Origin of the sequence: Kocuria cellulosilytica (assembly GCF_040981245.1) — a bacterium.
Classification (GTDB): domain Bacteria; phylum Actinomycetota; class Actinomycetes; order Actinomycetales; family Micrococcaceae; genus Kocuria; species Kocuria cellulosilytica.
Window position 1 is genome coordinate 226,874 of record NZ_JAVFWZ010000004.1, and the last position, 55,472, is coordinate 282,345.

Annotated in this window: 54 protein-coding genes and 5 tRNA genes (2 of these 59 running past the window's edge); 36 read left to right on the plus strand and 23 right to left on the minus strand. The window is 74.1% G+C overall.

Going from position 1 to position 55,472, the window contains the following annotated elements; translation table 11 throughout:
- The 3 genes from atpD to murA form a co-directional block, all read left to right on the plus strand.
- Window positions 1-46, plus strand: the 3' end of a protein-coding gene (gene atpD, locus RCG67_RS08585) for a F0F1 ATP synthase subunit beta (protein ID WP_368825727.1). It extends 1,421 nt beyond the left edge of the window; only the last 46 of its 1,467 coding nucleotides appear in the window; its start codon lies beyond the left edge, outside the window; its stop codon occupies window positions 44-46.
- A 2-nt stretch (window positions 47-48) separates the two neighbouring features.
- Window positions 49-324 carry a F0F1 ATP synthase subunit epsilon gene (locus tag RCG67_RS08590; RefSeq protein WP_368825728.1) on the plus strand — a complete coding sequence of 92 codons (276 nt, stop codon included), beginning with the start codon at window positions 49-51 and terminating at the stop codon, window positions 322-324.
- A gap of 124 nt (window positions 325-448) precedes the next feature.
- Window positions 449-1,726, plus strand: a complete 1,278-nt coding sequence (gene murA / locus RCG67_RS08595; RefSeq protein WP_058874700.1) for a UDP-N-acetylglucosamine 1-carboxyvinyltransferase — start codon at window positions 449-451, stop codon at window positions 1,724-1,726.
- A 76-nt stretch (window positions 1,727-1,802) separates the two neighbouring features.
- Here the strand turns inward: murA and RCG67_RS08600 are convergent, their stop codons facing one another.
- Both RCG67_RS08600 and nucS read right to left on the minus strand, forming a co-directional pair.
- Complete coding sequence (locus RCG67_RS08600; RefSeq protein ID WP_017833253.1) at window positions 1,803-2,006, minus strand: cold-shock protein; 204 nt, start codon at window positions 2,004-2,006, stop codon at window positions 1,803-1,805.
- A 280-nt stretch (window positions 2,007-2,286) separates the two neighbouring features.
- Window positions 2,287-2,982: an endonuclease NucS gene (nucS, locus tag RCG67_RS08605; RefSeq protein WP_368825729.1), complete on the minus strand. Its 696-nt coding sequence runs from the start codon at window positions 2,980-2,982 to the stop codon at window positions 2,287-2,289.
- 73 nt (window positions 2,983-3,055) lie between these two features.
- Between nucS and RCG67_RS08610 the strand changes: the two genes are divergently transcribed.
- From RCG67_RS08610 to RCG67_RS08635, 6 genes are all read left to right on the plus strand, one after another.
- Window positions 3,056-3,397, plus strand: coding sequence for an Rv1322 family protein (locus RCG67_RS08610; RefSeq protein WP_058874698.1), 342 nt, complete (start codon window positions 3,056-3,058; stop codon window positions 3,395-3,397).
- A gap of 337 nt (window positions 3,398-3,734) precedes the next feature.
- Complete coding sequence (locus RCG67_RS08615; RefSeq protein ID WP_368825730.1) at window positions 3,735-4,694, plus strand: tetratricopeptide repeat protein; 960 nt, start codon at window positions 3,735-3,737, stop codon at window positions 4,692-4,694.
- Between the two features lie 182 nt (window positions 4,695-4,876).
- Window positions 4,877-5,728 (plus strand): ABC transporter ATP-binding protein, encoded by an 852-nt coding sequence (locus RCG67_RS08620; protein WP_368825731.1) that lies wholly within the window; start codon window positions 4,877-4,879, stop codon window positions 5,726-5,728.
- Window positions 5,710-7,365 (plus strand): hypothetical protein, encoded by a 1,656-nt coding sequence (locus tag RCG67_RS08625; protein WP_368825732.1) that lies wholly within the window; start codon window positions 5,710-5,712, stop codon window positions 7,363-7,365. The genes RCG67_RS08620 and RCG67_RS08625 overlap by 19 nt, the downstream gene beginning before the upstream one ends.
- Before the next feature lie 65 nt (window positions 7,366-7,430).
- On the plus strand, window positions 7,431-7,766 hold the full coding sequence (locus RCG67_RS08630; RefSeq protein ID WP_157571420.1) for a DUF3039 domain-containing protein: 336 nt from the start codon (window positions 7,431-7,433) through the stop codon (window positions 7,764-7,766).
- Between the two features lie 122 nt (window positions 7,767-7,888).
- Window positions 7,889-9,688, plus strand: a complete 1,800-nt coding sequence (locus RCG67_RS08635) for a DEAD/DEAH box helicase (RefSeq protein WP_368825733.1) — start codon at window positions 7,889-7,891, stop codon at window positions 9,686-9,688.
- 44 nt (window positions 9,689-9,732) lie between these two features.
- Here the strand turns inward: RCG67_RS08635 and RCG67_RS08640 are convergent, their stop codons facing one another.
- Both RCG67_RS08640 and RCG67_RS08645 read right to left on the minus strand, forming a co-directional pair.
- Window positions 9,733-10,344, minus strand: coding sequence for an isochorismatase family protein (locus tag RCG67_RS08640; protein WP_368825734.1), 612 nt, complete (start codon window positions 10,342-10,344; stop codon window positions 9,733-9,735).
- A gap of 81 nt (window positions 10,345-10,425) precedes the next feature.
- Complete coding sequence (locus RCG67_RS08645; protein WP_438612653.1) at window positions 10,426-11,775, minus strand: nicotinate phosphoribosyltransferase; 1,350 nt, start codon at window positions 11,773-11,775, stop codon at window positions 10,426-10,428.
- A gap of 55 nt (window positions 11,776-11,830) precedes the next feature.
- Here RCG67_RS08645 and clpS point away from each other — a divergent pair, with 55 nt between their 5' ends.
- The 8 genes from clpS to RCG67_RS08685 all read left to right on the plus strand — a co-directional run bounded on the left by clpS (window position 11,831) and on the right by RCG67_RS08685 (window position 17,734).
- Entirely contained in the window at window positions 11,831-12,169 is a 339-nt protein-coding gene (gene clpS, locus RCG67_RS08650) for an ATP-dependent Clp protease adapter ClpS (RefSeq protein ID WP_368825736.1), read from the plus strand.
- Window positions 12,169-12,729, plus strand: coding sequence for a DUF2017 domain-containing protein (locus RCG67_RS08655; protein WP_368825737.1), 561 nt, complete (start codon window positions 12,169-12,171; stop codon window positions 12,727-12,729). The genes clpS and RCG67_RS08655 overlap by 1 nt, the downstream gene beginning before the upstream one ends.
- Window positions 12,730-12,844: 115 nt before the next feature.
- Window positions 12,845-13,780: a glutamate racemase gene (murI, locus tag RCG67_RS08660; RefSeq protein WP_368825738.1), complete on the plus strand. Its 936-nt coding sequence runs from the start codon at window positions 12,845-12,847 to the stop codon at window positions 13,778-13,780.
- A gap of 60 nt (window positions 13,781-13,840) precedes the next feature.
- Window positions 13,841-14,668, plus strand: coding sequence for an MBL fold metallo-hydrolase (locus tag RCG67_RS08665; RefSeq protein WP_368825739.1), 828 nt, complete (start codon window positions 13,841-13,843; stop codon window positions 14,666-14,668).
- A gap of 56 nt (window positions 14,669-14,724) precedes the next feature.
- Window positions 14,725-15,510 (plus strand): ribonuclease PH, encoded by a 786-nt coding sequence (gene rph / locus RCG67_RS08670; protein ID WP_368825740.1) that lies wholly within the window; start codon window positions 14,725-14,727, stop codon window positions 15,508-15,510.
- Window positions 15,503-16,147: an RdgB/HAM1 family non-canonical purine NTP pyrophosphatase gene (rdgB, locus tag RCG67_RS08675; RefSeq protein ID WP_368825741.1), complete on the plus strand. Its 645-nt coding sequence runs from the start codon at window positions 15,503-15,505 to the stop codon at window positions 16,145-16,147. Before rph ends, rdgB begins: the two co-directional genes overlap by 8 nt.
- A gap of 26 nt (window positions 16,148-16,173) precedes the next feature.
- On the plus strand, window positions 16,174-17,052 hold the full coding sequence (locus tag RCG67_RS08680; protein ID WP_368825742.1) for a phosphotransferase family protein: 879 nt from the start codon (window positions 16,174-16,176) through the stop codon (window positions 17,050-17,052).
- A 22-nt stretch (window positions 17,053-17,074) separates the two neighbouring features.
- The gene (locus RCG67_RS08685; protein WP_368825743.1) at window positions 17,075-17,734 is read left to right on the plus strand and encodes a 3'-5' exonuclease; all 660 of its coding nucleotides are present in this window, start codon (window positions 17,075-17,077) and stop codon (window positions 17,732-17,734) included.
- Here RCG67_RS08685 and RCG67_RS08690 read toward each other — a convergent pair.
- A complete protein-coding gene (locus tag RCG67_RS08690) occupies window positions 17,703-18,818 on the minus strand; it encodes an ADP-ribosylglycohydrolase family protein (protein WP_368825744.1) in 1,116 nt (371 codons plus the stop codon). The genes RCG67_RS08685 and RCG67_RS08690 overlap by 32 nt on opposite strands.
- A gap of 143 nt (window positions 18,819-18,961) precedes the next feature.
- Between RCG67_RS08690 and RCG67_RS08695 the strand changes: the two genes are divergently transcribed.
- Both RCG67_RS08695 and RCG67_RS08700 read left to right on the plus strand, forming a co-directional pair.
- The gene (locus RCG67_RS08695; RefSeq protein WP_368825745.1) at window positions 18,962-19,942 is read left to right on the plus strand and encodes an aquaporin; all 981 of its coding nucleotides are present in this window, start codon (window positions 18,962-18,964) and stop codon (window positions 19,940-19,942) included.
- 152 nt (window positions 19,943-20,094) lie between these two features.
- Window positions 20,095-21,402 carry a hypothetical protein gene (locus tag RCG67_RS08700; RefSeq protein WP_368825746.1) on the plus strand — a complete coding sequence of 436 codons (1,308 nt, stop codon included), beginning with the start codon at window positions 20,095-20,097 and terminating at the stop codon, window positions 21,400-21,402.
- Between the two features lie 47 nt (window positions 21,403-21,449).
- On the opposite strand, the gene RCG67_RS08705 is transcribed toward RCG67_RS08700, so the two are convergent.
- The 4 genes from RCG67_RS08705 to RCG67_RS08720 are packed head-to-tail and all read right to left on the minus strand — an operon-like array spanning window position 21,450 to window position 25,283.
- On the minus strand, window positions 21,450-22,190 hold the full coding sequence (locus RCG67_RS08705; protein WP_368825747.1) for an MBL fold metallo-hydrolase: 741 nt from the start codon (window positions 22,188-22,190) through the stop codon (window positions 21,450-21,452).
- A complete protein-coding gene (locus tag RCG67_RS08710; protein WP_368825748.1) occupies window positions 22,187-23,284 on the minus strand; it encodes an S-(hydroxymethyl)mycothiol dehydrogenase in 1,098 nt (365 codons plus the stop codon). The genes RCG67_RS08705 and RCG67_RS08710 overlap by 4 nt, the downstream gene beginning before the upstream one ends.
- A gap of 59 nt (window positions 23,285-23,343) precedes the next feature.
- Window positions 23,344-24,099: an alpha/beta fold hydrolase gene (locus tag RCG67_RS08715; RefSeq protein WP_368825749.1), complete on the minus strand. Its 756-nt coding sequence runs from the start codon at window positions 24,097-24,099 to the stop codon at window positions 23,344-23,346.
- Between the two features lie 32 nt (window positions 24,100-24,131).
- The gene (locus tag RCG67_RS08720; protein ID WP_368825750.1) at window positions 24,132-25,283 is read right to left on the minus strand and encodes a YihY/virulence factor BrkB family protein; all 1,152 of its coding nucleotides are present in this window, start codon (window positions 25,281-25,283) and stop codon (window positions 24,132-24,134) included.
- A gap of 168 nt (window positions 25,284-25,451) precedes the next feature.
- On the opposite strand from RCG67_RS08720, the gene RCG67_RS08725 reads away from it, so the two are divergent.
- Complete coding sequence (locus RCG67_RS08725; protein ID WP_368825751.1) at window positions 25,452-26,306, plus strand: transglutaminase-like domain-containing protein; 855 nt, start codon at window positions 25,452-25,454, stop codon at window positions 26,304-26,306.
- Here the strand turns inward: RCG67_RS08725 and RCG67_RS08730 are convergent.
- The 6 genes from RCG67_RS08730 to bcp all read right to left on the minus strand — a co-directional run bounded on the left by RCG67_RS08730 (window position 26,293) and on the right by bcp (window position 34,256).
- Window positions 26,293-26,727, minus strand: coding sequence for a MarR family winged helix-turn-helix transcriptional regulator (locus RCG67_RS08730; RefSeq protein ID WP_368825752.1), 435 nt, complete (start codon window positions 26,725-26,727; stop codon window positions 26,293-26,295). The genes RCG67_RS08725 and RCG67_RS08730 overlap by 14 nt on opposite strands.
- A gap of 250 nt (window positions 26,728-26,977) precedes the next feature.
- The gene (locus RCG67_RS08735; RefSeq protein WP_368825753.1) at window positions 26,978-30,169 is read right to left on the minus strand and encodes an efflux RND transporter permease subunit; all 3,192 of its coding nucleotides are present in this window, start codon (window positions 30,167-30,169) and stop codon (window positions 26,978-26,980) included.
- Window positions 30,170-30,380: 211 nt separating this feature from the next.
- Window positions 30,381-31,865: a malate:quinone oxidoreductase gene (locus RCG67_RS08740; RefSeq protein WP_368825754.1), complete on the minus strand. Its 1,485-nt coding sequence runs from the start codon at window positions 31,863-31,865 to the stop codon at window positions 30,381-30,383.
- A gap of 109 nt (window positions 31,866-31,974) precedes the next feature.
- On the minus strand, window positions 31,975-33,585 hold the full coding sequence (locus RCG67_RS08745) for an ABC transporter substrate-binding protein (RefSeq protein WP_368825755.1): 1,611 nt from the start codon (window positions 33,583-33,585) through the stop codon (window positions 31,975-31,977).
- Between the two features lie 77 nt (window positions 33,586-33,662).
- Window positions 33,663-33,746: transfer RNA gene (locus RCG67_RS08750), tRNA-Leu, on the minus strand.
- A 36-nt stretch (window positions 33,747-33,782) separates the two neighbouring features.
- Window positions 33,783-34,256, minus strand: a complete 474-nt coding sequence (gene bcp / locus RCG67_RS08755) for a thioredoxin-dependent thiol peroxidase (protein ID WP_368825756.1) — start codon at window positions 34,254-34,256, stop codon at window positions 33,783-33,785.
- 217 nt (window positions 34,257-34,473) lie between these two features.
- Here bcp and RCG67_RS08760 point away from each other — a divergent pair, with 217 nt between their 5' ends.
- Window positions 34,474-35,010 (plus strand): MarR family winged helix-turn-helix transcriptional regulator, encoded by a 537-nt coding sequence (locus tag RCG67_RS08760; RefSeq protein WP_368825757.1) that lies wholly within the window; start codon window positions 34,474-34,476, stop codon window positions 35,008-35,010.
- Window positions 35,011-35,286: 276 nt separating this feature from the next.
- On the opposite strand, the gene RCG67_RS08765 is transcribed toward RCG67_RS08760, so the two are convergent.
- Window positions 35,287-35,362: transfer RNA gene (locus RCG67_RS08765), tRNA-Lys, on the minus strand.
- Between the two features lie 170 nt (window positions 35,363-35,532).
- Here RCG67_RS08765 and RCG67_RS08770 point away from each other — a divergent pair.
- The 4 genes from RCG67_RS08770 to ilvC all read left to right on the plus strand — a co-directional run bounded on the left by RCG67_RS08770 (window position 35,533) and on the right by ilvC (window position 40,357).
- Window positions 35,533-36,546 carry an NAD(P)-dependent oxidoreductase gene (locus tag RCG67_RS08770; RefSeq protein WP_368825758.1) on the plus strand — a complete coding sequence of 338 codons (1,014 nt, stop codon included), beginning with the start codon at window positions 35,533-35,535 and terminating at the stop codon, window positions 36,544-36,546.
- A 276-nt stretch (window positions 36,547-36,822) separates the two neighbouring features.
- Window positions 36,823-38,715 carry an acetolactate synthase large subunit gene (locus RCG67_RS08775; RefSeq protein ID WP_058874673.1) on the plus strand — a complete coding sequence of 631 codons (1,893 nt, stop codon included), beginning with the start codon at window positions 36,823-36,825 and terminating at the stop codon, window positions 38,713-38,715.
- Between the two features lie 2 nt (window positions 38,716-38,717).
- The gene (gene ilvN / locus RCG67_RS08780; RefSeq protein ID WP_058874672.1) at window positions 38,718-39,227 is read left to right on the plus strand and encodes an acetolactate synthase small subunit; all 510 of its coding nucleotides are present in this window, start codon (window positions 38,718-38,720) and stop codon (window positions 39,225-39,227) included.
- A 104-nt stretch (window positions 39,228-39,331) separates the two neighbouring features.
- Entirely contained in the window at window positions 39,332-40,357 is a 1,026-nt protein-coding gene (gene ilvC, locus RCG67_RS08785; RefSeq protein WP_368825759.1) for a ketol-acid reductoisomerase, read from the plus strand.
- Between the two features lie 163 nt (window positions 40,358-40,520).
- Here ilvC and RCG67_RS08790 read toward each other — a convergent pair whose 3' ends face one another.
- On the minus strand, window positions 40,521-41,189 hold the full coding sequence (locus tag RCG67_RS08790; RefSeq protein ID WP_368825760.1) for an AIM24 family protein: 669 nt from the start codon (window positions 41,187-41,189) through the stop codon (window positions 40,521-40,523).
- Window positions 41,190-41,285: 96 nt separating this feature from the next.
- Here RCG67_RS08790 and metG point away from each other — a divergent pair, with 96 nt between their 5' ends.
- The 9 genes from metG (at window position 41,286) to RCG67_RS08835 (ending at window position 48,820) form a co-directional block, all read left to right on the plus strand.
- The gene (gene metG / locus RCG67_RS08795; protein ID WP_368825761.1) at window positions 41,286-42,848 is read left to right on the plus strand and encodes a methionine--tRNA ligase; all 1,563 of its coding nucleotides are present in this window, start codon (window positions 41,286-41,288) and stop codon (window positions 42,846-42,848) included.
- Between the two features lie 78 nt (window positions 42,849-42,926).
- Entirely contained in the window at window positions 42,927-44,003 is a 1,077-nt protein-coding gene (locus tag RCG67_RS08800) for a 3-isopropylmalate dehydrogenase (RefSeq protein WP_368825762.1), read from the plus strand.
- A gap of 98 nt (window positions 44,004-44,101) precedes the next feature.
- Window positions 44,102-45,211 (plus strand): branched-chain amino acid aminotransferase, encoded by a 1,110-nt coding sequence (locus RCG67_RS08805; RefSeq protein ID WP_368825763.1) that lies wholly within the window; start codon window positions 44,102-44,104, stop codon window positions 45,209-45,211.
- 71 nt (window positions 45,212-45,282) lie between these two features.
- Window positions 45,283-46,056 (plus strand): fumarylacetoacetate hydrolase family protein, encoded by a 774-nt coding sequence (locus RCG67_RS08810; protein WP_368825764.1) that lies wholly within the window; start codon window positions 45,283-45,285, stop codon window positions 46,054-46,056.
- Between the two features lie 62 nt (window positions 46,057-46,118).
- Window positions 46,119-47,633 (plus strand): glutamate--tRNA ligase, encoded by a 1,515-nt coding sequence (gene gltX / locus RCG67_RS08815; protein WP_368825765.1) that lies wholly within the window; start codon window positions 46,119-46,121, stop codon window positions 47,631-47,633.
- Window positions 47,634-47,755: 122 nt separating this feature from the next.
- Window positions 47,756-48,334 (plus strand): cupin domain-containing protein, encoded by a 579-nt coding sequence (locus tag RCG67_RS08820; RefSeq protein ID WP_368825766.1) that lies wholly within the window; start codon window positions 47,756-47,758, stop codon window positions 48,332-48,334.
- 88 nt (window positions 48,335-48,422) lie between these two features.
- Window positions 48,423-48,494 (plus strand) — tRNA-Gln (locus RCG67_RS08825).
- 22 nt (window positions 48,495-48,516) lie between these two features.
- A tRNA-Glu gene (locus tag RCG67_RS08830) sits at window positions 48,517-48,592 on the plus strand.
- A gap of 152 nt (window positions 48,593-48,744) precedes the next feature.
- A tRNA-Glu gene (locus RCG67_RS08835) sits at window positions 48,745-48,820 on the plus strand.
- Between the two features lie 157 nt (window positions 48,821-48,977).
- Here RCG67_RS08835 and RCG67_RS08840 read toward each other — a convergent pair.
- From RCG67_RS08840 to RCG67_RS08850, 3 genes are all read right to left on the minus strand, one after another.
- A complete protein-coding gene (locus RCG67_RS08840; protein WP_368825767.1) occupies window positions 48,978-49,316 on the minus strand; it encodes a DUF8129 domain-containing protein in 339 nt (112 codons plus the stop codon).
- A 119-nt stretch (window positions 49,317-49,435) separates the two neighbouring features.
- Window positions 49,436-49,783: an alkaline phosphatase PhoX gene (locus tag RCG67_RS08845; RefSeq protein WP_368825768.1), complete on the minus strand. Its 348-nt coding sequence runs from the start codon at window positions 49,781-49,783 to the stop codon at window positions 49,436-49,438.
- Entirely contained in the window at window positions 49,744-50,616 is an 873-nt protein-coding gene (locus RCG67_RS08850; protein WP_368825769.1) for an alkaline phosphatase PhoX, read from the minus strand. The genes RCG67_RS08845 and RCG67_RS08850 overlap by 40 nt, the downstream gene beginning before the upstream one ends.
- A gap of 210 nt (window positions 50,617-50,826) precedes the next feature.
- On the opposite strand from RCG67_RS08850, the gene RCG67_RS08855 reads away from it, so the two are divergent.
- The gene (locus RCG67_RS08855) at window positions 50,827-51,795 is read left to right on the plus strand and encodes an NAD(P)/FAD-dependent oxidoreductase (protein WP_368825770.1); all 969 of its coding nucleotides are present in this window, start codon (window positions 50,827-50,829) and stop codon (window positions 51,793-51,795) included.
- A gap of 147 nt (window positions 51,796-51,942) precedes the next feature.
- Here the strand turns inward: RCG67_RS08855 and RCG67_RS08860 are convergent, their stop codons facing one another.
- The 3 genes from RCG67_RS08860 to RCG67_RS08870 form a co-directional block, all read right to left on the minus strand.
- Window positions 51,943-52,374, minus strand: a complete 432-nt coding sequence (locus RCG67_RS08860) for an OsmC family peroxiredoxin (RefSeq protein ID WP_368825771.1) — start codon at window positions 52,372-52,374, stop codon at window positions 51,943-51,945.
- Window positions 52,375-52,521: 147 nt separating this feature from the next.
- The gene (locus RCG67_RS08865) at window positions 52,522-53,778 is read right to left on the minus strand and encodes a heparan-alpha-glucosaminide N-acetyltransferase domain-containing protein (RefSeq protein WP_368825772.1); all 1,257 of its coding nucleotides are present in this window, start codon (window positions 53,776-53,778) and stop codon (window positions 52,522-52,524) included.
- Window positions 53,779-53,900: 122 nt separating this feature from the next.
- Window positions 53,901-54,290: a hypothetical protein gene (locus RCG67_RS08870; protein ID WP_368825773.1), complete on the minus strand. Its 390-nt coding sequence runs from the start codon at window positions 54,288-54,290 to the stop codon at window positions 53,901-53,903.
- Between the two features lie 323 nt (window positions 54,291-54,613).
- On the opposite strand from RCG67_RS08870, the gene RCG67_RS08875 reads away from it, so the two are divergent.
- Window positions 54,614-55,472, plus strand: partial view of a carboxylate-amine ligase gene (locus tag RCG67_RS08875; RefSeq protein ID WP_368825774.1) — the 5' portion only. Its footprint extends 287 nt past the window's final position; the window shows 859 of its 1,146 coding nt (coding positions 1-859); the start codon lies at window positions 54,614-54,616; its stop codon lies off the right edge, out of view.

Genomic DNA, 55,472 nt, shown 5'->3' on the forward strand with positions numbered 1-55,472 from the left:
CATGCAGAAGTGGGACGAGATCAAGTCCCGGACCGGCGGCAAGTAGTCATGGCCGAGATGATCGTCGAAATCGTCTCCCTCGAGGAGTCCGTGTGGACCGGCACGGCCCGGATGGTCCGGGTCCGCACGTCCGAGGGCGACATCGGTATCCTGCCCGGCCACGAGGCCGTGGCCGGCATCCTGAAGCCCGGTGACTTCGCGGTCGACCCCGCGGACGGCGCCCGGGTCGAGGGCACGATCGACGCCGGCTTCGTCTTCGTGGACAACGACCGGGTGACGATCGTGGCGGACAACGTGGAGCTGTCCGGCGCCGCGGCCGCCTGATCCCGCCCGTCCGCGCGGGGCCCGGCCCCGCGCGCCGACCACGGCTGCGGCCTCCGCACCACCGGTGCGGAGGCCGCAAGCCGTTCCCGGGGCCACGCCCCGGCGAGACCGCCCAGGAGAGTGGATGGAAGAGAAGATCGTCGTGCACGGACCCACCGCGGTCAACGGCACCCTGCGCGTCTCGGGCGCCAAGAACAGCGTGCTGAAGCTGATGGCGGCCGCGCTGCTGGCCGAGGGCGAGTCGACCATCACGAACGTCCCCGAGATCCACGACGTGACCATCATGGCGGAGCTGCTGCGGCGGCTGGGCTGCGCCGTGACCTACGACCGCGCCGAGCGGACGGTGCGGATCGACGTGCCGGCGGTGCTGCACCACCAGGCGGACTACGACCTGGTGCGGGCGATGCGCGCGTCGATCTCCGTGCTCGGCCCGCTGGTCGCCCGGTGCCACGTGGCCGAGGTCGCCCTGCCCGGCGGGGACGCCATCGGCTCCCGCGGACTGGACATGCACCGGGCGGGCCTCGAGGCCATGGGAGCGGTGCTGCAGATCGAGCGCGGCTACCTCGTGGCGTCCGTGCCCCGGAGCCTGCGCGGGACGCACTTCCGCCTCGACTACCCCTCGGTGGGCGCCACGGAGAACCTCATGATGGCCGGGACCCTGGCCGAGGGCACCACCGTCGTCGACAACGCGGCCCGCGAGCCGGAGATCGTGGACATCGGCCGGATGCTGCAGGCGATGGGCGCCCGGATCGAGGGGCTCGGCACGAGCACCGTCACGGTCACCGGGGTGGACTCCCTGCGCCCGGTCGAGCACCGGACGGTGCCCGACCGGATCGTGGCGGGCACGTGGGCGTTCGCCGCCGCCGTGACCGGGGGGACGGTGGAGATCGAGGGCGCCGAGCCGGACCACCTGACCGTGGTGCTGGACAAGCTGCGCTCCGCGGGCTGCCGCGTGGACACGGACGGCGGCCGCTTCGTGGTCGCCGGGCCGCCGCGCCCGCGCGCGATCAACGTGTCCACGCTGCCGTACCCGGGGTTCCCCACGGACCTGCAGCCGTTCGTGGTGGCCCTCAACGCGGTGGCCGAGGGCTCCGGCATGGTCACCGAAAACGTCTTCGAGGCCCGCTGGGGCTTCACGGCCGAGCTGGAGCGGCTGGGCGCCAGCGTGCGCCTGGACGGCCACCACGCCCTGGTGGCCGGGGTGTCCGTGCTCTCCGGCGCGCCGGTGGAGGCGATGGACATCCGGGCGGGCGCGGCCCTGGTGATCGCCGGGATGGCCGCGGTCGGCACCACGGACGTCAGCGGCGTCCAGCACGTGGACCGCGGCTACGAGCACTTCGTGGAGCAGCTCGGGGCGGCGGGGGCCGCCGTCGAACGCCACCTGGTCGGCACCGCGTACTGAGCGGAGCGGGCACGACGGAGCCCCGCTCCCGGGACGGGGGCGGGGCTCCGTGCTCAGCCGGTGCGCGGGAAGCGGATCAGATGAGCGTGACGCCGGTGGCCTGCGGGCCCTTCTGGCCCTGGCCGATCTCGAACTCGACGCGCTGGTTCTCCTCGAGGGTGCGGAAGCCGCCCGACTGGATCTCCGAGTAGTGGACGAAGACGTCCGAGTCGGAGTCGTCGGGGGTGATGAAGCCGAAGCCCTTTTCAGCGTTGAACCACTTGACGGTGCCCTGGGCCATGAAGATCTCTCCTTGCGAGATGGTGCGAAACGTGTGCACAGGTCGTGCACGGAAGGGCGGTAGGACGAGATGAGCCGAGGGCCGAGGCCTCCGCACCCGAGGGGCGGGGACCAGGGTCAGGGTCGAACGTCACGCTCGCTTACCCGTTCTGCGAGCATGCAAAACATGGAACGAAGAACACGTTCAGCTTCACACACTCCCCGGGGGCGGTCAATGTTGTTCGCCTGCTGACCATCGCGTGTTGCGGGCCCTCCGCCGAGCGCGGGCGCGCGGGCCGGGCTCAGAAGAGGCGCGAGTCGCTGTCGTCGAGCCCGCGCATCTCGTCGTAGTCGAGGGTCAGGCACGCGATGCCCCGGTCCTCGGCGAGCACCCGGGCCTGGGGCCTGATGAGCTGGGCGGCGTACACCCCGCGCACGGGCGCCAGCAGGGGATCGCGGTTGAGCAGCTCGAGGTACCGGGTGAGCTGCTCCACGCCGTCGATGTCCCCGCGGCGCTTGAGCTCGACCGCCACGGTGGCGCCGGCGGCGTCGCGGGCCAGGATGTCGACCGGGCCGATCGCGGTGGGGTACTCGCGCCGGACGAGCGTGTGCCCCGAGCCCAGCCGGTGGATCTGCTCGGCCAGCAGCCGCTGGAGGTCGGCCTCGACCCCGTCCTTCACGAGCCCGGGGTCGGTGCCCAGCTCGTGGGAGACGTCCTCGTGGATCGCGAACACCTGGATGACCAGGCGGTCGTCGCTCTTGGCGGCCTGGACGGTCCACGTCTGCAGCACGCCCTCGGCCGCGAGCTCCGCCTCGGGCTGGCCGACGTGCAGGCGCGCGGGCGGGCTCATCCAGTTCAGGGGCTTGTAGCTGCCGCCGTCCGAGTGCACGAGCACGGAGCCGTCGGCCTTCACGAGCAGAAGACGCCGGGCGGCGGGCAGGTGGGCGCGCAGACGCCCTTCGTAGTCGACGGAGCAATCGGCAATGACGAGACGCACGCGGACCAGCCTAGCGGTCCGTGCGGGGCGGTCCGGACCGGGGCCGCGGCGGACCGTGTGAGAGGATGACGCCGTGCCACGCTCCAACCACTCCTCGCGCCGCCGCCGCGGCGGGCCCGGGCCCGGCCCGCGCGCCAGCAAGTGGCAGCGCGGCGCCGCGCAGGAGCCGTGGTCGGTCGAGCGGGTCCTGGAGCCGGCGCCCACGGTGGAGCGCTCGGCGGACGGGGACTGGATGGTCCGCCACGTCCGGCCCGCCAACGCGGTCAAGACCTACACCTGCCCCGGCTGCGGCCGGCCCGTCCCGCCGGGGACCGCGCACCTGGTCGTCTGGCAGCAGGACTCCCTGCTGGGCGCGCGCAGCGCCTTCGAGGACCGCCGCCACTGGCACGAGCGCTGCTGGCGCACCCGCCGCTGAGCCCGCACCGACCGCTGATCCCACACCGGCCGCTGAGCCGGCCCCACCCGCCGCGAGGCCGGCACCCCCGGCGGCCGTCACGCCGGCCCCCGCCGCGGGCGAGGCCGGTGTCACGCCGGGAGCGGACACGGCGCCGCCCCGGTGGCCGAGCCGCCCCGGGCGGGCCGATAATCGTGGAGGACCCGCGGCGCCCGCCGGGCGCCGTCCCGCGGTCGGTCCCGACCGCCTACCCAGACCGCCCACCCGGCCGGCCGGCGCGGACCGCCGGCCACCGGACCACCGCCCCGGCGGCCGAGCGGACCGCCGGGCCAGTCGTCGAGTTCCCAGGAGTCGCCCCGTGAACGAGTTCCAGCACCAGCAGCCCCGCAGCACCGCAGAGAGCGCCCCGCCGGCGCAGGAGGCCGAGCTCCCCTCGTCGGTGCGCGGAGCGGTGGACCTGGGCGCCGCACCCGCCGCCGCGCCCGGGACCCCGCCCGCGGACGGGGACCGGCCGGGCGGATACCGCCGGGAGGTGACGGCGGCCGACGTCCAGGAGGTCGCCCAGCTCTCCGCCCAGGTCCCCGTGGTCTTCGCCCTGTGGGCCCGCTTCAGCCAGCAGTCGGTGGCGTTCACCGACACCCTGGAGCAGGTCGTCGACCGCTACCGGGGCCGGATCCTGCTGGCCTCCGTGGACGCCGAGGCCGCCCCCGAGATCGCCCAGATGTTCCAGGCGCAGTCCGTGCCCACCGTGGTGGCGCTGCTCGGCGGCCGGCCCGTCCCGCTGTTCAACTCCACGGTCCCGCCCGAGCAGGTCGCCCAGTTCCTCGACGAGCTGCTCGCGCTCGCCGAGCAGAACGGGATCACGGGCACCGTGGAGCCCGCGCGCACCGACGAGCCGGAGCCCCTGCCCCCGCTGCACCAGGAGGCCGTGGACGCCCTCGAGGCGGGGGACGTCGACGCCGCCGAGGCGGCGTACCGGAAGGCGATCGCCGAGAACCCCGGGGACCGGGAGGCGAAGCTCGCCCTCGCCCAGGTGCACCTGCTCCAGCGCGTGCTGCCCCTCGACGCCGCGACGGTGCGGGCCGAGGCCGCCGCCGCCCCGGACGACGTGGCGGCCCAGCTGGCGGTCGCCGACCTCGACGTCTCGGGCGGCCACGTGGAGGACGCCTTCCGGCGGCTGCTGGCGCTGGTGCGGCGCACCGCGGGGGAGGAGCGCGACACCGTCCGGCTGCGCCTGCTCGAGCTCTTCGACGTGGTCGGCGCCGAGGACCCGCGCGTGGTGACCGCCCGGGGCGCGCTGATGCGGGCCCTCTTCTGAGCCCTCGCCCCTCCGCGCCCGGTCCGCGGCGGCCGTCCGCCCCGGCGGCTCGCTGAGGCCGCCCGGCGGGTCCGGGCGCGGTGGCCCCGCCCCGCGTCCACCGTGCGGCGGAGCACCCGCCCCGGCCGGGCTCCGCCGCGCGCCGGAGGCGTGCCGGGTCCGCGCCTGCCTACGCTGATCGCATGAGCCACCAGCACCTCCCGCAGACCGCCCCGGACCGGGCCGGCGCCCCGGCGGCGTCCGTGCCACCGTCCGGAGGGCCGCCGGCCCTGAGCGTGCGCGGCCTCGTGCGGGTCTTCGGCCGCCCGGGCACCCCCGAGGCCAAGGTCGCGGTGGACCGCGTGGACCTCGACGTCCCCCGCGGCTCCTTCTTCGGGCTCGTGGGGCGCAACGGCGCCGGCAAGACGACGATGCTGTCCATGGCCACCGGCCTCCTCCGCCCGACGGCGGGCACGGCCCGGGTGGCCGGTGTCGACGTCTGGGCCGAGCCCCGGCGGGCCAAGCAGCTCATGGGGGTGCTGCCGGACGGACTGCACCTGTTCGACCGGCTCACGGGACGCCAGCTCGTCACGTACTCCGGTCTGCTGCGCGGCATGGACCGTGCGGTCGTGGCCGAGCGCACCGAGGACCTGCTGCGGGTCATGGACCTGGTCCCCGACGCCGGGACGCAGGTCCAGGACTACTCCGCCGGCATGACCAAGAAGATCGCGCTGGCCGGTGCCCTCATCCACGCCCCGAGCCTGCTGGTCCTCGACGAGCCGTTCGAGTCGGTCGACCCCGTCTCGGCCGCCAACATCCGCGAGATCCTGCACGGCTTCGTGACCGCCGGCGGGACCGTGGTCGTCTCCAGCCACGTCATGGACCTCGTGCAGCGGATGTGCGACCACGTCGCCGTCATGGACGGCGGCCGGGTGCTGGCCGCCGGGACGGTCGACGAGGTCCGGGCCGGGGCCACGCTCGAGGACCGGTTCGTCGAGCTGGTCGGCGGGCGCCGGGAGACGGGGGAGGGGCTCTCGTGGCTGCGCCCGGAGTGAGCCCCGACCTCGCCCCGTCCCCGGGGGGCCTCGCCCCCGCCCGGGCGGGCACGGCCGTCCTGGCCGGTCGTCTCGTGGGCCTGAAGGCGAGGATCCTCGTCAACACCCTGACCCGCAGCACCTGGGTGCTCGTGGGGACCGTGCTCGGCGCGGCCTACTTCCTGTTCCTGCTGGGTCTCGCCGTGGTCGCGCTGTTCCTCCTCGGCCGCCAGGAGCTGTCCCTGGTGCGCACCGTGCTCGTGCTGGCCGGGACGGCGGCCACGCTGGCCTGGTGGCTGCTGCCCGTCCTGGCCGCGCGCGCCGACGCCACGCTGGACCCCGCCCGCCTCGCCCTGTTCCCCCTCTCCGTGGGCCAGGTCCAGTGGGGCCAGGCGCTCGGCGCGCTCGTCGGCGTGCCGGGCGCGCTCACCACCGTGGCGCTCCTCGCGGCGGCGAGCGCCTGGCGCTCGTCCCCGGCCGCGCTGCTCGCGGCCCTCGTGTGCGTGCCCGCGGCGCTGGCCCTCCTGGTCGCGGGCTCCCGCTGCGTCACGGCCCTCGCCGTCGGCCTCGGCCGCCGCCGGCGGCTCACGGAGCTGGTCTCGCTGGCGGCCCTCGTGCTGCTGGTGCTGCTCGGCCCGATCCTCACGGGCCTGCTGAGCGGGCTCGAGCGGCTGTGGGACCGGCTGCCGCAGTACGCCGGCGTGCTGGCGTGGACCCCCGTCGGCGCCGTGTGGGCGGTGCCCGCGGACGTCGCCGCGGGCCGGTGGGGTCCGGCCGCCGCCCGGCTGGCCGTCACCGTGCTGACCACCGTCCTGCTCGTGCTCGTCTGGCGGACGGCCCAGGAGCGGGCGCTGACCAGCACGGCCGGCGGGCGGGCCGCGGCCCCGCGCGAGGGGGCCGCGGGCGCGGGGCTGTTCGACCGGGTGCCCCGGCGCCCGTGGGCGGCCGTCGCCGCGCGGTGCCTGGTCTACTGGGTCCGGGACCCCCGCTACGCCGCCGGGCTGCTCGTCATCCCCGCGCTCGCCGTGCTCCTGTGGTTCTCCCGGGACCCCGGCGGCGGCAGCGTCCTCCTCTACGGTCTGGGGCCGATGATCGCGGCGCTGCTCGCCTACCAGATCTCGGGCGACGTGTCCTACGACAACACCGCCCTGCACCTGCACGTCCTCTCGGGGGTGCGGGGCGTGCACGACCGCGCGGGCCGGGTGCTCGCGCTGCTCGTGATCGCCGTGCCGCTCACGGCCCTCGGGCTGCTGCTGCCGTTCACGGTCGAGGGCCGCTGGCAGCTGCTGCCCGGGATCGCGGGCACCGCGCTGCTGGCGCTGCTGGGCGGGGCGGGCCTGTCCTCGGTGATGTCCGCCCGGTACACCTATCCGGTGGCCCCGCCGGGAGCGTCGCCGCTGAAGACGCCGCAGGGCTTCACCGTCCTCAACGTCCTGGTGCAGTTCGTGGCGCTGGGCCTCGTCGTCGTGCTCATGCTGCCCGCCGCCGTCCTCCTGCTCGTGCAGCTGTTCACCGGCGACCCCGTCTGGGGCTGGGGCGCGCTGGCCGCCGGGGCGGTGCTCGGTCCGCTGCTGTGCTGGGGCGGGATCGTCCTCGGCGGGCGCTGGTACGACCGGCGGGCCCCCGAGCTGCTCCTGGAGGTCGCCCAGTTCCGCTGAGCCGGGCCGGTGCGGGAGCCCGCCGGGGCACGCGGGGCCGGCGGGAACGGGGTAAAGTGGCGCCCATGCATGTCTCAGCGGCGACCACCGGCACCCCGACGAACGGCCTGGACGACAGCCCCTACGGCACCGACCCGGCGCAGCCGGCCGGGGGCACCTCCACGATCGAGCGCGAGGAGACCCGGGAGCTCCAGGAGCCGGGCGACCACGAGCGCTTCGCGCACTACGTGCGCAAGGAGAAGATCATGGAGTCCGCCCTCTCGGGCGAGCCGGTGATCGCCCTGTGCGGCAAGGTGTGGGTCCCGGGCCGCGACCCGCAGCGGTTCCCCGTGTGCCCCACCTGCAAGGAGATCTACGACGGCCTGCGCCCCCCGAACGACCAGGGCGACGACCAGGGCTGAGCACCGCCCGTCGAGCAAGCGCCCGCCGCCGGCGGGCGCTTTTGCGTGGCCCGCCGCCGCGCCCCCTGCCAGCCACCGCGACCACGAGGCCGCGGGACCACGAGCGAAAGGACGTCGCCAGAGTGTCCCAGGACGACCAGCTGTCCTTGTTCGGCGCTGCCGCCGCCGACCTCCCCCCGGCCTACCCCGACCGCGCCGCGTGGGGCACCGCCCCCAAGCTGCGCGCCTGGCAGGCGGAGGCGCTGCAGCGCTACTTCGAGACCCAGCCCCGGGACTACATGGCCGTCGCGACCCCCGGCGCCGGCAAGACGACCTTCGCGCTGCGGGTGGCGAAGGAGCTCTTCGACCGCGGCACCGTCAACCGGATCACGGTGGTGACGCCCACGGACCACCTCAAGCGGCAGTGGGCGGACGCCGCGGCCCGCGTGGGCCTGGCCATCGACCCGAACTTCAAGAACGCGGACGGCTCCCACGGCCGGGACTACCTGGGCGCGGCGGTGACCTACTCGCAGGTGGCGATGAAGCCGCTCCTGCACCGGGCCCGCACGGAGGCCGGCCGGACGCTGGTGATCATGGACGAGATCCACCACGCCGGGGACTCCCTCACGTGGGGCGACGGGCTGCAGGAGGCCTTCGACCCCGCGGCCCGCCGGCTCGCCCTGACCGGCACCCCCTTCCGCTCGGACACCGCGCCGATCCCGTTCGTGCGCTACGTGGAGGACGGGGACGGCATCCGCCGATCGAGCTCCGACTACACCTACGGCTACGGCGACGCCCTCAAGGACCACGTGGTCCGGCCCGTGATCTTCCTCGCCTACTCGGGGCAGATGCGCTGGCGCACGAGCGCGGGCGAGGAGATGGCCGCGGAGCTCGGCGAGGGCTTCACGAAGGACATCACCGCCCAGGCCTGGCGGACGGCGCTGGACCCGAACGGGCAGTGGATCCCCTCGGTGCTCCAGGCCGCGGACCAGCGGCTCACGGAGGTGCGGCGCACCGTGCCCGACGCCGGGGCGATGGTCATCGCGACCGACCACCAGGACGCGAAGGCCTACGCGGCGCAGCTGCGCCGGATCACCGGGGAGAGCCCCACCGTGGTGCTCTCCGACGACAAGGGCGCCTCGGACCGGATCGACGAGTTCTCGGCGGGGGACAGCCGGTGGATGGTGGCCGTGCGCATGGTCTCCGAGGGCGTCGACGTCCCGCGGCTCGCCGTGGGGGTCTACGCGACGTCGACGTCCACGCCGCTGTTCTTCGCCCAGGCGGTCGGCCGCTTCGTGCGCGCCCGCAAGCGCGGGGAGACGGCCTCCGTCTTCCTGCCGTCCGTGCCGGCGCTGATGCAGCTCGCCAACGAGATGGAGGCCGAGCGGGACCACGCCCTGGACAAGCCCGCCGCGGAGGAGGCCGGCCTGCCCGCGGACCCGCTCGAGGAGGGCTGGGACGACGAGCTGCTCGAGGAGGCCAACCGCGAGGAGAAGGCCTCCGCGGCGCTCGCCCAGGGCCGCTTCGAGGCCATCGGCTCGGACGCGTCCTTCCACGGGGTGCTCTTCGACGGCGGCGCCTTCGGCGGCGGCGTGGCCGTGGGCTCGGAGGAGGAGGCGGACTTCCTCGGCATCCCGGGCCTGCTCGAGGCCGACCAGGTCTCGGCGCTGCTGCGGGAGCGGCAGTCCCAGCACGCCCGCCGCCGCCCGGGTGCGGCCCGGGCCCCGGAGCCGGCGGTGCCCGACCACCGGCGGCTCAAGGAGCTGCGCGCCACCCTGTCCAAGAACGTCTCGGCCTGGGCCTCGCGCACCGGCACCCCGCACGGCGTGGTGCACAACGAGCTGCGCCGCGTGTGCGGGGGCCCCGCCGTGGCGCAGGCCAACGAGGCGCAGCTGCAGGCGCGCGTCAAGAAGCTGCAGGACTGGTTCGTCGGCCGCAAGTGAGCCGCGTCCGGCTGCGGCCCGGGCGGGCCGCGGCCGGACGCCGGTCAGGACCGGACGACCTCGACCCCGGCCTCGGCCATCTGCCGCAGGGCGCGCTCGGTGCTCTCCTCGGCCACGCCCGCGGTGAGGTCCACCAGCACCCGGGTGTCGTAGCCGGCCTCGACGGCGTCCAGGGCGGTCGCCCGCACGCAGTGGTCGGTCGCGAGGCCCACGATGTCCACGGCCTCGATCTCGTGCTCCCGCAGCCAGTCGTCGAGGCTCACGTCCGGCTCGTCGTCGACGTCCTCGTCGTCGCCCATCAGCACGTCCGCGTCCGGGGCCAGCAGGCCCTCGAACGCGGAGTAGGCGGCGGAGTGCTCGCCCTTGCGGAACCACGCCTGGATCCAGTCCGTGTCGAGGTCGGGGTGGACGTGGGCCCCGCGGGACTCGGCGACGCAGTGCACGGGCCAGGAGTCCACGTAGTCCGGCTCGTCGGAGAAGTGCGTCCCGGGGTCGACGTGCCAGTCCTGCGTGGCCGCGACCGCCGCGTAGTCGCCGTGGTGGTCCTCGAGGTGCTCCGACACGGCGGCCGCCACCGCCGCGCCCCCGGCGACGGCCAGCGACCCGCCCTCGCAGAAGTCGTTCTGCACGTCGACGACGATCAGTGCGGTCCTCATGGTGTTCCTCCCTCTGTTCAATGGGTCTCGCTCGGTGGTTCTCGCTCGGTGGTTCTCGTGCCGGTGCGCCCGGACGGCGGCTCAGATCGGGGCGTCCGGGCCCAGCACGGTCGGGATCACGGGGTCGCCCTCGCTGAGCCGCCGGGCCGAGCGGGGCAGCTCCGCCACGGACGCCGCGTGCCGCTCGCGGGCCCGCCGGACCCCGGCGGGCCCGGTCCAGCCGTCCAGCAGCTCGCCGCCGCGGACGAACTCCTCGAGCAGCGGCCGGTCGTCGCCGTCGTCGTCGGGCAGCCGCCCGATGCCGACCACCTCGTGGGTCGCCGTGCCCTTCTCGTCCCGGCGCCGCAGGGCGTGCTTGCGCCCGCCCACGGACACCTTGCCCTTGGCGGCCTTCGCCACGGGCCGCAGCTCGCCGGAGGAGTCCTCGCGGGCCACCAGCTTGTAGACCATGGACGACGTCGGCGCGCCCGAGCCGGTGACCACGCGGGTGCCCACGCCGAACGCGTCCACGGGCGCGGCGTTCAGGGCCGCGATCGCGTACTCGTCCAGGTCCGAGGTGACGGTGATGCGGGTGCCCGGGTTGCCGAGCTCGTCGAGGAGCCCCCGCACCCAGGCGGCCTGGGTCACGAGGTCGCCCGAGTCCAGGCGCACGCCGCCCAGCTCCGGGCCGGCGAGCTCCACGGCCTTCCGGACCGCGGACTCGACGTCGTAGGTGTCGACGAGCAGGGTGGTGTCGCGGCCCATGGACTGGAGCTGGGCGCGGAAGGCGTCCTCCTCCGAGTCGTGCAGGAGCGTGAACGAGTGGGCCGCCGTCCCGACGGTCCGGATCCCGTAGCGGTGCCCGGCCTCGAGGTTCGAGGTCGAGTCGAAGCCTCCGATGACCGCCGCCCGCGCGGCCGCGACCGCCGCCTCCTCGTGGGCGCGCCGGGAGCCCATCTCGATGCACGGACGTCCCGCCGCGGCCCCCACCATGCGCGAGGCGGCCGAGGCCACGGCGCTGTCGTAGTTGAGCACCGACAGGAAGTACGTCTCGAGCACGCACGCCTCGGCGAACGTGGCCTCGACCACGAGCAGCGGCGAGGACGGGAAGTAGGCCTCGCCCTCCGCGTAGCCGGAGATCGACCCGGTGAACCGGAAGTCCGCCAGGTAGTCCAGGGTGGCGCGGTTGACCACGCCGGTGTCCGCGAGGAAGCGCAGCTGGTCGTCGCCGAAGCGGAAGCTGTCGAGCCCCTCGAGGAGGCGCCCGGTGCCCGCCACCACGCCGTAGCGGCGGCCGGCCGGCAGCCGCCGGGCGAAGACCTCGAACACGCTGCGCCGCTGCGCGGTGCCGGCGTGCAGGGCGGCCTGCAGCATGGTCAGCTCGTAGTGGTCGGTCATCAGGGACGTGGGCGGCGGGGCCCACCGGTGGCTGCGCTGGTTCACGGGGACCACTCTAGCGACGCCGCCGGTGCGCCCGGGCTCCGGCACTCGCTACGATGGGCGGACCATGCACTGCACTGCTCCCGCCGCCGCCCGCCCCGCGGCCACCGCCACCCCGGAGACCGGCACCCGGCCCACCGGCGCCGCGTCCGTGGCCGCGGCGACCGAGACCCCGTGGAACGTGGTCGTGTGGGACGACCCCGTCAACCTCATGAGCTACGTCACGTACGTGTTCCGCTCCTACTTCGGCTACCCGGAGGACAAGGCCCGCTCCCTGATGCTGGAGGTCCACCACCACGGGCGCTCCGTGGTGGCCAGCGGATCCCTCGAGGAGGCGGAGACCCACACCGCGGCGATGCACGGCTTCGGGCTCTGGGCGACCTTCGAGCAGGCGGGGGGCCACTGATGGCGCAGGGCTTCCGGTCCACCCGCCGGGGCATCACCGCCCGCTTCGAGGACGCCGAGAAGGAGCTGCTGCAGAAGCTGTTCGCGGACGTGGCCCAGGCGCTCGCGCCCGAGGAGCCGGCCTCGGCGGACTCGCTCGAGCGGATGCTGGGCGTGTCCGGGGACGCCACCGTCCCCGACGACTCCGCGCTGCGGCGGCTGCTGCCCGACGGCAGCCTGGACCCCGAGCGCGCCGCCGAGTTCCGCCGGTACACGGAGCGCGGACTGCGGGAGACGAAGCGGGGCGTGCTGAAGCAGGCCGCCCTGGCGCTGGAGGCGCAGCCCGTGCGGCTGGACCCGGAGCAGGCGCAGGCCTTCGGCCGGGCCCTCAACGACGTACGGCTGGTGCTGGCGGACCGCCTCGGGATCCGGAGCGAGGAGGACGCCGAGCGGGTGGGGCGCTACGACGACTGGTCCGCCATCGAGGACGTCGAGACGTACATGTCGCTGCTGTACAACTTCGTCTCGTGGCTGCAGGAGACCCTCATGGAGGCGCTGCTCCACGAGCTGCCCCGCGACTGACCGGCCACGACGCCCCGGGAGGCCCCCGCCCGGCCGGGACGTGACGCGCATCACGGCGGCGCGGCCGCGGCGCGGTTTGGGGCGGCGGCACGCCCGGGACTACGCTCTTGTCGATATGCAGGATGACGACGTCTTCGGGCCCGGCGGCCGCACCGCGCGGCGCCCCAACCCCGGTTCACCCATCGGCGTGTTCGACTCCGGGGTGGGCGGCCTCACCGTGGCCCGCGCCATCATCGACCAGCTGCCCCACGAGGAGATCGTCTACGTGGGGGACACCGCGCACGGGCCCTACGGGCCGCTGCCGATCGCCGAGGTCCGGGCGCACGCCCTGCGCATCATGGACGAGCTCGTGGACTCGGGCGTCAAGCTGCTGGTGATCGCCTGCAACACGGCGTCCGCCGCGGTGCTCCGCGACGCCAGGGAGCGCTACACCCGGGTCTACGGGATCCCCGTGGTGGAGGTCATCCAGCCGGCGGTGCGCCGGGCGGTGGCCTCGACCCGCAACGGACGGATCGGGGTCATCGGCACGGAGGCGACCGTCGGCTCCCGCGCCTACGACGACACGTTCGCCGCGGCCCCCCACCTGCGCATCGACTCGGTGGCCTGCCCGGCGTTCGTCGACTACGTGGAGGCGGGGGTCACCACGGGGCCCGGTCTCCTGGCCACGGCGCAGTCCTACCTGGACCCGCTCCGCGCCGCCGACGTGGACACCCTGGTCCTGGGCTGCACCCACTACCCCCTGCTGACCGGCGTGATCTCCTACGTGATGGGCGACGCCGTCACCCTGGTCTCGAGCGCGGAGGAGACCGCCAAGGACGTCTACCGGGCGCTGGTCGGCCACGGGCTCGAGCGGGACCCGAGCCTGCCCGCCCACCACGAGTTCCTCGCCACCGGGGACGCCGCCTCGTTCGAGGTCCTCGCCCGCCGGTTCCTGGGGCCGGAGGTCGCCCGCGTGCGGCACACCAGTTCCGTGGCGGAGCAGTACCCCACGGGCTCGCTCGCGCGGATCACCCCGGAGATGATCGGGGGAACCGGCCCGTCCGCTCTTTGAGCAGCCCCGCGGCCGGTGCGGCCGCCGTCCCACCGGTCCTCCCTGGAAGGCACACGCTCCATGAAACTCACCATCGTCGGATGCACCGGCTCCTTCGCGGGGCCGAACTCCCCGGCCTCCTGCTACCTCGTCAGCGGCGAGGACGACGAGGGGCGGACCTGGCGCATCCTGCTGGACATGGGCAACGGCGCCCTCGGCGTGCTGCAGCGCCACATGGACCTGCACGACATCGATGCGGTGCTCGTCAGCCACCTGCACCCCGACCACTGCATCGACCTGGCCGGGCTGCACGTGGCGATCAAGTGGGACCCGCGGGGCTGGGGCCGCGCCCCGATCCCGCTGTGGGCGCCCACCGGCCTGCACGAGTACCTCAGCAGCACCCACGGGCTCCCGGCGGAGCCCGGGATGCACGGGGAGTTCGACTTCCACACCTGGGCCCCCGAGCAGCCCGTGCGGGTGGGGCCGTTCACGATCACGCCGTTCCTCGTGGAGCACCCCACTCCCGAGCCGTACGCCCTGCGGATCGACTACGACGGGGTCATGGGGCCGAGCACCCTGGCCTACTCGGGGGACACCGACGCGTGCGAGGGCCTCGTGCGCGCCGCCCGGGGCGCCGACGTCTTCCTGTGCGAGGCCGCCTACCACGAGGGCCGCGACGACGCGCTGCGCGGCATCCACCTCACCGGCCGGCGCGCCGCGGAGGCCGCCCGGGACGCCGGGGTGCGCAAGCTGCTGCTGACGCACCTGCCGGTCTGGAACTCCCCGACGCGGGCCGTCGAGGAGGCGCAGGAGGTCTTCGAGGGGCCCATCGGGGTGGCGGAGCCCGCCTACACCTACCGGATCGTCCGCCGCGGCAGCGGCCGTCCCGCGGCCGCCGTCGGACCGTGAGGACCACCTCCGGCGGCCGGGCCGGAGGAACGGGACCGAGGGGTAAGGTGGAGCCCATGGATTCCCCCGTCGACCAGAGCGCACCGACCCCCTCGACCCCGGGGGTGACCCGGTCGGACGGCCGCTCGCCCGGCGAGCTGCGGCCCATCACCATCACCCGCGGCTGGTCCCAGCAGGCGGAGGGCTCCGCCCTCATCGAGTTCGGCAGCACGCGGGTGCTGTGCACGGCGTCCGTGACCGAGGGCGTGCCGCGCTGGCTCAAGGGGGAGGGCCGCGGCTGGGTGACCGCCGAGTACGCGATGCTCCCGCGGGCCACCTCCACCCGGTCCGCGCGCGAGTCCGTGAAGGGCAAGATCGGCGGGCGCACCCACGAGATCTCCCGGCTCATCGGGCGCTCCCTGCGCTCGGTCATCGACCTCTCCGCCCTGGGGGAGAACACCGTGGTCCTCGACTGCGACGTCCTGCAGGCCGACGGCGGCACCCGCACCGCGGCCATCACCGGCGCCTACGTGGCCCTCGCCGAGGCCATCGGCTGGGCCCGGGCCGAGGGGCTCGTCGCCCGCCGCGCCCAGCCGCTCACCGACACCGTGGCCGCCGTGTCCGTGGGCATCATCGACGGCGTGCCGATGCTCGACCTCCCGTACGTCGAGGACGTCCGGGCCGAGACGGACATGAACGTGGTGGTCACCGGGTCCGGCGACTTCGTCGAGGTGCAGGGGACCGCCGAGGGCGCCCCGTTCGACCGGGCCGAGCTCGACGCCCTGCTCGACCTCGCGCTGGCCGGGTGCGCCCAGCTCACCCAGATCCAGGTCGAGACCCTGCGCGAGGGCGACGATGGGTGAGCACGACGGCGCACGGGTGGTCCTGGCCACCCACAACGCGGGCAAGCTCGTGGAGCTGCGGGACCTGCTCGCGGAGGCGCTGCCCGGCACGGACGTGGAACGCCTCGTGGTGGACGCCGGCACGGCCGGCGCCCCGGACGTCGTGGAGGACGGCACGAGCTTCGCGGCCAACGCCCTGCTCAAGGCCCGCGCCGCCGCTGCCGCGACCGGCCTGGTCGCCGTGGCCGACGACTCGGGCCTGGCCGTGGACGTCCTGGGCGGGTCCCCCGGGATCTTCTCGGCACGGTGGTCCGGGCGGCACGGCGACGACGCCGCGAACCTGCGGCTGCTGCTCGCCCAGCTCTCGGACGTCCCCGACGCCCACCGCGGCGCGCAGTTCGTGTGCGCCGCGGCCCTCGTGACCCCGGACGGGGAGCAGCACGTCGAGACCGGCGTGCTGCGCGGCACGCTGCTGCGCGAACCGGCCGGGGACGGCGGCTTCGGCTACGACCCCGTGCTGCGCCCCGACGGGCTCGACCGGACCTGCGCCGAGCTCACGCGCGCGGAGAAGAACGCCATCAGCCACCGCGGGCGCGCCATGCGGGCCCTGCTCCCGCACCTGCTGGCCGCCCTCGGCCGCGCCGCCGTCCCCGACTGAGCCCGTCCGAACCGAGGAAGTTGCCCATGCCCTGGTCGCAGCTCCACCACCTGCCGTTCGCCGGCGCCGTCGAGGCCGTCCTGCGGGAGGCCGGCATGAGCGCCGATCCGAGCGCCGACCCGAGCCAGTGGGAGGTGCACGCCGGCGGGTCCGCCCACGTGGTGGTGAACGTGGGGCACGTGATCTCCGTGCGGATCGCCAAGAACGCCACGGTCTGCGAGCACGTCCAGCGCCGCACGGAGGTGCTGCGGCGGCTGCCGCGCTTCTCCTTCGCGACTCCGCGGCCGCTCACCGATGTGGTGGTCTCCCACGGCTACACCGGGGTCGGCCTGACGTGGTGCCCCGGTGACCCCCACCCGCCGGGGCACGGCGACCCGGCCGTGCTGCACCGGGTGATGACCGAGCTGGCCGAGGTCGACACCACGGGCTTCGCGCGGTACCTCGACCGTCCCGGTCAGCACTGGGGCGGCCACCGGCGGCGGCACGTGCTCCTCGACGAGGTCATCCCGCGGCTGCTGCCCCGCAACCAGGAGGCCGCGCGGCGGGCCGTCGCCGAGCTCGCGGCGCTGCCCACCGTGGTGCCGACCCTGGTGCACGGGGACCTCATGGGGCACAACATGCTGTGGGACGGGGAGGAGCTCACGGGCGTCATCGACTGGGACCACGCCTGCCTGTCCGACCCCGCCCACGACGCCGCGTCCCTGGGGCTGTGGTACGGCTGGGACACCCTGCGCGCCGCCGTCTCGGAGACCGTCTACGAGCGGGCCCGGCTGCACGCGCGCACCTTCCCGCTGCAGGCCGTCGCGTACGCCCTGCACCACGACCTCGACACCGCCCAGGTCAACCAGTCCATCGCGCGGGCCGACGACTGGATCGAGACCAACCTGCGCGGCATCTGCGCCTGAGCCGGCGCAGTAGGCTGGTCCGGTGCCGTTCCCCGCTTCCCCCGCCACGAACCCCGCCACGACCACCGCACCGTCCGCCGCGGGCCCCTCGTCCCTCGCCTTCACCGCCATCGACTTCGAGACCGCCAACCGCTTCATCGGCTCGCCGTGCGCCGTGGGCCTCGTGCGGGTCCGCGGCGGCCGGGTGGTGGAGGAGCGCTCCGCGTACATGCGCCCGCCGCGCACCCGCGCGGCCTTCGACCCCGGCAACACGCGCATCCACGGGATCACCGAGCGGACCGTGGCGGGCCGCCCCGGCTTCGCCGAGCTGTGGCCGCGGATCGAGGAGTGGATCCTCGCGGAGGATCCCGACGAGCTCGTGGTTGCGCACAACGCGGCCTTCGACATGGGGGTGATCCGCGCCGCGTGCGCGGAGACGGACACGCGGCACGCCCCCCTGGCCTACGCGTGCAGCCTGGCGCTGGCGCGGCGCGGCTACGACCTGCCGTCCTACGCGCTGCCCCGGGCGGCCGAGGCCGCCGGGGTGCCGCTGCGCCGGCACCACGACGCCCTCGAGGACGCCCGGGCGTGCGCGGGGATCGTGCTGGACCTGGTCCGCCGGGCCGGCGCGCGCAGCGTCCGGGAGCTGCTCGCGGGCGCGGGCCTGGACGTCAGGCGGCTGGCGGCGCCCCCACTTCCCTGAGCCAGCGCTCCGCCGCCCCCGAGAGCGCGTCCCCGGCGTCCAGCCGGGCGACCTCCTCCGGCGGCAGCGCGCCCGTCCCCAGCGCCGCCCCCGTGACGCCTCCGGCGATCGCCGCGGCGGCCGCGGGGTCGCCGCCGTGGGCGGTGCCCAGCTCCACCGCGCGACGGAGCACGGCCCGCGGGTCCGGGGCGTCCGGGGCCCCGGCCTCCGCGCGGAGGGCCGCCGAGATCCCGCCCGCCAGGGCCTCCGGGGCCGACCGGCCGGCGCCGAGCGGACCCGGGCGCGTCCCGGGGGCGGGGTCCTCCCGCCCGGCGGCGCGCACGGCGTCGTCGATCCGGGCGAGGGTCTCGGCCACCGGGCGCGTGAGGTTCTCCGCCGTCCCGCGGGCGGCGGTCACGGCCGCGGCGACGGGCCGCGGCAGACCCTCCCGGCGGGCCCGCACGGCGGCGTGGACCACGAGGCCGTGGACGGCCGCCGCCGTCTGCGCCTCGGGGTGCCCGTGGGTGAGCGCGGCACCGTTGACGGCCAGCGGAACGAGCGTGCGCCAGCCGATGTGGGGGAGGAGGCCGAACGGGGCGGAGCGCAGCACCGCCCCGGCGCCCTCGGCGTCCGGCAGCACGGGACGCTCGACCTCTCCCATCCGGCCGGAGCGGAGCGCCTCCAGCACCGTCCCGTCGGGCTGCCGCACGGCGTGCAGGACGTCCTCCTCGTCGATCCGGCGGGGCAGCGGACGCGGCGCCCCGGCCGGATGGGGCTCGCCCTGGGCGTGCAGCCAGCGCAGGTAGGCCAGCCACAGGCACGCGGTCTCGTCGGCGGCGTGGCCCTGGTTGGCCCACTCGACGACCTCCTGCAGGGCGTCCAGGGTGTAGAGCGTCAGCTGGGTGCCGGCGGAGATCCGCAGCACGGCGGCGCCGTCCGGGTCCGCCGGAGCGGCCGCCCCGGGGCGGCCGCCCCGGTCGGCGCGCGCGCGGGCGCCGAGCGCGTCCCCGAGGGCGCCGCCCAGCAGGGTGGCGCGCACCGAGTCGGCGTACTCGGGCCAGGCGGGGTCGAGGCCGGCGTCGGGGAAGAGCAGGGGAGCGGGCATGCGGTCAGTGTAGTCGGGGCCCGGCACGGCCCGGGGCGGGTTCAGCCGCCCTTCAACCGGCTGTGCTTGCATGGCACGGGCGCCCCGCGCCCCACCGGCACGGCATCCCCCGCCGTGCCGCCCCCACCCTCGAGGAGAGCTCCATGAGCCAGCACGTTCCCGGCACGACCCCGCCGGCCGTCCGCGACGACGCCGTCCGCGGCAGCACCGTCCACGACGCCACCGTCCACGACGACGCCGTCCGCGACAGCGCCGTCCACGACGACGGGCCCGCCGGCCCCGGCGCGGAGGGCCTCGCGGGGCCCATGCCCGTCGCCGCGCGGAAGCGGCCCGTGCCCGCCGGCGCCGCGGACGCCGCGTCCGCGCCCGCCCGGTGGGCGGCCGAGTTCGCCGGCACGGCGCTGCTGGTCTTCGCGGGCCTGGGGACCGGCATGTTCGCGACCGAGGTCATCGACTCCGCGCTCGGCTTCGGCCTCGGGCTGCTCGCCGCGATCGTCGCCTTCGGGCACGTCTCCGGGGGCCACTTCAACCCGGCGGTCACGCTCGCCGCGGTCGTGGCCGGGCGCACCCCCGCGAGATCCGCGCTCGGCTACGTGGTGGCGCAGGTGCTCGGCGCGCTGGCCGCCGCGGGCGTGCTGTGGGCGGTGCTCGTGACGCTGCTCGACTCCTCGACCACGGCGCAGGTCCTCGGCGCGGTCTCCAACGGCTTCGGGGAGAACTCCACCTCCCAGGCCGGGTGGACCACCGTGCTGCTCGTCGAGTTCGTGGCGACCGCCCTGTTCGCCCTCGTGGTCCTGGGCTCCACCGCGCCGCGGGCCAACGCGGTCCTCGCCCCCGTGGCCATCGGGGCGGCCTTCGCCTTCCTGCTCACGATCACCGCGCCGTTCGACGGCGGATCGCTGAACCCCGCCCGCTCGACGGGCGCCGCCGTGGTCGGCGGGGCCGCGCACCTGGGCCAGCTGTGGCTCTTCTGGGCCGCCCCGCTGCTCGGCGGCCTCGTGGCCGGCCTCGTCCACCGCTCGGCGGACCTGTCCCGGCCGCGCCGGGGTGCCGACGGGCCCGCCGCGCCTGCCGCGCCCGCCGCGGCACCGGCTGCGCCCCGATCCACGGCCCCGGAGCGGTGAGCCGAGGGCCCACGGGGTCCGGTTGGGCCGGGTCCGGCCGGGCCGCGGGACCCACCGGCCGCGGCGGGGACCGACGCTTTCCGTCATCGTCCCGCCGGCGGGGCTAGTCTGGGTCCTGCCCGGCCGCCGTCGGCAGGAAGCGGAGGACCCTCGTGAGCAGTGTGCGCGCCGCCGAACCCCTGGGAGGCTTCAGCACGGCCTCCCGCTCGCCCCTGGCGGACTCCCGGGAGCTGGCCGCCGTCAGCGGCGCCCTGTACCCCGTGCTGACCCTGCTCGTGCGGCTGCCCCAGACCATGGTGCCGCTCGGCGTGCTGACCACGGTGGCGCTGATCTCCGGCTCTCCGGCCCTGGGCACGCTGTGCGCCGCCGCCGTGACGTTCGGCTCGGCCCTGTGCGGACTCGCCATGGGGGCGGCCGCGTCCTGGCGCCGGCGGCAGCTGGGCCTGGTGCTGCTCACCCTCGTCAATCCGCTCGCGGTGTGGTGGCTCGTGCGCCGGCTGCCGGACCTCGCCGCCGACAGCGGCGCCGCCCCGGCCCAGCTGGTCCTGCCGTGCCTGCTCGCCGGCCTCGTGCTGCCGCAGATGGGCGTCGCGTGCCGGCTGCGCTGGTGGTCCCTGCTGGCCCGGGACTCCCGGGAGGACCTCTTCGACACCGCGCTGCGCCACGAGAGCGTCATGGACTCCGTGGCCACCGTCCTGGCCGCCGCGGTGACGGGCCTCGTGGCCGTGACCCTCGGGCCGCTCGCCGTGCTGGTGCTCGCGGCCACGCTCACGCTCGTGGGCACCACGGTGTTCCTGCTGCACTGCTCCGCCCGGCTGCCGCGGGGGCTCATCAGCTTCCGGCCCTCCGCCGCGCCCGCGCCGACCCGGGCGGTCCGCCGGCGACGGCGCAGGGCGCGCCGGATCCGGCTGCTCCCCGTGCTGGGCATGGGCGCGCTGGGCAGCCTCGTGGGCTCGACCCTCGGCGCGGTCGTCGTCTTCGCGACCGCCGTGGACGCGGTGATCTCGGTCAGCTGGCTGTACGCGGTCTCCGGGCTCACCTCGGCCCTGGCGGCGGTGGCCGCGTCCGCCCGCAGCGAGGAGCTCCGGCTGTGGAACCGCTGGGTGGCGGCGGCCTCCGGGGCCGTGCTCGCCGCGATGCTCCTGACCATCCCGGACGACTCCGTGGGGATGGTGGTGGTGCTGGCGCTCGCCGGGCTGACCACGGGCCCGTGCCTGGTGGCGGTCTACGAGATCGCGCGGCTCGTGGCCCCGAGCGCCCGGGTCACGGCCCTGACCACGGTGATGACCGCCATGATGAGCGTGGGGCTGACCGGGGGCCTGGCCCTGTCCGGGTGGTGGGGGGAGTCCTGGGGCTACCGGAGCGCGGCGCTGGTGCCCGTGGTGTCGGCGGCCGCCCTGCTGGCCACCGCCCTGGCCTTCGTGCACCGCTGGCGGCGCATCGACCTCGGCGATCTCTGAGCGCGGCGCCCGCCGGGCCCAGGGCCCGGCGGGCGCCGACGGCCCGGTCAGTGGCCCCGGTCCACCCACTCCTGCAGGTGGGGGGCCTCCGCGCCGATCGTGGTGGGGTCCCCGTGGCCGGTGAGCACCTCCGCCGACTCCGGCAGGACGAGCAGCCGGTCGCGGATGGAGGCGATGATCGTGGGGAAGTCCGAGTACGAGCGGCCGGTGGCGCCGGGACCGCCCCGGAAGAGGGTGTCCCCGGAGAACAGCACCCCGTTCTCGCCCAGCTCCGGTGCCCAGAAGCACACCGAGCCGGGCGAGTGGCCCGGCGTGTGCAGCGCGGTCAGGGTCGTCCCGGCCACGGAGAACTCCTGACCGTCGGCGATCCCGGCGTCGAAGGGCGTGGCCGGGTAGACCTGCTCCCACAGCACCGTGTCCTCGGGGTGCAGGTGGATCCTGCCGCCCACCTGGCCCGCCACCTCCTTGACGGACCGGATGTGGTCGTCGTGGCCGTGGGTGAGCAGGACGGCGGTCACCGTCCGCCCGGCGACGGCCTCCACCACGGCCCGGGGGTCGTGGGCCGGGTCGATCACGACGCACTCGTCGTCGTCGCCCACGATCCACACGTTGTTCTCGACCTCCCAGGTGCCGCCGTCGAGGGAGAACGTCCCGGCGGTGACCAGGTGGTCGATGCGGGCCCGGCCGGCGCCGGCGGACCGCCCGGCGGGGACGGCGCCGTGGTCCGCGGGGTGGGCGCGCTCCCGGTCGGGCAGCGCCTCGCCGTCGTGGCCGTCGGCGGGGCTCATCGTCCGATCTCCACGACGGAGCGCAGGACCTTGCCGGCGGTCATCTTCTCGAACGCGGGCTCGACGTCCTCGATCCCGATCCGCTCGGTGACGAAGCCGTCCAGGTCCAGGCGGCCGGCCCGGTACTGGTCCACGAGCATCGGGAAGTCCCTCGACGGCAGGGTGTCGCCGTACCAGGCGGACTTGATCGAACCGCCGCGGCCGAACACCTGGTCCAGCGGGATCTCCCACGTGGTCCCCGGATCGGGCACGCCCACTAGGACCATGCGCCCCGCCAGGTCGCGGGCCTCGAAGGCCTGCTTGAAGGTCGGCGCGATGCCCACCGCGTCGACCACGACGTCGGCGCCGAACCCGCCGGTGAGCTCCCGGATCGCCTCGACGGGGTCCTGCTCCCGGGAGTTGACGGTGTGGGTGGCCCCGAACTTCCGCGCGGTGGCCAGCTTCTCGTCGTCGAGGTCCACGGCGACGATCGTGGTGGCCCCGGCCAGCTGGGCTCCGGCGATCGCGGCGGTGCCGACCCCGCCGCAGCCGATCACGGCCACGGACTCCCCACGCCGGACGTTCGCGGTGTTGAGCACGGCGCCGATGCCGGCCATCACCCCGCAGCCGAGCAGGCCCACAGCCGCGTACTGGTGGTCCTCGAGCTCGCCCTCGATCTTGGTGCACTGCCCGGCGGCCACCAGGGTCTTCTCGGCGAACGCGCCGATGCCCAGGGCGGGGGAGAGCTCGGTGCCGTCGGCCAGGGTCATCTTCTGGGTGGCGTTGTGGGTGGCGAAGCAGTACCAGGGCTCGCCCCTGCGGCAGGCCCGGCACTCGCCGCACACCGCCCGCCAGTTCAGGATGACCTTGTCCCCGACGGCGACCTCGGTCACGCCCTCGCCGACCGCGGCGACCACGCCCGAGGCCTCGTGGCCCAGCAGGTAGGGGTACTCGTCGCCCACCGCGCCCTGCTTGTAGTGCAGGTCCGTCTGGCAGACCCCGCACGTCACCACGTCCACGAGCGCCTCCCCGGGTCCCGGGTCCGGGACGAGGATCGTCTCGAGGGTGGCTGGTGCGTTCTTCGCCGTGACGACGACGGCTCTGACCTCGTGCATGAGTGTGACCTCTCCTTCGGACGACGTGACGGTTCCGGTCCGGAACACCGCTCCCCAGTCTAGGGAAGGTCGCCGCGGGCGCGCGGGAGGGAGCACCGGCGGAGGAACGCGGCGGCGCCCTCCCGCGCCGCCCGCGACGTGAGGACGTCGACGTGGTCGCGCTCCGGCACCACGAGCAGCTCGGCGGGGGTCCGCCCCCGGGCACGGAGCCGGGCCATCGCCGCCGGGTCCGCCCAGGGGTCGCGGCCGCCGGCGAACAGCAGCAGGGGCTGGGCGGGCACCCCGGCCGCCGGGGCGAAGGGCTCGGCCCCGGTCTGCCGCGCGAACGCGGACCAGCGCTCGGCGCGTCCGCGGTCGCCCTCGTCGCCGGTCCCGGTGAGGGCGGCCGCGAGCTCGCGCGCGGACGGGCCCGCCGCGCCGTCGTGGGCGAGGGCGCGCCCGAGCTCCGGGAGCCGGTCCACCGGTCCGAGTCCGCCCAGCACCAGGGCGCCGATCCCCGGCCCGCGGGCGGCCGCCGACCACGCGAGCTGGGCACCCAGGGAGTAGCCCACCAGGGGCACGGGACGGGCGGCGTCCAGCCCGCGGACGAGCTCGCCGATCCGGTCGACGAGCCCGGTGCGCGTGGTGCCCGGCGGCGCGGGAGGGGCGTTCCGCCCGTGTCCGGGCAGGTCCACCCCGAGGGCGCGGAAGCCCGCGCGTCCGAGCGCGCGCACCCAGCCGGTGCGCACCCACCCCGAGCACGCCGAGGCGGCGAGCCCGTGGATCAGCACCACGGGCTCGCCGCCGGGGTCCCCGCCGAGCTCCAGGAGCTCCATGGAGCCGGTCGCCCGGATCCGGGGGACGGTCCTCAGCTCCTGCCGGAGACCGTGCGGGAGTCCCGGTCCGCGTCCTTGCCCGAGCTCTCGTCGGAGCTCTCGTCGGAGTCGCCGGAGGAGTAGTCGAGGTGCTCGTGCTCCAGGCGCAGCTTGCGGCCCTGGTCGACGAGCTTCTCCTCCTTCTTCTCCTTCTTGTCGACCTGCCGGGTGTCGCGCGGCGGGAGCTGGATGGTCTCCTCGGCCTTGATCCCGCCCTGCAGCTGGCGGCCGCGCTCGATCTCGGCGTCGATCTCCGCGCCCAGCAGGAGCACGTTGTTGATGATCCACAGTCCGAGCAGCAGGATGATGACGGAGCCGATGATGCCGTAGGTCGCGTTGTAGGAGGCGAAGTTGATCACGTACCAGGTGAACGCCGCGGCCGCCAGGGCCGCCACGAGGAGCGCGACGATCGAGCCCATGCTGATCCAGCGGAACTTGGGCTGCTGCACGTTGGGGGTGAAGTAGTAGAGCACCGCGATGAGCACGATCGCGAGGGCCACGACGATCGGCCACTTGGCGATGCTCCACACCGTCACGGCCGTGCTGCCGAGGCCCACGAGGTCGCCCACCCACTGGGCGATGCCGCCGGACAGCAGCACCATGAGCATGATCAGGACCACGATGAGGACCAGCATCAGCGTCACGAGGATGTTCATCGGCCGGAGCTTCCAAACGGGCCGGCCCTCCTCGACCTCGTAGATGCGGTTCATGGCGCGGCCGAAGGCCCCCGTGTAGCCGGAGGCGGTCCAGAGGGCGCCGAGCAGACCGGTGAACAGCGCGAGCCCGGCGCCCGTGCTGGTGGTGAGGTTGTTGATCGGGCCCTCGAGCAGGGTGACGAGCTCGGCCGGTGCGTACTGACCGAGGAAGTCCGTGATCGCCCGCGTGGTGGCCTCGCCCTGGCCGAACACGCCGAGCAGGGAGACGATGGCCAGCAGCGCGGGGAAGAGGGAGAGCACCGCGAAGTACGTCAGCGACGCGGCGAGGTCGGTGCAGTCGTCCTTGGAGAACTCGGAGGCCGCGCGCTTGAAGACGTAGCCCCACGAGGGCTTGCTGATCTCGGTGGGGCTGTCCGGCTTGCGGGAGTCCTCGGGCTCCGGGGCGGTGCGCTCCTTGGAGCGGCTGTCCTGGGTGGTGTCCTGGGCCATGCTGCGTCCTTCGCGGTCGGCCGCCGGGTGCGGTGCGCGGACTCCGGCCGGCGGCGGCGTGTGGGGGATGTCTCCTGCATCAGTGTACTGACGATCGTGCCGGTGGGCGACAATGGAGGAGGTGGGCCGCCGGTCCGCCGCACAGCCCAGCACACCAGGAGGCCCTCCGTGCCCACCACCCGGCGCACCGTCTCGGCGGAGGTCGCCTTCGCGGCAGAGACCGACCACCTGGCGGTGCTCTCCGTCGCGGCCGCCCGCACCGGCGGCGGCCGTCCCGCCGAACGGCTGAGCCTGCGCGTCGACGGGGTCGAGGCCGAGCTGGAGGAGGCGGAGGACCTGCACGGCACCCGGCTGCACCTGGCCCGGGTGCCGGGCGGCGCGCAGTGCACGGTGTCCTACGCCCTGGAGCTGGACGGCGGCGCGGGCGCTCCGCCGCCGGCGGAGAGCGTGGACTTCGTCCGCTACACCCGCCCGAGCCGGTTCTGCCCGTTCGACGAGATGGCCGGCACCGCGGACGCCCTCTTCCCCGGGGCCCGGGGCGGCGGCTACGGGACGCTCCAGCGGGTGCGGGACTGGGTGCACGAGCACCTGGACTACGTGGCCGGGTCCTCGACGGCCACCGACACCGCCGTGCACACCTTCCTCACCCGGCGGGGCGTCTGCCGGGACTACGCGCACCTGCTCATCACCCTGCTCCGGGGCCTCGGGATCCCGGCGCGGCTCGTGTCGGTCTACGCGCCGGGGCTGTCCCCCATGGACTTCCACGCGGTGGTCGAGGCGTGGCACGACGGGACCTGGTACGTCCTCGACGCCACTGGCCTCGCGCCGCGCACGGAGTTCGTGCGCATCGCCACGGGCGCGGACGCGTCCGAGACGGCGTTCCTGACCACCCTCGGGGGCGAGATCACCCTGGGGGAGATGCGGGTGTCCGCGGAGTCCTCCGCGCCCGGGACCGAGGACCAGGAGGCCAGGGTGGTGCTCCCGCTGCCGGACGGCCGAGGGTCCGGCGTCACAGGTCGTTGACGGCTTCCCGTAGACGGTCGGCGAGACGGGTGAGGATGCGCAGCTCCTCCGGGTCCAGGCCCGCGGACATCAGCTCGTGCACGTGCACCCGGAACTGCTCGGCGATCTGCACCTGCATCTGCCGGCCCCGGTCGGTCAGCCGGATCCGCAGCCCCCGCAGGTCCTGCGGGTCCTGCCAGCGGTGCACCAGCCCCTTGAGCTCGAGGCGCTCGAGCATCCGGCTGAGGCTGGACTGGGTGAGCAGCACGTACTCGTTGAGCTCGTTGAGGCGCATGCCGGCCTCGTCGGAGCGGGAGAGGTTGAACAGGACGTCGTACTCGCGGGCGGACAGCTCCGCGAACTCGGGTTGGCGCTGGAGGCGCCGCATGACCGTCACCTGGGCCCTGAAGAGGGCCTCCCAGGCGTCGGCGCTGTTCTGCACACGATCTGTTTCTCTGCGGGGCACACGTTAATGCTACGACCCGGTTACATCGGCGTCCGGCGCCCCGGTGTCCCCCCTTTCGGGGGACGCTGCGCCGGCTCGCCGGGGGTGCCGGCCGCGGGAGGAGCCCCATTGTCCGTGTGACCTGCGGAGATGATAGCGCGCGGCGGTCCCGTGCGCAGCGGGGTCCGGTGCGGCCGCAGGGATTTTCTATTGCAAACGTCCACGAAAGAGCGCACGGTGACCGGTGTCACGCTCCGCGCGGCGGACGGGCCGCTCCCGGCCCGGACCCGGTCAGTGCCGAGATCCGCTCCTCCCGGCGACGGTGCCGTGCCTCCTTGCGCGCCTCGACGAGCCGGTACAGCACCGGCACGAGCACCAGGGTCAGCAGGGTGGAGGAGATCAGCCCGCCGATCACCACCACGGCCAGCGGCTGGGAGATGAAGCTGCCCTGGCCCGTGATCCCCAGCGCCATGGGCGTCATCGCCAGGATGGTCGCCAGGGCCGTCATCACGATGGGCCGCAGCCGGCGGGTCGCCCCCTTCTCGATGGCCTCCTCGAGGACCATCCGGTGCCCGCCGCCCCGGTACTGGTTGATCAGGTCGATCAGCACCACCGCGTTGGTCACCACGATGCCCACGAGCATCAGCACCCCCACCAGCGACGCGAGGCCCAGCGGCACCCCGGAGGCCAGCAGCGCGAGGACCGCGCCCGTGGCGGCGAAGGGGATCGAGATCAGCAGGATCAGCGGCTGGACGAGCGACTTGAAGGTGGCCACCAGCACCACGTAGACGATCGCGATCGCGGCCAGCACGGCGAGCCCCAGCTGCCGGAACGTGGTCTCCTGCTCCGTGGCGGCCCCGCCCAGCTCGGCGGAGGCTCCCTGCGGCAGGTCGAGGTCCGCGAGCGCCTCCCGCACCTCGGCGCTGGTGGCGCCGAGGTCGTCGCCGGCGGGGGTGACGGCCACGGTGGCGGTGCGCTGGTCGTTGCTGGACGTGATGGTCTCGACCGTGAGCGCCTCCTCGACCTCGGCCAGCTCGTCGAGCCGGACGGTCCCGCCCGCCGCCGGCACCGGCAGGGCCCGCAGCGCCTCGACGTCCTCGACGGCGCGGCCCTCGCCGATGGTCACGGCCACCGAGTCGGCGTCCAGGTCGATGGACCCGGCCGGGAGGGGGTTCACGGTGCCGGCGAGGGCCCCGGTGACCTGCTCCTCGCTCAGCCCGCGCGCGGCGGCGGCCGCCCGGTCGACGGTGACGACGACGGTGGGCTGGGTCGCGGCCAGGTTGCTCGTGACCTGCCCGGCGGAGCCGAGCTCGCGCATGGCCCGGACCACGGCCTCGTCGGCCTCCGCGAGCGTCGGCTGGTCCGTGGCGGTGACGGAGATCTCGACGTCGTTGCTCGTGAAGCCCTGGGCACCCTGCACCGAGAACTCCCCGGCGCCGTCCAGCCGGTCCAGGCGCTCGCCGACGGTGCGGCGCAGCCGCTCCTGGTCCACCGCGGCGTCCGTCGTCACGGAGAACGTGGCGCTGTTGGTGCCGCTGCCGGGCAGGAACGCGGAGAAGCCGCTGCCGGGGCCCATGGTGACCTGCACGTCCTCGATGCCCTCGGTCCAGTCGAGCACCTCCTCGGTGCGGCTCGCCTGCTCGGAGGTCACCGCGAGCGCGGTGCCGGGCGGCAGGTCCTGCTCGATCGTCATGGTGTTCTGCCCCGTGTCCCCGAGCAGGTTGGTCGGCAGCACGGGCAGCAGGGCGGCCGTCCCGCCCAGGACCAGGACGCTCACCCCGAGGGTGGCCCACGGGTGGCGCTGCGTGCCGCGCAGGACCGGCAGGTAGCCCTGCGCCAGCCGCGTGGGCGCCCCGGCCGCGGTGCCGCTCGCGGTCGCGGCGGCCCAGGGGGCGGCGCGGTCCGCCGTCCGGCCGCGCCGGGCCAGCCGGGGGTCCCGCAGGAACCAGTACGCGAGGACGGGCACGATGGTCAGGGACACCACGAGGGAGGACAGCAGCGCGATCGTCGTGGTCAGGGCGAACGGGCGGAACAGCTCGCCGGTCACGTCGCCCACGAACGCGATGGGCACGAACACCGCGACCGTGATGAGGGTGGAGGCGGTGATCGCCCCCGCGACCTCGCGCACGGCGGTGAGGATGGCCCGGCGCTTCGCGTTCGCGGGGTCGGTGCGCAGGTCCACCGTCCCGTAGTGGCGCTTGATGTTCTCGATCACCACGATGGAGTCGTCCACGACCCGCCCCACGGACAGGGTGATCGCCGCCAGGGTCAGCAGGTTCAGCGAGTAGCCCAGGGCGTTGATCCCGATGAACGTGGCGAGCAGGGACAGCGGGATGGAGATCGCCGTGACCAGCGTGGAGCGCAACGACGCGAGGAACACCAGGATGACGAGCACGGCGAACGCGAGCCCGAGCAGGCCCTCGACCGTGAGGTCCTCGATCGACTGCTCGATGTAGGGGGCCTGGTCGAAGACCACGGTGATCTCGGCGCCGTTGCCGAGGTCCTCCTCGAGCTCGGGGATCGTCTCCTCGACGGCCTGCGAGATCCCCACGGTGTCCCCGTCCGGGGTCTTGGTCACGGACAGGGCGAGGGTCGGGTCCCCGTTGGTGCGGGTGATCGAGGTCTGCTCCTGCTCGGTGAGCTCCACGGTGGCCACGTCGCCGACGGTGGTGGGCTCGGCGCCCTCGGGCGCGTCCTCCGGGAGGGGCAGCGGGACTCTCTCCACGGCCTCGAGGGAGTCGAGGGGGGAGCCGGCCTGGACGGGCAGTGTCGTGGCGCCGTCGTCCACGGTGCCCACGGGCACCAGGCCGCCGCTCTCCTCCAGGGCCGTGCGGATGTCGGCGGGCGTGGCGCCGGCCCGGGCGAGGTCGGCCCGGTCCGGCAGGATCGAGACCACCTGGTCGGGGGCGCCGCTCACCTCGGCGGAGCGCACGCCCTCGATCTTCTGCAGGTCCGGGACCGTCAGCCGTTCCAGGTCCGCCGCGAGCGGACTGAGCTCCTCGTCGGAGGAGACGGCCAGGAACACGATGGGGAAGTCCGCCACGGAGCCGGCGAACGCGGTGGGCTCGACGTCGTCGGGCAGCTGCGTGCGCACGTTGGAGATCGCCCGCTCCACCTGGTTCCGGGCCCGGTCCAGGTCGGTGCCGTACTCGAAGCCGAGCTGGATGTTGGAGAGCCCGCCGCGCGAGGTGGACGTCGAGCTCTCCAGGCCCTCCACGATGTTGAGCGCCCGCTCGAGGGGCCGGCCCACCTGTTCGTCGACGACCTCCGCGGACGCCCCGGGCATCGCCGAGACCACGCTGATGGCGGGGATCTCCAGGGACGGGATGAGCTCCTGCTTCATGGAGCGCATGCTGAGCACCCCGAAGAGGGCCACGAACAGCGTGATGAGCACGATCAGGGCTCGGTTGGCCATCGACGCGCGGGCGAGGAGAAACACTCGTGCTCCTTGGGGAGGGAAGGTCGAGGGCGTCCCGGCCGGGGCCGGGACGCACGCCCCTCAGCGTACCGCCGCCTGCCGACAGGTCACCGGGGCCTCCCGGGCCGGGCGGCCGGGACGGACCGGACGACGACGAGGCCCCGGACCGACCGGTCCGGGGCCTCGTCGCGCGGGCACCGCGGCGTGCGGCGCGGTGCCCGTCGGGGCGGTGTCAGTTGATCCCGAGCACCTGGGCGGTGCGGCCCATGACCTCGTCCGCGAGCTGCGGGTTGTCGTTGAGCTTCACGCCGTAGGAGGGGATGAGCTCCTTGAGCCGCGGCTCCCAGCCGGACATCCGCGCGGGGAAGGACTTCGCCAGGAGGTTGAGCATGATGGGCACCGCGGTCGAGGCGCCCGGGGAGGCGCCCAGCAGCCCGGCGATGGAGCCGTCCGCGGCGGCGATGAGCTCGGTGCCGAACTGCAGCACCCCGCCCTTGTGCTTGTCGCGCTTCATGACCTGCACGCGCTGCCCGGCCTCGATCAGCTCCCACTGCGAGCCGTCGGCGGTCGGGTAGAACTGCTGCAGCGCCTCGACCCGCTGGCCCTTGGTCTTGGCCAGCTCGCTCAGCAGGTACTTCACGAGGTCCAGGTTGGCCAGGCCCGCGCGGGTCATCGGGTAGAGGTTGTGCGGGCGCACGGACAGCGGCAGGTCGAGGAAGGAGCCCTGCTTCAGGAAGTTGGGCTTGAACCCGCCGTAGGGGCCGAACAGCAGCGCGCGCCGCCCGTGCTCGTAGCGGGTGTCCAGGTGCGGGACGGACATGGGCGGGGCGCCCACGGAGGCCTGGCCGTAGACCTTGGCGTTGTGCTGGGCGGCGACGTTCTCGTCGGAGTTGCGCAGCCACAGGCCGGAGACCGGGAACCCGCCGTAGCCCTTGGCCTCCCGGATGCCGGACTTCTGCAGCAGCGGCAGCGCGCCGCCCCCGGCCCCCACGAACACGAACTTGGCGCGCACGAGCCGGTCGCCCTCGGTGTTGAGGCGGTTCTTGACCTTCGCGACCCAGGTGCCGTCGCCCTGGCGGTCGAGGTCCACGACCTGCTGGCCGTAGCGCACCTCTCCGCCCCGGGCCCGGAGGTGGGCGACCTGCTGCCGGGTCAGCTCCCCGAAGTCGACGTCGGTGCCCTCGGGGGACCAGGACGCCGCGACGCGCCCGGCGCCGCGGCCGTGCATGGTCAGCGGCGCCCACTCGGCGATCTTCTCGCGGTCCTCGGTGTACTCCATGCGCTCGAAGAGCTTGTTCGGCTGGAGCGCCTCCCAGCGGCGGCGCAGGTAGTCGCTGTGGGCGTCGCCGAAGACGAGGGACATGTGCGGCACCGGGTTGATGAAGGTGCCGGGCTCCTGGAGCTTGCCCTCGGCCACGAGGGAGGCCCAGAACTGGCGGGAGAGCTGGAACTGCTCGTTGATGCCGAGCGACTTCTCGGGGCTCACCGAGCCGTCGGCGGCCTGGGGCGCGTAGTTGAGCTCGCAGAGCGCGGAGTGGCCGGTGCCGGCGTTGTTCCAGACGTTGGAGCTCTCCGCGCCCACCTGGTCGAGGCGCTCCAGCATCGTGATGTCCCACTGCGGCTCGAGCTCCTTGAGGAACACGCCGAGGGTGGCGCTCATGATGCCTCCGCCGATCAGGAGGACGTCGGTCGATTCCGTTGTCTGAGGTGATGTCACAGTCGATGCTCCCGTTGAACGCCCGGCGCCGTGCCGGTGAATGGTCGGGATCAGACTATCGCCACGCCCGGACGAACCCCGAATGCAGCCGGGGTGCCGGGTCGCGAGCTCAGCCGGCGGTGTCGAGCCGGACCCGGTTGAAGGCCTCGTAGCCGGTCGAGCTCAGGGGGAAGGACGTCACGGAGTCGCCGACGGCGACCGCCGAGATCGGGTGGGCCAGCGGGACGGCGGGCAGCAGGCGGGAGATCCGGTTGTTGAGGGACGAGTACGCGCTCGCCCGGTCCTCGCCGTCGGGCAGGGACGGCGCGCGGTTGACCGCGCGGAACAGGGACGCGGCGTCCACCCCGAACTCGCCGCGGGGAGCGCCGAACAGCGCGGCCATGAAGTAGTCCGGGTCGCGGTAGCCGCCGTTGAGCCCCAGCAGGTGCAGGGCGTGGTCGCTGTCCGGGTCCTGGACCTGCGCCACGTAGCCCTCCGACCACTCGACCGGGACGGGCTCGACCACGAACCCCGCCCGCACGAGCTGGGCCGCGATGTCGGCGTAGATCTTCTCGGGCTCCTGCATGTACGTGCGGGAGGTGTTGCGCGGGTAGTAGAACCGCAGCGGCTCACCGGCGTAGGACGAGGCCTCCAGCAGCTCCTGCGCCCGCTGCGGGTTGTAGGACGGGACCTGGAGGTCGGTCCCGTCCATCGCGAAGCGGGCGGGCAGGAACTGGTCGGCCACCCGGGTGCCGTCGGGGTAGTGCTCGCGCACGATCGCGCCGCGGTCCACGGCGGCGGCGATGGCGGCCCGCACGTCCGGGTCGTCCAGGGGCGCCACGTCCTGGTTGATGCCGAGGTAGGACACCGAGTACGGGTCGCGCTGGAGCACCTGCACGCCCTCGCGGGCCAGCGGGGCGAAGGAGTCCAGGCCCACCTGGTCGTAGCCGTCCACCTGGCCCAGGCGCAGCGCCACGTAGCGCAGCTCGGGCTCGGAGATCGTGCGGAACTCGAGCCGGCCGATGTCCCCGAGCCGGCCCCAGTAGTCGGGGTTCGCGCTGAGCACCACGTTCGTCCCGTCCCCCGACTCGTAGCGGAACGGGCCGGTGCCCACGGGGTGGGTCTCGTGCGTGCCGGCCGCCAGGGCAGCCGGGGACGCGATCCCGAACGCCGGCTGCGTCAGCGCCCGGAGCAGGGGGGTGTGCGGCGCCGTCAGCGAGAGCTCCACCGAGGAGGCCGAGGTCGCCGTGCACCCCGCGTAGCGGGACGAGGTCCCGGGGGCCGCGGTGCGGAAGACGGTGGCGAACGGGGTCCGCGCCCCGTCGGCGGCGAGGGCCTCCCAGCGCTCGAAGTTCGCGCACACCGCCTCCGCGTCGAGCTCGGTGCCGTCGTGGAAGCGGACGTCCTCGCGGAGGGCGAAGGTGTAGGAGAGCCCGTCCTCGGCGCGCTTCCAGGACCTGGCGAGGGCCGGCACCGCCTCTCCCGTGGAGGGGTCGGCGGAGACGAGCCCCTCCAGCATCTGGGCCCCGATCCGGGACGTCTCCAGGATGTTGACCGTGGCCGGGTCCAGGGTGGGCGCGGCGGCGGCGTTGGCGAAGACGAACTCCGCGCTCGGCACGGACCGGGAGGCGGCCGGGGCGCCGGGTGCGCCGTCGCCCCCCGGAGCGCACCCCCCGACGGCGAGGAGCCCCGCGACGAGCGCGAGCGCTGCCGCGGTGCGGGGGGTTCGCCTGGGCGCCATGGGTGCTTCGCTGCCTCGCGGATCGGTCGTGGATGTCGTCGTGGGCCGGTCCGGGGCGGAGCCCGGGGACCGTCGGGTGCGCGAGGCGGGACTCGAACCCGCACGCCGGTCAGGGCACAGGAACCTAAATCCTGCGTGTCTGCCAGTTCCACCACTCGCGCCGAGGGGCCCGTCCGGGCCCCTCGGCCATCCTAGCCTCAGCCCGCCAGGCCGAGGTCGCGGCGCAGCTTCGCCACGTGGCCCGTGGCGCGCACGTTGTACTGCGCGAGCTCCACGTCGCCGTCGGGGCCGACCACCACGGTGGAGCGGATCAGGCCCTCGTAGGTCTTCCCGTAGTTCTTCTTCTCGCCCCAGGCCCCGTAGGCCTCGGCGACCCGGTGGTCGGCGTCGGAGAGCAGGGGGAAGTCGAGGGACTCCTTCTCGGCGAACCGCGCCAGGGCCTCCGGCCCGTCGGGGGAGATGCCGAGCACGGTGAACCCGTCCGCGGCGAAGCGCTCCAGGCTGTCCCGGAAGTCGCACGCCTGCGTGGTGCAGCCGGGGGTGGACGCCTTCGGGTAGAAGTAGACGACCACTCGCCGCCCGCGGTGCTCGGCGAGCGAGACGGTCCGGCCGTCGGCGTCGGGCAGGGCGAAGTCGGGGGCCTTCCGGCCCGGTTCGAGGCGTGCTGCCATGGGGGTGCTCCTCCGTCGTGTCGGTGGTGTGGTGCCGGCCGCGGCGCGGGTGCCGCGGGACGGCCGCGGACCACGAACACTACCGCCGCCCGCGCCGGGATCCCGTGCTCCGCCGGAGCCCGTTCCGGCCCGCCGCGCGTTCACGCGCAGAGAAATGCTCATAAGTTTGCTTAGCATGGTGCTGTATTCGGGGTTCCGGGTCGGTAGACTGCTTTGCATGCCTTTCACCACTCAATGGCCGACCAACCGATTGCTCTCGACCGCGGCCCGGCTCGTGGAGCACGCGTGGAACGAGCGCCTGGCCACGCTCGGTGTGACCCACGCGGGCGTCATGGCCCTGGACGTGCTGAAGACGGCGGGGAGCATGACCCAGGCCCAGCTGGCGCACCGGGTCCGGGTGCAGGCCCAGACCATGGGCAAGACGCTGCACCGGCTCGAGCTGCACGGCCACGTCACCCGGTCCAAGAACGTCCGGGACCGCCGCAGCCACCTCGTGTCGATCACCCCGGAGGGCAAGCGCATCCTCGAGGCCGCCACCCAGCTCGAGGACGAGCTGGTGGACCACGGGCTGCTCACGGACGAGAACCTGCGCCGCACGCTGGCCGACATCATCACCACGCTCGGCGGCGCCCGCTGGAAGCTGCGGGTCCAGCCGGACGGGACGGTCACCGACGCCGGTTCCGCCGACGCGACCACTCCCGAGGAGTCGCGCGAGATCGCCGAGGCCGGCAACCAGGAGGACGCCGTTCCCTGATCCGGCCGCAGCACGGTCCCCGGGGCGGGGCCGGAACGCCGGCGGGGCCCAGGGGCCCGTCGAGCGCGCGCGAGGCCACGAGTGGGGAGCACCGGGGGACGCCGAGGACCCCGGTTTTTTTCGTGCCGGTCGCCCGTGCCGGGGGAGCGGGCCCGGGGGGGAGTGCCGGGCGGTGCAGGGCGCGTCCCGGCGCGGCGACCGCCCCGGACAAAGGCGGGCCGCCGGCCGGGGACGACGAAGGGCCCCACCGCGCTGCTGCGCGGTGGGGCCCTTCCGTGGTGCGCCCCCTCGGACTCGAACCGAGAACCCATTGATTAAGAGTCAATTGCTCTGCCAATTGAGCTAGAGGCGCTGGTGGTGCGGCAAGAACAGTAGCACGTCCGCGGCCCGGCGGCCGAATCGCGCCGGCCGGCGTCCGCCGGGTCCCGTCTCGCAACGAGAGAAGACTCTACCACCTCGGACCGGCTTGTCCATTCCGCGGGTCCTGCCCGTGCGGCGGCCCCGGGGGCCGCGACGTCTACCATGGCCGTCATGGCCTCCGCACCGACGTCCGCGCCGTCCACCCCGTCCGTCCCGCTCTCCGCGCTGCGCGTGGTCTCCCTCCCGGAGCAGGAGCTCGTGGACCACCTGAGCGCCCGTGTGCCGGGCTTCCGCTGCGTCCTGTGGGACATGGCCGGCGACCCGGTCGGGGCCCGCGCCGACGAGATCGACGTGGCGGTGGCCCCCGTTTCCGGCCCCTGGACCGAGGCCCTCCCGGCCGCGACGCGCCTGCGCCTCGTGCAGCTGCAGACCACCGGCTTCGACGGCGTGCCGGAGGCCGTCGGACCCGACCTCGCGCTCTCGAGCGCGGGCTGGGTGCACGCGGCCGGCACCGCCGAGCTGGCCCTGGGCCTGATCCTCGCCGCCCAGCGGGAGCTCGACCGCGCCGTGCTGCAGCAGCGCGACGGCGTCTGGCGCCGCTTCGCGACCCGCAGCCTGGCCGACAGCCGCGTCCTGCTGCTGGGCGTGGGAGGAATCGGCTCCGCCGTGGTCGACCGGCTGCTCCCCTTCGAGGTCGAGGTGACGCGCGTGGCCTCCCGGGCCCGCACCGACGAGCGCGGCCCCGTGCACGGGGTCGACGAGCTGCCCGGGCTGCTGCCGGACACGGACGTGCTCGTGCTGGCCCTGCCCGCGAGCCCGGCGACGGACGGGCTCGTCGACGCCCGAGTGCTGTCCCTGCTGCCCGACGACGCCCTGGTGGTCAACGTGGGCCGCGGCCGCGTGGTGGACACCCCCGCGCTCACCGAGGAGGTGCTGTCCGGCCGGCTCCGCTGCGCGCTGGACGTCGTCGAGCCCGAGCCCCTCCCCGGCGACCACCCGCTGTTCCGGGCCCCCGGGGCGATCCTCACCCCGCACACCGGGGGTTCCTGCACCTCGTACCGGCCGCGCGTGCGCAGGCTGCTGCGGACCCAGCTCGAGCGCATCGCCGCGGGGGAGCGGCCCCTCTTCCTGCAGCAGGAGGGCCGGCTCGACGTCCCGGCGCCCGGGAACCGGTAGCCAGGACGTGCCGTGTCTCACATCGTGGGACACGGAGTCCGAAGATTGACACACCCGAGCGGGCGGCAGAGCATGGGAGCATGCAACTCAGCCACGGTGTCGTCCAGCTCACGGTACGCGTCCTCGTCGGACGCGGGGCCTGAGCCGACGACCGGTCGAGCGCACGGGCCCTGTCGCACCTCCCGGTGCCGCGAGGGCCCTTTTTCTTGCCCGGCGCCCACGGCGGAGCGACGTCCCCGCCGGAACAGAACCACCCAGACCAGAAGGACTGCTGACATGAGCAAGGGACAGCCGATCAGCCCAGCGCTGATGGCCACCAAGCGCGCGGAGACCGCCGCCGACCACCGGCCCCCCGGGGCCCCGGAGAAGTCCGTCCCCGCGGTCCCGTCCGTCATGGGCCCCAGCAACACGGTGGCTCCCACGGAGATGACCGGCTCCCAGGCCGTGATCCGGGCGCTCGAGGAGCTCGGCGTGACCGACGTCTTCGGCCTGCCCGGCGGCGCCATCCTGCCCACCTACGACCCGCTCATGGACACGGACCGGATCAACCACATCCTGGTCCGCCACGAGCAGGGCGCCGGGCACGCCGCCGAGGGCTACGCCCTCGCCTCGGGCCGCGTGGGCGTGTGCATCGCGACGTCCGGGCCCGGCGCCACGAACCTCGTCACCGCCCTCGCGGACGCGCACATGGACTCGATCCCCATGGTCGCGATCACCGGGCAGGTCTCGTCCAAGGTGATCGGCTCCGACGCCTTCCAGGAGGCGGACATCGTCGGGATGACGATGCCGGTGACCAAGCACTCCTACCTGGTGACCCACGCCGAGGACATCCCCCGCGTGCTCGCCGAGGCCTTCCACCTGGCCTCGACCGGCCGCCCCGGCCCGGTGCTGGTGGACATCGCCAAGGACGCGCAGCAGGACACCATGACGTTCTCCTGGCCGCCCCGGATGGACCTGCCCGGCTACCGGCCCGTGACCCGCGGGCACGCGAAGCAGATCCGGGAGGCCGCGAAGCTCATCGCGGCCGCCCAGCGGCCCGTGCTGTACGTGGGCGGCGGGACGATGCGCGCCGACGCGGCCGCCGAGCTCATGGAGCTGGCCGAGCTGACCGGCGCGCCCGTGGTGACCACGCTGACGGCACGGGGCGTGTTCCCGGACTCCCACGAGCAGAACCTCGGGATGCCCGGCATGCACGGCACCGTCCCGGCCGTGTACTCGATGCAGCAGGCCGACCTGCTCGTGACCCTCGGCGCGCGCTTCGACGACCGCGTCACCGGCCACCTGGAGACCTTCGCGCCCACGGCCAAGATCATCCACGCGGACATCGACCCCGCCGAGATCTCCAAGAACCGCACCGCCGACGTCCCGATCGTGGGCGACGTGAAGGAGATCCTGCCGGACCTCGTGGTCGCCGTGCGCCAGGAGTTCGAGCGCAGCGGCAGCCCCGACCTCTCGGCCTGGTGGACCGCGCTGAGCAGCCTGCAGGCGACCTATCCGCTGGGCTACCCCAAGCCGGCCGACGGCCTGGGCTCGCCGCAGCACGTGATCGAGCGGATCTCCGCCCTGACCGGGCCCGAGGCCGTCTACGTCTCCGGCGTGGGGCAGCACCAGATGTGGAGCTCGCACTTCGTGCAGTACGAGCGCCCCCGCCAGTGGCTGAACTCCGCCGGTCTGGGGACCATGGGCTTCGCCGTGCCGGCCGCGATGGGCGCCAAGGTCTCCCAGCCCGACCGCGTGGTCTGGGCGATCGACGGCGACGGCTGCTTCCAGATGACCAACCAGGAGCTCGCCACCTGCACGATCAACAAGATCCCGATCAAGGTGGCGGTGATCAACAACTCCTCGCTGGGCATGGTGCGCCAGTGGCAGACGCTGTTCTACGACGGCCGGTACTCCAACACCGACCTGAACACCGGCCACGACAGCATCATGGTGCCGGACTTCGTCAAGCTCGCCGACGCCTACGGGTGCGCCGCCCTGCGCTGCACCCGCGACGAGGACGTGGACGACGTCATCCGGCAGGCCCTCGAGATCAACGACCGCCCCGTGGTGATCGACTTCGTGGTCTCCGCGGACGCGATGGTGTGGCCGATGGTGCCCTCCGGCGTGTCCAACGACCAGATCCAGATCGCCCGCAACATGACCCCCGACTGGGACGAGGAGGACTGACCATGAGCCGACACACCCTCTCCGTGCTGGTCGAGGACAAGCCGGGCGTGCTGACCCGGGTGGCCGGACTGTTCGCGCGCCGCGCCTTCAACATCGACTCGCTCGCCGTGGGACCCACGGAGCTCGACGGCGTCTCCCGCATCACCGTGGTGGTGGACGCCGAGGGCGAGCTGCTCGAACAGGTCACCAAGCAGCTGAACAAGCTCATCAACGTCATCAAGATCGTCGAGCTGACCCCCGAGTCGTCGGTGCAGCGCGACCACATCATGGTCAAGGTCCGCGCCGACGCCGCAACCCGTCTGCAGGTCACCCAAGCCGCGGACCTGTTCCGGGCCACCGTTGTCGACGTCTCCACCGAGTCGCTCGTCATCGAGGCCACCGGCGCCCCGGAGAAGCTCCGGGCGCTGCTGGACATCCTGGAGCCGTTCGGCGTCCGGGAGATCGTCCGGGCCGGTACGCTGGCCCTCGGACGTGGTCCCAAGTCGATGAGCGACCGCGCCCTGCGCCACTGACGCCCCCGGGCGGCGGTGGACGCGGGCGCCCGGCCCACAGACACCCCAACCACCTCGCGGCGGCGCAGCCGCCGCGCCCACCCATGCTTCAAGGAGACAATCCCATGGCAGAGATCTTCTACGACGACGACGCCGACCTCTCGATCATCCAGGACCGCTCCGTGGCCGTCATCGGCTACGGCTCCCAGGGCCACGCCCACGCGCTGAACCTGCGCGACTCCGGCGTGGACGTGCGCATCGGCCTCGCCGAGGGCTCGCGGTCCCGGGCCAAGGCCGAGGCCGAGGGCCTGCGGGTGCTCACCGTCGCGGACGCCGTCAAGGAAGCCGACGTCATCATGATCCTGACCCCCGACCAGGTCCAGCGCCACGTCTACGCAGAGTCCATCGCCCCGAACCTGGAGCAGGGCGACGCCCTGTTCTTCGCCCACGGCTTCAACATCCGCTTCGGCTACATCGAGGCCCCGGAGGGCGTCGACGTGGTCATGGTCGCCCCGAAGGGCCCGGGCCACACCGTGCGCCGCGAGTTCGAGGCCGGCCGTGCCGTGCCCGCCCTCGTGGCCGTGGAGAAGGACGCCTCCGGCAAGGCCCTCGAGCTGGGCCTGTCCTACGCCAAGGGCATCGGCGGCACCCGCGCGGGCGTCATCAGGACGACGTTCACCGAGGAGACCGAGTCGGACCTGTTCGGCGAGCAGGCGGTCCTGTGCGGCGGCATGTCGCACCTGGTCCAGTACGGCTTCGAGACGCTGACCGAGGCCGGCTACCAGCCCGAGATCGCCTACTTCGAGGTGCTGCACGAGCTCAAGCTCATCGTGGACCTCATGGTCGAGGGCGGCATCGCCAAGCAGCGCTGGTCCATCTCGGACACCGCCGAGTACGGCGACTACGTCTCCGGCCCCCGGGTCATCAGCCCCGCGGTCAAGGAGAACATGAAGGCCGTGCTGGCCGACATCCAGGACGGCACCTTCGCCAGGCGCTTCATCGAGGACCAGGACAACGGGGGCGCCGAGTTCCGGAAGCTGCGCGAGAAGGAGGAGTCCCACCCGATCGAGGTCACCGGCCGGGAGCTGCGCAAGCTCTTCGCGTGGACCTCCCCGGATGCCGACTACGTCGAGGGCACCGCCGCCCGCTGATCCGCGCCCGCCCCGCCGCCGCGAGCGGTGCCGGGGCACCGGCCGAGGGGCCGCGCCCGCACGTCATGCGCCGAGCATTCCGTGCGGTCGCGGCCCCTCGCCGCGTCCGGGCCCTGCCCTGCGGGCGGTGGCAGCCGCCGCGCGCCCCGGGCGGTGACCGGGCTCAGCCCTGCCGCACGACCGGCACGCCCTCGGAGGGCTGGACGACGACGAAGCCCGGGCCGGAGAAGGCGAGCTGGAACGACTCGCCGGAGCCCCCGCGCAGCAGCGAGCCCATCGACAGGTCGTTCTGGATCCCGGGCACGAGGTTCGCCGACCACGCGACCGCGGCCTGCGGGTCCACGAACGTGGGCTGCCCGGAGCAGTCGAGGATCATGGGCGGGCCGTCCGAGCACAGGGCGAGCACGCCGTGGCCGGAGAGCTCCAGGTTGAACAGCCCGCCGGCCATCAGCCCCGCCCCGCCCACCCGCCGGATGTCCCAGGCCAGGGTGTCGTCGAAGGCCAGCAGGGACGCACTGCCGACGCTGAGGGCCTCGCCCTCGAGCAGGACGGTGAACACGTGGCGCGCCTGGCGGGCGAAGAACACCTCGCCCTCGCCCGCGACCCGCATCATGGGGGCGTCCTCGCTGGTCAGCACCTTCTTCATGAGCTTGCCGATGGAGCCGGCGCCCTCGTGCCGGAAGCTCATCCGGCCCTGGTAGGCGACCATGGCGCCCTTGGTGGCGACGACGTCGGGGCCCAGGCCCACGCGCAGCATCCGGTCGGACTGCCGTGTCCAGCGCTCCCGGCTCTGCTGCTCGAAGTGGTCCTGGGCGAAGAGCTCGCTGCGCACGGTGGCCTCCCGGGGTGCTCGGTGCTCGCTGTCCCCACCATCGTGGCACCGGCGGCCCGGGCCCGCACCCTCCCGGAGGTCGGTAGAGTGGAGGCCGTGACTTCCTCCCACCGCACCCCGTACTACATCACCACGGCCATCGCGTACCCCAACGGCACCCCGCACATCGGGCACGCCTACGAGGTCATCGCGACCGACGTCATGGCCCGGTTCAAGCGGCTGGACGGCTACGACGTCCGCTTCCTGACCGGCACCGACGAGCACGGCCAGAAGATGCAGCAGACCGCGGAGAAGGAGGGTCTCACGGCCCGGGAGCTCGCGGACCGCAACTCGGCGCGCTTCCGGGAGATGGACGACGCCCTGAACATCTCCTACGACCGCTTCATCCGCACCACGGACGCCGACCACTACGCGGCGTCGGCGGCCATCTGGCGGCGGATGGAGGAGGCCGGGGACATCTACCTCGGCAAGTACGCCGGCTGGTACTCCGTGCGCGACGAGGCGTTCTACGGCGAGGACGAGACCGAGGTCCGGGAGGACGGCGTGCGGTGCTCGACGGGCACCGGCACGGAGGTCACCTGGACCGAGGAGGAGTCCTACTTCTTCCGTCTCTCCGCCTACCAGGACCGGCTGCTGGCCCTCTACGAGCAGGAGGGCTTCGTCTTCCCCGAGACCCGCCGCAACGAGATCGCCTCGTTCGTGCGCTCGGGGCTGGAGGACCTCTCGATCTCCCGCACCACCTTCGACTGGGGCGTGCCCGTGCCGGGCAATCCGGACCACGTGATGTACGTGTGGGTGGACGCCCTCACCAACTACCTCACCGGGGTGGGCTTCCCGGAGACCGACGCCGAGACGTTCCGGCGGTACTGGCCGGCCGACGCCCACGTGATCGGCAAGGACATCGCCCGCTTCCACGCCGTGTACTGGCCGGCGTTCCTGATGTCCGCCGGGCTGCCGCTGCCCCGGCGCGTCTTCGCCCACGGCTTCCTCTTCAACCAGGGCGAGAAGATGTCCAAGTCGGTGGGCAACGTCATCGACCCGCACGCCCTCGTGGCCGAGTACGGCCTCGACCCGCTGCGCTTCTTCCTGCTGCGCGAGGTGCCGTTCGGCCAGGACGGCAGCTACTCGCACGACGGGATCAAGAACCGGATCAACTCCGACCTCGCCAACGACCTCGGCAACCTCGCCCAGCGCTCGCTGTCGATGGTCGCCAAGAACTGCGAGGGCCGGGTCCCCGTGCCGGGGGAGCTCACCCCCGAGGACCACGCCATGCTCGCCGCCGCGGCAGGGCTCTACGCGCCGGTGCGCGCCGAGTTCGACGAGCAGCAGTTCCACCGGGCGCTCGAGCGGATCTGGCGGGTGGTCGCCGAGGCCAACCGGTACTTCACGGCCATGGAGCCCTGGAAGCTGCGCAAGACCGACGCCGAGCGGATGGCCACCGTGCTGTGGGTGACGCTCGAGGTGGTGCGCGTGGTCGGCGTCCTCGTGCAGCCCGTGATGCCGGACGCCGCCGCCCGGCTGCTCGACGTGCTCGGCCAGGAGGAGGGCGGGGCGCGCCTCTTCACCGCCCTGGGCACGCCCCTGGCCGCCGGCACGGAGCTGCCCCGGCCCGCGCCGGTGTTCCCGCGCTACGAGGAGCCCGCGGCGCTGCAGGCCTGAGCCCACCAGTCCGTCCACCATGTGAGACGTCAGTCCACTCCGTGGTCGGACGGGTCGTCGTGCTCCTATCCTGGGCCCATGAGCCAGCCGACGCCCGCAGCAGCCCCCGCCCACCTGAAGATCGCCCTCGTGCCCGGTGACGGCATCGGCCCCGAGGTCGTGGCCGAGGCGGAGAAGCTCCTCGACGCCGTGACCGCCGCGGCCGGTGTCACCGTGGAGAAGCGGGAGTTCGGCCTCGGCGCCCAGCACTGGCTGGAGACGGGGGAGACCCTCACCGACCGTACGCTGGCCGAGCTGCGGGCCTACGACGCCATCCTGTTCGGCGCCGTCGGCGCCGCCCCCGGCGACCGGCGGGTCCCCTCCGGGATCATCGAGCGCGACGTGCTGCTGCGGATGCGCTTCAGCCTCGACCACTTCGTCAACCTCCGCCCGTCCAAGCTCTTCCCGGGCACCACCAGCCCGCTCGCCGACCCCGGGGACATCGACTTCGTGGTGGTGCGCGAGGGCACCGAGGGCCCCTACGCGGGCAACGGCGGGGTGCTGCGGGGCGGCACCGACGCCGAGATCGCCACGGAGGTCTCGCTCAACACCGCGTACGGCGTCCGCCGGCTGGTGCGCTACGCCTTCGAGCTCGCCGCCGCCCGCGAGCGCAAGCGGCTGACCCTGGTGCACAAGCACAACGTGCTCGTCCACGCCGGCCGGCTCTACGCCCGCCTCGTCGAGGAGATCGGCGCCGAGTTCCCCGAGGTCGCCGTCGACTACCTGCACGTGGACGCGGCCACGATCTTCCTCACGACCGACCCGGCACGCTTCGACGTCATCGTCACCGACAACCTCTTCGGGGACATCCTCACCGACCTCGCCGGGGCGGTGACGGGCGGCATCGGCCTGGCCCCGGCCGGCAACATCAACGCGGACCGCACCGCCCCGTCGATGTTCGAGCCCGTCCACGGCTCCGCCCCGGACATCGCGGGACAGCAGAAGGCGAACCCCGTGGCGGCGATCCTCGCGACCGCCATGATGCTGGAGCACCTCGGCCACCCCGGACCGGCCGCCCGGATCGAGGCCGCGGTCGAGCAGGACCTCGCCGCGCACGGCAACGAGACCCGCACCACCGCCCAGGTGGGCGACGGCGTGCTCGACGCCCTCGCCTGAGCGGGCCCGCCCGTCCTCCGGGGATAGGCTGGGGCACGGAAACAACAGCTGAGCCCCGCGTGCCGGTCGCCACGGGGTCGACCTCGCAGGGAGACGCAGTGACCACACAGCCCACCACCTTCGCCCACCGCCTCAGCCAGGACCCGGTCCCGGAGGAGGTGCGGGCCGCCATCCTCGCCGATCCGGGCTTCGGCACGAACTTCACCGACCACATGGTGAAGATCGACTGGTTCGGGGACGTCGAGAAGGGCACGGGGCGCTGGAGCGACCCCAGGATCGAGCCGTACGGACCGCTGGTGCTCGACCCCGCCGCGGCCGTGCTGCACTACGGCCAGGAGATCTTCGAGGGGCTCAAGGCCTACCGGCACGCGGACGGCTCCGTGTGGACGTTCCGGGCCGACGCCAACGCCGCCCGGCTCAACCGGTCCGCCCGCCGGCTGGCGCTGCCGGAGCTGCCGGAGCAGATGTTCCTGGACTCGCTGCGGGAGCTCGTCTCGGTGGACGAGCAGTGGGTCCCGGACGGGGACGGCGAGTCCCTGTACCTGCGCCCGTTCATGATCGCCACGGAGGCGTTCCTGGGGGTGCGCCCGTCCCGGCAGGTGCTGTACTCGGTGATCGCCTCCCCGGCGGGGAACTACTTCGGCGGTCCGGTGAAGCCCGTGGACATCTGGCTCTCCCGGGACTACGCCCGGGCCGGGCGCGGCGGCACGGGGGCGGCCAAGTGCGGCGGCAACTACGCGGCCTCCCTGGTGGCCCAGATGGAGGGCGACGCCCACGGGTGCCAGCAGGTCATGTTCCTGGACCGCGACCGCGGGGACGCGGTCGAGGAGCTGGGCGGCATGAACGTGTTCTTCGTCTACGAGGACGGCCGCCTGGTGACGCCCGAGCTCACCGGCACGATCCTCGAGGGCGTCACGCGCCGCTCGATCATCCAGCTCGCGCAGGACCGCGGGATGCGCGTCGAGGAGCGCCGCTTCACCCTGGACGAGTGGCGCGAGGGCTGGCAGGCCGGGACCATCACCGAGGCCTTCGCGTGCGGGACCGCGGCCGTCATCACGCCCATCGGCAGGCTCCTCTCGGCCGAGGAGACCATCGGCGACGAGGGGGCCCGGCCCGGCGAGGTCACCATGGACATCCGCCGCCAGCTGCTGGAGATCCAGACGGGCCGCGCGGAGGACCCGCACGGCTGGCTGACCCGCCTGGTCTGAGCCCCCGCGGCCCCCGGCGCCGCCGCCGGGGGCCGCGCGCCCGCCCGCAGGCCGTGGGATAGCCTGGTCCCATGCGAATTGCCAGGTTCACGGTCGACAACGAGATCCACTTCGGCGCGGTGCAGGGCGCCGCCGGCGAGGAGACGGTCACCGTCCTCGCGGGCGACCCCTTCTACACCGGGATCAATCCCACCCAGCAGCGCCACGACATCGCCGACGTCCGCCTCCTGGCCCCCGTGATCCCGCGCTCCAAGATCGTGTGCGTCGGGCGCAACTACGCCGACCACGCGGCGGAGCTGGGCAACGAGCTGCCCGCCTCCCCGATGCTGTTCTTCAAGCCCAACACCTCCGTCGCCGGTCCCGGCGACCCCGTGACCCTCCCCCCGTGGACCGAGCAGGTCTCGTACGAGGGCGAGCTCGCCGTCGTCGTGGGACGGATGTGCAAGGACGTCCCGGTGGAGCGCGTGCCCGAGGTCGTCTTCGGCTACACGGCCGCCAACGACCTCACCGGCCGCGACGTGCAGAGGACCGACGGCCAGTGGGCGCGCGCCAAGGGCTTCGACGGGGCCTGCCCGCTCGGGCCCTGGATCGAGACGGACCTCGACACCTCCGCCCTCGCCGTGCGCAGCCGCGTCAACGGCGAGACCAAGCAGGACGGCAACACACGGGACATGGTCTTCGACGTCCCGTTCCTCGTCTCCTACGTCTCCCAGGCGTTCACGCTCCTGCCCGGCGACGTCATCCTCACCGGCACGCCCGCCGGCGTCGGCATCGTCGACGAGGGCGACCGGATCGAGGTGGAGGTCGAGGGCATCGGCGTCCTGCCGACCGTCCTGCGTCGCTGAGCCCCGCCCGCCCGCACCACTGCACGAGCCCGCCCGCACCCCGACCGATCCACGAAAGAGCCATGACCGACACGCCCACCGCCCAGGCCACCTCCTCCGCCCCGTCCTCGCCCGTGCGCGTGCGCTTCTGCCCGTCCCCGACGGGCACCCCGCACGTGGGACTGATCCGCACCGCGCTGTTCAACTGGGCCCACGCCCGGCACACCGGCGGCACCATGGTCTTCCGCGTCGAGGACACCGACACCGAGCGGGACTCGGAGGAGAGCTACCAGCAGCTGCTCGAGGCGCTGGCCTGGCTGGGGATCGACTGGGACGAGGGCGTCGAGACCGGCGGTCCGCACGCGCCGTACCGGCAGTCGCAGCGCCTGGACGTCTACCGGCAGGTGGCGGACCGGCTCCGCGAGCACGGAGCCGTCTACGAGGCGTACTCCACCCCGGAGGAGGTCGAGGCCCGGCACCGCGCGGCCGGGCGCGACCCCAAGCTCGGCTACGACAACTTCGACCGCGACCTCACCGAGGAGCAGATCGCGGCGTTCCGCGCCGAGGGCCGGGAGCCCGTGCTGCGGCTGCGGATGCCGGACGAGGACATCGTGGTCCAGGACATGATCCGCGGCGAGATCGTCTTCCGGGCCGGGTCCATCCCGGACTACGTGGTGGTGCGCGCCAACGGCCAGCCGCTGTACACGCTCACCAACCCCGTGGACGACGCCCTCATGGAGATCACCCACGTGCTGCGCGGCGAGGACCTGCTCTCCTCGACGCCGCGCCAGATCGCGCTGTTCCGGGTGCTGGTGGAGATCGGCCTCGCGAAGTACGTGCCCGAGTACGGCCACCTGCCCTACGTCATGGGCGAGGGCAACAAGAAGCTGTCGAAGCGCGACCCCGAGTCCAGCCTCTTCCACCTCAAGGACAGCGGGTTCATCCCCGAGGGCCTGCTCAACTACCTGGCCCTGCTCGGCTGGTCCCTGTCCGCGGACGAGGACGTCTTCACCGTGGAGCAGCTCGTGGAGCACTTCGACGTCCACGACGTCCTGGCCAACCCCGCGCGGTTCGACCTCAAGAAGGCCACCGCCATCAACGGCACCCACGTCCGCCGGCTCGACCCGGAGGACTTCCGCGACCGGCTGGTCCCGTACCTGCAGGCCGGCGGCGTGCTGGGGGAGACCCTGGACGAGCGCCGGCGGGAGATCCTCGACCGGGCGGCGCCCCTGGTCCAGGAGCGGATGAACCTGCTCGGCGAGGCCCCCGAGCTGCTGTCCTTCCTCTTCGCCGGCGACGACGAGATCGAGGTGGCCGACGACGCCCGCAAGCAGCTCAAGGACTCCGCCGGCGACGTGCTCCGGGCCGCGCTCGCCGCCCTGGAGCCCCTCGAGGACTGGAGCGCCGCCGCGCTCGAGGCCGCGCTGCGCGAGGCCATCGTGGACGGACTGGGCATCAAGCCCCGGCTGGCCTTCGGGCCCGTCCGCATCGCGGTGTCCGGGCGGCGGATCTCCCCGCCGCTGTTCGAGTCCCTCGAGATCCTCGGCAAGGACTCCTCCCTGACCCGCCTGCGCGCGCTCGCCGCCCAGCTCGGCTGAGCACCCGTCCGCCCGGCGACGACGGTCCGGGCCACCCTCCGCGGACGGTGGCCCGGGCCGTCGTCGTCATCTGCGCGCACCCCGCCCCTCCGGCGTAGCCTGGAGCACGGGAGGCGATCACGATGGAACCGACCGACGACCAGATCGAGGTGCTGCGCGCGGGACGCCCGCAGCACCGCAACCCGGTGCAGCGGGACACCGTCACGTGGCTGCGGACCGGGGCCGCGACGGGCGGTGAGCACGCCCTGCTGCACGTCGAGGTGGAGCCCGGCGGCGAGGTGCGCCCCCACTACCACCGCCGGTCCGGGATGCGCCTGCGCGTCCTCGAGGGCACGCTGCGGGTCCAGGTCGGCCACGTCGTGCGGGACCTCGGCGCCGGGGGAGAGGCCGAGGTGCCCGAGGAGCACCTGTTCCGCTGGAAGAACCCGGCCGGGAGCCCGGCCCGGTTCGTGCTCGAGGTGCGCCCCGCCCACGAGGGCTTCGAGAAGGGGCTGGTGGCCCTGTACGGGCTAGCCCGGGACGGACGGGTCCGCCCGGGCGGCCGGCCGAGGAGCCTGCTGCGCACGGCCCTGCTCATCCAGTGGACGGACATCAACCTGCCGGGGATCTACCGCTGGCTCGGGCCCGTCCTCCGGGCGCTGGCGGGGATCGCCCGCCGCCGGGGGATCGACCACGAGCTCGAGGAGCGCTACTGCCGCTGAGCCCGATTTGCCGCCCCGCCGGAAGGCCGGTATAGTTTTCTTGCGTTGCGCCGGTCGCCGCGGGAAACCGCCGGGCCGGGGACGACAGTGGGATATGGTGTAATTGGCAACACTACGGTTTCTGGTACCGTCATTCTAGGTTCGAGTCCTGGTATCCCAGCGCTGCTCCATCGGAACAGTACGGCCCCATCGTATAGCGGCCTAGTACGCCGCCCTCTCACGGCGGTAACGCGGGTTCGAATCCCGCTGGGGTCACCACCGCTGAACACCCCCGGACCACACGGTCCGGGGGTGTTCCCGTCTGCGCTCGGGGTCTGTGCTCCGGTGCGCGGTCCGGCGTCCGCAACGGGTCGCCGGACCTGGTACAGTGTACGAGGCCGGTCGCGGGAAACCGCGGTCCGGCTCGGCAGGGCCCCATCGTATAGCGGCCTAGTACGCCGCCCTCTCACGGCGGTAACGCGGGTTCGAATCCCGCTGGGGTCACCACGGACGAAGCCCCCCGGACCACACGGTCCGGGGGGCTTCGTCGTCCCCGGGGTCCGGGAGCCGCAGGCCTCCGCCGGCGGCGACCACGTCGTGGCCCTCGTGCGTCGCGCGGTCCGTCGTTCCGCCGAACGGCCCGGGCGCCCGGGCCCGCGCAGGGTCAGCGGGGCTGGGCCGGGTTGAAGGGCGTGCCCTGGGACGGCGGGTTGACCGGAGGCCCGGAGGTGTCCGGCGAGACCGGTGACCCGCCGCTCGTCTCGGAGACCTCGGGCGCGGCCGAGGGCACCGCACCGCTGGGCTCGGCCCCCTCGCGAAGCGCCTCGATCCGGCTCTCAAGGACCTGGGTGACGGGCAGCCTGTTGCCGTGCGCCACCTCGTAGTCGAGCAGCTGCCGGACCCCGTTCTCGTCGAGCCCCGTGATCTTCGAGGCGAGCACGCCCACGGGGAGGTGGTCGTAGTCGGGCAGCGGGAGGTCGTCGTGCTGAGGGATGTCGTTCACGTCTGCTCCTTGGCTGGTGGCCGCCGGCCCGGACGCCGGCGGCGAGGGTCCTGCCAAGGTAACAGTCCGCCGGGCCCGGCGTCAGTGTGCTGATGGACCGGTGTCGTCCCCGACCGCGATCAGCCGGCCGGCTCGTGCGACGGACTGGCCCACGGGCCCGTGATCGCCAGGGTGAGTCCGGCCTGCTGCAGGTTGACGAACAGGTGGACACCGTCCTGCGAGAACACGGGGCCGCAGAACTCCGAGTCGTCGAGGTCGTTGCGGGCCAGCGCGTAGGCACGCCTCCGCTCGGTCACCCCGACCAGGTGGCTGGTGCCGTCCCCGTCCTCGGCGAGGACGAGTCCGCCCTGCGGGGAGATCGTGATGTTGTCGGGCCGCTCGAAGCGCATCTCGAGGTCCCGGTCCTCCCGGACGCCGAAGAGCACGGTCAGGACGACCGTCCCGGCGGCCGGGTCGTGGAACCACACCTGACCGTTGTGGACGGGCTGATCCGGGGCCCGACCGGTCCCGCCGTCCCCTCCGGCCCGTCCGCGTAGCTGGAGACGAAGTAGACGCCGTCGTCGTTCCACCACTGCCCCTCGAGCTTGTGCGCACGGGTGACGGCGCCGTCGTCGAACTGCCGGCGCACCGACTCGTCCCGCCCGTCGCGGTCGGGGACGTCGATCCACTCGACGTCGTAGCGGGTTCCCACGGTGGTCGCCTCCGCCAGGTCCCGGACCACGGTCCCCTCCGCGAGGCACCGCATCGCCTGCAGCCGGCCGGCGACGTCGCCGCCCTCCAACTCCGCGAGCTCGCGCAGCGCGTGCCGCCCCGGGACGAACCCGGGCGGCGGCGTCCAGCGGAAGCAGAGCCCGCTGGGGTCCCCGGCGTCCTCTGTCAGGTAGGTCCGGGTGGTGGACGGGTCGACCGCCACGGCCTCGTGCGAGGAGCGGCCCAGGAACTTCAAGGGAACCGGTGACCTGTCGAGATTGGCGTCGCGGCTCTCCGGATCGACCTCGAACACGTGCCCGTGGTCCAGGGTGAGGCCGTCGTCGCCGGCTCGCGCGCTCGTCTCCTCGCAGCTCGGCCACGTGCCCCAGGGAGTGACGCCGCCGGCGCAGTTGTTGACGGTCCCGGCCGGCGACGTGCACTGGGACGTCCTGCGGCCGTCGGCGCCGACGACCAGGGTGGTCGTGCCGCCGGTCGCGCCGGGGTCGTGGACGAGTCCCTCCACCAGGGGCACCGCGTGCGGCTCGGTGCCGTTGTTCTCGTGGTTGCAGATCAGCACGGTGCCGCCTCCGGGGCCGCCGAAGACCCCCATGCCGTTGGGGCTGGCCGGCCGGGCGCACCGGCCCGGTGCTGATCACGCCAGTGACGACCGTGGCGACGCGGCACCCCTTGACGCCGGGTGACGGGCGGCGGGAGGCCCACCGGCCACTAAGCAGGCTTACACTACGGCTTCAGCACTGCTAGGTTGGCAGGGCGGCGCACGGCCGTCGCCGAGACCGACCCCGGGACGAGGGAGCACAGCATGGACGAGAACTACGACGTGGTCGTCGTCGGCGGGGGACCGGCCGGCCTCGCCGGCGCCCTGTGCCTGGCCCGCGCCCGGCGCTCGGTCCTCGTGGTGGACGCCGGGGCCCCGCGCAACGACCCCGCCGAGCACGTGCACAACTACCTCGGCCGGGACGGCGACGCCCCGGGCGCGCTGCTCGCCGACGGGCGCGCCGAGATCGCCGGCTACGGCGCCGACGTCGTCGACGGCACCGTCGTCTCCGCGCGGGCGGGAGGGGAGGACGGCCGCGGCGCGCGGTTCGTCCTGACGCTCGAGGACGGCCGGTCCGTGCGGGCACGGCGGGTCCTGATCACCACCGGGCTCACCGACGAGCTGCCGGACGTCCCCGGCCTGGCGCAGCGGTGGGGGCGCGACGTCATCCACTGTCCCTACTGCCACGGCTGGGAGTGGCGCGACGAACCGCTGGCGGTCCTGGGCACGGGTCCCACGGCGGTGCAGCAGGCACAGCTGTTCCGGCAGTGGAGCCACGACATCACGCTCGTGCAGCACACCGCCCCGGACCCCGACGACGACGAGCGCGCGCAGCTGGCGGCCCTCGGCATCGAGTGCGTGGCGGGCGAGGTGTCGGGCGTCGAGGTGGCCGGCGACCGGATCACCGGGCTGCGGCTGGTCTCGGGGGACCTGGTGCCCTGCCGTGCCGTGGTGGTCGTGCCCCGGTTCACGGTCCGGTCCGACCTCATCGACTCCCTGGCCCTGGACACGGCGCAGGAGGAGGAGAAGGGCCACGCGGTCGGCAGCTACGTGCCCTCGGCGCCCACCGGTGGCACGGACGTGCCGGGGGTCTACGTGGCGGGCAACGTCACGGACCTGCACGCCCAGGTCCTGGCCGCGGCGGCCGCCGGGCTCAAGACCGGCACGGCCGTCAACACCGACCTGCTGGCCGAGGACCTCGACCGTGCGCGCACCGGCCACGGCGGGACGTGACCGGCCCTGCCGCGCAGAGGCGGAACCGCGGGGGGCGGACGCGCCGGGCCCTCGGCGCCTCCGCCGCGCCGGAGGAGCTGCGGCGGAGCTCCTGAGGCACGCGCCGGCCCGCCGGCCCGGGTCCTGACCCGGGCCGGCGGGACAGGATCAGGCCAGCGAGGCGTCCAGCGTGATGTCGACGGCCAGGGCCTGCGAGACCGGGCAGCCGGCCTTGGCCTCCTCGGCGATCCGCGCGAAGTCCTCCTGCGAGAGGTTCTCCACCTGCGCCTCGACGATCAGCTTGACCCCCTTGATGCCCTCGCCCGCCACGAAGGTGACCTCGGCCGAGGAGTCCAGGCGGGTGGGCGGGGTGTCGTTCTGGGCGAGCATGTTGGAGAACGCCATGGCGAAGCAGGTGGCGTGCGCGGAGGCCAGGAGCTCCTCCGGGCTCGTCCGGGGCCCGGCGCCGCTCTCGGCGCGCGTGTCCCAGTCCACGTCGAAGGGGCCCAGGCCCGAGCCGCTCAGCTCGGTGGTGCCCGAGCCGTTGAAGAGATCGCCGGTCCAGACGGTGCTGGCCTTGCTGACGACGGGTTTCGGCATAGTTCCTCCTGAGGTCCACGGCGGGCGGGCGCTCCGCCTGCCGGCGCCTGGCGGCGCTGCTGTCACGCTAACGGATCCCGCACGCTCTGTGCCCGGCCGTGGCTGTGTTTCGGGGGGCGGCGCGGGCGCGGACGACCGCGGGGCGCACTACCCGAGAGGTTTCCGGGGGAGGTCCGGACCGCGGGACGTCCCGCGGTCGGCGACGGCACGGGCGGTCGCGTGCGCGGCCGCGGACACGACCCGCTCCAGCGGGCCCCTTCCGAACGCGTGCCGCCAGGCGAGGGCCACGAGGGCGGAGACCACGAGGCAGGCCACGGACCAGAGCAGGGGGCTGCTGTAGTGGACCTCGGTGGAGAGCAGGACCAGCTGGCCCGTGTACAGGGTCAGGGTCATCGTCCCCATGGCCGTGAGCGGCAGCAGCCACTTGCCGAACTCGCGCCCGGCGAGCAGGAGGGCGCCGAGCACGGCCGTGCTGACCCCCAGGCTCCAGGCCACCGACAGGGGCGTGTTGGCGTGCGGGGCGGAGAGCACCTGCCACCACAGGGAGGAGGTCGGCAGCGGTCCGTCGCCGCCGAACACGATGATGTGGTCCAGGTCCGCCCGGGTGAGCTCCACGATGCTGTAGAGCAGGACGTTGTAGCCGTCCATGCCGTAGAGGAGCACCCAGGAGACGAGCTTGGCGAGGGCCGCGAGGCCGAGCCCCACGGCCAGCAGACGGGCCTGGACGCGCAGGCCCTTGAGGTTGAGCCGGCCGAAGGCCAGCCCGGCCAGCAGGTACGACAGGTAGGTCACCGCCGGGTACGTGCCGGTCAGCGTCAGCTGCCAGAACAGCGCGGCCGGTTCGGTGACCAGGTGCGCGAAGGTCGGGTTCACGGAGCTGTGCTCGGGCACCAGGTCGCCCAGCCAGTGGATCAGGAAGGGGCCCACGAGCAGGAAGCCGCCCGCGCACAGCAGCAGGGTCCGCGGCCGCAGGCCGAGGAAGGGCAGCGCGAGCAGGAAGAAGAGCCCGTAGTGGACGAGGATGTTGACGGCCGGCGGATCCGCCGGCATCAGGTAGTCCACCGTCAGGCCGAGCGCCATGATCAGCAGCGCGCGCACCGCGATCCCGGCGCGGGCGGCGGTGAGGTCACGGCCCCTGCGGGGCCGGCGCCCGCCGGTGGAGAAGGCGAGGCTGACGCCGGCGAGGAGGGCGAACAGCGCCGCGGAGTCCCCCGCGAACAGCAGCCAGGACAGCGTCGGGCGGTCGTTGTCCGGATAGGACTGCGGCAGGAAGTGCACGGCCGTCAGCCCCACGAGAGCCAGACCCCGCGCGGCGTCCACGGCGACCAGGCGCCCGGCCGATCGGCGGGGGTCGAGCCCGCCGGTGGCCTCCGCGGCCCGGTCTCTCGTGGGGTGGTCGTTCATGGGTCCCGCCGTCCTGCTCCTCATCCCCGGCCCCACGGTGGGCCGCTCTCAAGGATGTCGTGTGCACTGCCGCCAATCTTCGCATCCGCGCCGGTGGTCGCGGCAACGTTGCGCCGGGAGGCTCAGGAGGCGGCGGCCGCCGGGCCGGGCGGCGGCACGGGGAGCCCGGCGCAGCGGCGGTGCAGCAACTTGGCCCGCATCCGGCGCCGGGCGTCCAGGGCGGCCGCGGCCGGTTCGGGGGGCTCCACCTCGGGCACGAGGATCTCGACCGCCTCGCCGAGCTCGGCGTCGTGCTCGACGGTCCCCCGGAGCAGGTCCACCGTGGCGGGCTCGAGCTCGTGCACGCAGGTGAGGTCCACGCCGACCCGCGCCGCGGGGAGCGCGGTGCGCGCCCGCCGGAGGACGGGATGGAGCGCCTGCTGGTTCGCCCGGGTCAGGGCGCCGGCCACATTGACCCGGACGTACCGGCCGTCGAGGTCCACCTCGACGAGGACGGAGATCTTGCGCTGCACGGAGTGGGCTCCTTCACGGCGCGGCGGTCCGCCGAACCGTCCGGTGGACAGTAAGCACGCTGTGCTCTTGGGTGCCGACAAACCGTAAGTCATCTGTCGTTCCGGTGGCAAGCGCGGCGGTGGGGAGCGCCGGGCACGCCTTCCCGTCCTGCCCGCCGGCGGAGGCGCCCGCGGCCCCCGAGGCGGCGCGACCCCTCGCGGCCGCCGCGGCACCGGGCCGCCCGACCGGTCCCCGGTGCTACGCTCCGAGGTGAGCCGGACGTTCCCGGCGACGACGGCGGGCCTCCCACCGTGCCCGTCCGCACCGCTCCAGCCCGTCCCGGATGGTGGTGATCACCGTTTCCCCGCACCCGTCCCCCGCAGGGACCACCGGACCCACCCGCACCTTCGGCGTCGAGGAGGAGCTGCTCCTCGTGGACGCCCGGACCCTCGAGCCCGCGGCGGTGAGCCCCGGGGTGGTCCGCGACCACGGCGGGTCCCCGGCGCCGTCCGGGCACCGGATCTGCACCGAGCTCCAGCAGGAGCAGATCGAGGTCGCGTGCCCGCCGGTGACCGGTCTCGCGGACCAGCTCGCGGCCGTCCGCCGGGGCAGGGCGCTGCTGGACGCCGCCGCGCACCGCGCCGGCGCCCGGGTCGTGGCCCTGGCCTCGCCGGTGTTCCCCTCCCGGCCGCATCTCGTGCCCCGACCCCGCTACGCATGGCTGCGCGAGCGCTTCGGCCTCGTCGCGGCCGAGCAGCTGACCTGCGGACTGCACGTCCACGTGGAGATCGCCGGCCCGGACGAGGGCGTGGCCGTGCTGGACCGGATCCGTGGCTGGCTCCCGGTGCTCCTGGCGCTCAGCGCGAACTCGCCCTTCTGGTACGGCCAGGACACCGGCTTCGCCAGCTACCGGTACCAGACGTGGACCCGCTGGCCCACGGCAGGGCCGGACGAGCTGCTGGGCACGCCCCAGGAGTACGACCGCCGGTGCGAGGCCCTGCTGCGCTCCGGGGTGGCCCTGGACCGCGGCATGCTGTACTTCGACGCCCGGCTCTCCGCCCGCTATCCCACCGTGGAGATCCGGGTCGCGGACGTGTGCCTCGAGGCCGAGCACGCCGCGGTGCTGGCGGCCCTGGTCCGCGCCCTGGTCGAGACGGCGGCCCGGCAGTGGCGGGCCGGCGCCGCGGCCCCGCGGACCGGCG

Coding starts and splice junctions, on each gene's coding strand:
- RCG67_RS08760 (WP_368825757.1), top strand. CDS start 34,474: ATGCCTTTCACCACTCAATGGCCGACCAACCGATTGCTCTCGACCGCG.
- RCG67_RS08630 (WP_157571420.1), top strand. CDS start 7,431: ATGCATGTCTCAGCGGCGACCACCGGCACCCCGACGAACGGCCTGGAC.
- RCG67_RS08640 (WP_368825734.1), bottom strand. CDS start 10,344: ATGAGGACCGCACTGATCGTCGTCGACGTGCAGAACGACTTCTGCGAG.
- RCG67_RS08745 (WP_368825755.1), bottom strand. CDS start 33,585: ATGGCGCCCAGGCGAACCCCCCGCACCGCGGCAGCGCTCGCGCTCGTC.
- RCG67_RS08850 (WP_368825769.1), bottom strand. CDS start 50,616: ATGGGGGTCTTCGGCGGCCCCGGAGGCGGCACCGTGCTGATCTGCAAC.
- RCG67_RS08820 (WP_368825766.1), top strand. CDS start 47,756: ATGGAACCGACCGACGACCAGATCGAGGTGCTGCGCGCGGGACGCCCG.
- RCG67_RS08800 (WP_368825762.1), top strand. CDS start 42,927: ATGAGCCAGCCGACGCCCGCAGCAGCCCCCGCCCACCTGAAGATCGCC.
- RCG67_RS08600 (WP_017833253.1), bottom strand. CDS start 2,006: ATGGCCCAGGGCACCGTCAAGTGGTTCAACGCTGAAAAGGGCTTCGGC.
- bcp (WP_368825756.1), bottom strand. CDS start 34,256: ATGGCAGCACGCCTCGAACCGGGCCGGAAGGCCCCCGACTTCGCCCTG.
- RCG67_RS08680 (WP_368825742.1), top strand. CDS start 16,174: ATGCCCTGGTCGCAGCTCCACCACCTGCCGTTCGCCGGCGCCGTCGAG.
- RCG67_RS08770 (WP_368825758.1), top strand. CDS start 35,533: ATGGCCGTCATGGCCTCCGCACCGACGTCCGCGCCGTCCACCCCGTCC.
- murI (WP_368825738.1), top strand. CDS start 12,845: ATGCAGGATGACGACGTCTTCGGGCCCGGCGGCCGCACCGCGCGGCGC.
- rph (WP_368825740.1), top strand. CDS start 14,725: ATGGATTCCCCCGTCGACCAGAGCGCACCGACCCCCTCGACCCCGGGG.
- RCG67_RS08590 (WP_368825728.1), top strand. CDS start 49: ATGGCCGAGATGATCGTCGAAATCGTCTCCCTCGAGGAGTCCGTGTGG.
- RCG67_RS08855 (WP_368825770.1), top strand. CDS start 50,827: ATGGACGAGAACTACGACGTGGTCGTCGTCGGCGGGGGACCGGCCGGC.
- ilvN (WP_058874672.1), top strand. CDS start 38,718: ATGAGCCGACACACCCTCTCCGTGCTGGTCGAGGACAAGCCGGGCGTG.
- RCG67_RS08705 (WP_368825747.1), bottom strand. CDS start 22,190: ATGAGCCCCGCCGACGGCCACGACGGCGAGGCGCTGCCCGACCGGGAG.
- RCG67_RS08810 (WP_368825764.1), top strand. CDS start 45,283: ATGCGAATTGCCAGGTTCACGGTCGACAACGAGATCCACTTCGGCGCG.
- RCG67_RS08690 (WP_368825744.1), bottom strand. CDS start 18,818: ATGCCCGCTCCCCTGCTCTTCCCCGACGCCGGCCTCGACCCCGCCTGG.
- RCG67_RS08865 (WP_368825772.1), bottom strand. CDS start 53,778: ATGAACGACCACCCCACGAGAGACCGGGCCGCGGAGGCCACCGGCGGG.
- RCG67_RS08775 (WP_058874673.1), top strand. CDS start 36,823: ATGAGCAAGGGACAGCCGATCAGCCCAGCGCTGATGGCCACCAAGCGC.
- RCG67_RS08860 (WP_368825771.1), bottom strand. CDS start 52,374: ATGCCGAAACCCGTCGTCAGCAAGGCCAGCACCGTCTGGACCGGCGAT.
- RCG67_RS08710 (WP_368825748.1), bottom strand. CDS start 23,284: ATGCACGAGGTCAGAGCCGTCGTCGTCACGGCGAAGAACGCACCAGCC.
- murA (WP_058874700.1), top strand. CDS start 449: ATGGAAGAGAAGATCGTCGTGCACGGACCCACCGCGGTCAACGGCACC.
- RCG67_RS08620 (WP_368825731.1), top strand. CDS start 4,877: ATGAGCCACCAGCACCTCCCGCAGACCGCCCCGGACCGGGCCGGCGCC.
- RCG67_RS08665 (WP_368825739.1), top strand. CDS start 13,841: ATGAAACTCACCATCGTCGGATGCACCGGCTCCTTCGCGGGGCCGAAC.
- ilvC (WP_368825759.1), top strand. CDS start 39,332: ATGGCAGAGATCTTCTACGACGACGACGCCGACCTCTCGATCATCCAG.
- rdgB (WP_368825741.1), top strand. CDS start 15,503: ATGGGTGAGCACGACGGCGCACGGGTGGTCCTGGCCACCCACAACGCG.
- gltX (WP_368825765.1), top strand. CDS start 46,119: ATGACCGACACGCCCACCGCCCAGGCCACCTCCTCCGCCCCGTCCTCG.
- RCG67_RS08655 (WP_368825737.1), top strand. CDS start 12,169: ATGGCGCAGGGCTTCCGGTCCACCCGCCGGGGCATCACCGCCCGCTTC.
- RCG67_RS08695 (WP_368825745.1), top strand. CDS start 18,962: ATGAGCCAGCACGTTCCCGGCACGACCCCGCCGGCCGTCCGCGACGAC.
- RCG67_RS08715 (WP_368825749.1), bottom strand. CDS start 24,099: ATGGAGCTCCTGGAGCTCGGCGGGGACCCCGGCGGCGAGCCCGTGGTG.
- clpS (WP_368825736.1), top strand. CDS start 11,831: ATGCACTGCACTGCTCCCGCCGCCGCCCGCCCCGCGGCCACCGCCACC.
- RCG67_RS08720 (WP_368825750.1), bottom strand. CDS start 25,283: ATGGCCCAGGACACCACCCAGGACAGCCGCTCCAAGGAGCGCACCGCC.